The organism is Lysinibacillus parviboronicapiens (assembly GCF_003049605.2).
Classification (GTDB): domain Bacteria; phylum Bacillota; class Bacilli; order Bacillales_A; family Planococcaceae; genus Lysinibacillus; species Lysinibacillus parviboronicapiens.
The window spans coordinates 4,126,029-4,183,699 of record NZ_CP073713.1 but is presented as its reverse complement, the minus strand read 5'-3'; the positions used below and the strand labels follow the sequence as shown (position 1 = coordinate 4,183,699).

Sequence of the window (57,671 nt, the reverse complement as noted above, 5' to 3'; positions counted from 1 at the left end):
GAGATTGTACTTGATAAAAAAATTCCTGTGTTAGCGGTTGCTGGGAACCACGATAGTGCAGGTCGCTTAAATTTCGGAAGTCGTTTAATGCGTGATAGTGGGTTACACATAATGGGGCAATTTAGGAAAGATCAGGCGCCAATTGTGTTGACAGATCAATTTGGTGAGGTGCATTTTCATCTTGTACCGTTTGCAGAGCCTGCAGCTGTGCGTACCATTTTGGCAGATGATACGATCCACTCCCATCAAGATGCGATGCAAAAAATCATTGAACACATCACACCAACGATGGATACAACACAACGAAATGTTTTCATTGGACATGCTTTTGTAACCAAATATGGCCATGAGGAAGAGAACACAAGTGATTCGGAGCGTCCACTATCAATAGGTGGATCGGATTGTGTGGATGCATCACTATTTGAACAGTTTAACTATACGGCATTGGGCCATTTACATAAGGCACATTTTGTACGTAATGAAACGATTCGATATGCCGGCTCACCATTGAAGTATTCACTGTCGGAGCACTTGCATGTAAAGGGCTATTTAATTGTTGAGTTAGATGAGACAGGACTAGTAACAGTAGAAAAGCGAAAACTTATGCCAAGACGTGATTTGCGTGTGGTGGAGGGATTGATGGATGATTTATTAAAATTAACGCCTAGTGAGGATTATGTTTTTGTACGCCTAACTGATGATACGCCCGTCGCTTCACCAATGGAACGTATTCGTACTGTGTTCCCACATGCATTGCATATCGAACGCAAGGCGGTACGCCAGGAATTATCCAAAGAAATTCAAGCGATTGAAACGGAGCAAGTAGAAGACATCGACTTATTTAGAGCATTTTATGCGGATTTATATAGTGAACAACCGAATCGAGAGACCGAGCGTCTATTTACCGACATACTACAAGAAATACTTGATGAGGAACGGGAGGCAGTAAAATGAAACCTTTAAAGTTAACCATTACTGCCTTTGGCCCCTACAAAAATACAGAAATCATTGATTTTCAAGAACTTGGTGATCACCGATTATTTGCAATATCTGGGAAGACAGGTGCTGGGAAAACGACAATTTTTGATGCTATTTGTTATGCACTTTATGGTTCAGGCAGTGGCGAAGATCGTCAAGATACAGCTATGCTCAGAAGCGGCTTTGCCGAAGATGACGTGTATACAGCAGTAGAACTCATTTTTGAAATGCATGGTAAAACTTATCAAATCTCACGTCAACCCGGTCATATTAAAGCGACAAACAAAAGTGTTACTGGTAGGAAAGTAGAGTTGGCTCAATTTAAAGAGGGAAAACTTGACTTTAGTATTGTAGAGAAACAACAGACCAATGAAGTTGATAAAAAGTTACAGGAAATTGTAGGTTTGACGAAGGGTCAGTTTAGCCAAATTGTCATGCTTCCTCAGGGTGAATTTCGCAAGCTTTTAACCTCAGATTCTACGAACAAAGAGGCTATTTTACGCAAAATTTTTAAAACGGATCGCTTTGGAGACATGACAAAAAAACTGGATGCAAAACGTAAGGAAGCCGAAAAAGATTTAGAACGCGCGAAGCAATTAAAAGAGCATTTACTGGGTCAAATTGCTGGGGCACTGCCACAACGATCATCTGTATTGTTTACTTGCATTGCAAATAACACGGAAAACATGCACCAATTAATGACTGCGCTTGAGCAGGAGCAAGCTTACTATATAGAAAGTATTCAAGTTGAGCAACATCGTTATGATGAGGCCTATGGTCACCATCAAAAGGAGCAAGAGCATTATAGTATGGCCAAGGCCCTCAATGAACAATTTGAAGAGCATGCTAACCGTCAAGAACGGCTGAAAATATTAGAGCAACAGCATAATATTTATGATGCAAAGGTACAGGAAATTAAACTTGCTGAGCAAGCAGACCGCCTTGTTATGTTCGAACAACAGTGTATGGACCTTCGTGCCGAGCAAAATCGTAAAGAACAGACCTATCAGCAAGCAAAAATAACGATACAACAAAAAGAGACACAATATAAAGTTGCTCAAGCATCATTCAATGAAGTAGAAGCCAAAGAACCTGAGCGTCAGCAAGTCTTACAGCAAGAATTAACGCTACAAGCACTTCTGCCGACGTTTGAAGCGTTTGAAGGGAATCGCCAACAATTACAAATATACGAGCATGGTGTTGGAACTGCAAAGCGAGCGGTTGCGGATAATCTTGCAATTTTACATCAGGAACAAGTCCAGCTACAGTATGTGACCGAAAAAATCGAGCAATACGAAGAACAAGTGCAGCCTTTTGCAGACTACTTGGAACAGCTACCGAAACTCCGTGAACAAGTTGCATTATTAACAAAAGTTGAGAAATATGAGCGAGCGGTTGCCTCGGCAGAACAGGCTGTTAATACAACGCAGCAGCGATATCAGGAAAATAAGCAGGAATTACAACAGTTAGAACAACAATGGATTGCAAATCTGGCAAGTATTTTAGCAGCGCAACTTATTGAAGGCGATCCGTGCCCAGTATGTGGGAGTACGACACATCAAATTACACATACTGAGCAAATAGAGTCTATTAATGATGCACAATTAGAAATAATAAGAGCGAAGTCTCAGTCAGATGAACGCACTTATTTTGAAAAAGAGGCAACTTTAAAATCGGCTAAAATACTTCTTCAAGAGGCAATTGAGCAAGTGGAAGCCAATGGTATTTCACAAGCAAATCAAACACAACTAAACTCTTCACTACGATATGTTGAGGAGCAAGTGGCACTGTTAAAAGTGGTTAATGATCAATTAGCTGTCTCACGAACTCAGCAAAAGAGTCAGCGTGAAAGGACACAGCAACTACAAGAGAAACAAACACAGTTAGAGCAGTATTTTGCTGAACAGCAAAAGGTGTTAACAAAACAGCAGATAATTGTGGAAGAGCAACAAAGGCATATACCTGAAAACATTCAAACATTACAAGCTTTACAACAAAAAATTGCTGAGGTAGGTGTACAAAAAAAAGCGCTACAAACAGCTTGGCAGGCTAGTCAACAAAATTTACAATCTGCTAAAGAAGCTGTGAGCAACGCAGTAATGGCGGAGGAACTAGCTAAAAAAGCTTATGAAGAGATTCACGCTAGTCTAAACGAAAAACGTGAGCAATTTTCAGTAAGTATGAAAGAAGTGGGTTTTGAAAGCTATCAGGCGTATGAAACGGCAAAGCGTAGCATTATGCAATTGGACACTTTACGGAAAGATTGTAATGATTACACTTTGCAACTACACACATTACAAATTCAAATTGCCGAAGGAGCTAAGCAGCTTGAAGGGAAAGAGAAAAAGAATTTAGCTCTATTAGAAGAATCACTAGCACAACTACGTGAGACATACGAGGTAGCATTTAATACATTGCAACGGACAAAAGCTTTTGCTGCAGCTTGTGGAGATTTTATCGTGAAAGTAGAAGAAACGGCTAAAGAAATACAATTACTTGAAAAAGAGGCGGGGCGTGTGAAGGAGCTCCATGCTTTATTGAATGGGCAAAATGTGAAAAAGCTTTCCTTTGAGCGTTATATTCAAATAAACTACTTAGACAAAATCACAGCAGCCGCAAATATTCGTCTGTACCATTTATCTAATGGGCAGTTTGAGCTTCGACGATCAGATCGATTGGAAAAGCATGCAAAACAAAGTGGACTTGGTCTTGATGTATATGATGCCTATACTGATCAAATTCGGGATGTCAAAACATTGTCAGGTGGGGAGAAATTTAATGCCTCTTTAAGTCTGGCGCTGGGCATGGCAGATGTCATTCAAAGTTTTCAAGGGAATATTCGAATCGATACAATGTTTATTGACGAAGGTTTTGGCTCGCTTGATGAGGAGGCATTGAATAAAGCCATTGATGCACTCATTGATCTACAAGAATCGGGTCGTATGATTGGCGTTATTTCCCATGTTGCAGAACTAAAGGCCTCTATGCCCGCTGTTTTACATGTTGAAAAAACCTTAAGTGGACATAGCAGAACACGGTTTGAAGTGAAATAAAGAAAAGGCGTTCCCTTATAGGATACGCCTTTTCTTTATTTTCTTCGAGTCATTGGGTTGGGAGTTGTTCCCTTTTTTGCAGCTACCACTTTCTTGACAATTGGAATCACTATAGGCGCTAATTTGACAGCAGTTTTTACGATTTTAGATACTTTCATGAATATCAGCTCCCTTTTACTATTAGTTCTACCTGTTTAACTCGAGGATGAAACATAATTACTAACGGATAACGCGTACAGCCTGAACAATATTCCAGATGATAATGCCAAGAGATACGAGTAAGTAAATCGCAAAAGCAGCCAACCAAATGATAATGAATGTACTGCCAGTTGCATCAGGTTCAAACGTATTGAATGACATTGACGAAAACAGGAAGACGATAAAGAAAATGATGCCGAACAGAAAAGGAATTAAATGCGATATAAGCGCTCGGATTGAATGGCGCTTCACTTCACTATCCTTTGACACGAAATAAACAATTAACGGCACAATAAAAGGTGCGAAAAATATACTGAGATAACTAAAGGCAGATAATATTTTTTGATTCTCCATAGTTGTCCCTCCTTATTTAAAATTTACGCATGAAAAACTCAAAAGTTTCAAAAATTAATGAAGAAATGGTTGTAATCACAAAAGTGTTTGCGTACAATGAGGATGTTCAAGCAAAATTAAGATGTAACGACCACAAGGGGAGCTGATGATGTCAGCTGAGACTGGGCACGTAATGCCTTTACTCTTCGAACCTGTAAGTTAAAGCTTGCGTAGGGATGTGGATAGAAACCGACACTTTTACGATGTGAGGCTCTGTCCTGGCATCGTTTTTTTATCTTCAATTAGGTTAGCGAAGAAAAGAGGAGTATCCTTTTTTAGTAGGTGCTCACAGGCCAACAGAATGAAGCTAAAGTCTCTAGGGGTGTTATGGATTTTGAAAGGAATTAAAGATGGTATCTTAACGTAGGAGATGTAGCAATGTAGCTACATTGGTAAAGATGCTACAGCCTAAGGTATTGTTGTATAAGCATATTTCAAAATTTGTACACCTATTAACAGAGGCATAATAGATTGCCAGATTGAGCACATCATATTTAAATAACTGATTTCTATTCCTGCTCTTGTATCCTACATCGGAACAAAGGAGAGAATAATATTATGGACAAAAAAAGACTATTAATGCTGGTGGAGATTGCGATTTTCGCAGCAGTGGGTCTTGTACTCGATCAAGTTTCTTTTAAAGTATGGGCACAAGGCGGCTCGGTTAGTCTCGTGATGGTTCCCATTATTTTAATGGCATTTCGTTGGGGGCTTTTTGCAGGGCTGACAACAGGACTACTTATTGGCGTTATGCAAACGATGTTCGGTGCGTACATTGTACACTGGCTTCAAGGTTTATTGGATTATGGGGTTGCTTTCACAGTAGTTGGTGTAGCGGCGCTTGTGCGTAAGCCTGTACTCGAAGCTGCAGCGAACGTAAACAAAAAGAAGATGGCTATTTTTATAATCATAGGCACTGTTTTAGCTGGATTTTTACGCTACTTGTCGCATACGGTTGCAGGAGCTGTATTCTTCGCAGAGTATGCTGGCGATCAAAACGCTTGGATTTATTCCATTATTTATAATGGAACATATATGCTACCAGCAACAATCTTAACTGCTATTGCAGGTGTTCTTTTATTCACAGCAGCACCACAGTTAATGCAACGAAAATCTTAATGTGTAAGCCGTCTGTTCCTATAGGGTACAGGCGGCTTTTCTAAGCTAATTAGCGCGTATTGTTCATCATTGGTTTGTGGATGTGATATATTAGAGTGTAGATATTAGATGAAAGGGACGTTAAAAATGATTGTAAAAACGCAAGAAGAGATTGAAGCCTTTAAAAAAATCGGTCGTATTTGTGCTGAAATTCGTGAAGCAATGAAGGCTGCTACAAAACCAGGTGTGACAACACTTGAATTAGATGAAATTGCAGGCCGTATGTTTGCGGAAGCAGGAGCTATTTCTGGACCAAAAGGTGAATATGATTTCCCAGGTTACACTTGTATTAGTGTTAATGAAGAAGTAGCACATGGTATACCGGGAAGCCGTATTATTCAAGACGGGGATATTGTCAATATTGATGTGTCAGGTTCGCTAAACGGCTATTTTGCTGATACTGGTATTTCATTCGTAGTCGGAGAAGGTTATGAAGATAAAGAAAAACTTTGCCGCGTAGCGAAAAGTGCTTTTGAACGTGCGATGACGAAAGTAAAAGCTGGTTCTAAATTAAACCAAATAGGGAAAGCTGTTGAACGTGAAGCTTATGCGAACGATTTAACAGTCATCATGAATTTAACAGGTCATGGACTAGGTCGCTCTTTACATGATGAGCCAAATCACATTTTAAACTATTACGATGCGTGGGACTCAACAATTATGAAAGAGGGAATGGTGTTAGCGGTTGAGCCGTTCATCTCAGCAAAAGCAGAGCATATTGTTGAAGCTGGTGATGGCTGGACATTCATTACACCAGACAAATCATTAGTTGCTCAAATCGAGCATTCGATTATTGTTACAAAAGACAAACCAATTATTTTAACAACATTAGATGAAGCATAATCAATAGAAAAAAATCCTGCTTACCATGTTATTTTTGGTAGGCAGGATTTTTTTTAATAAATTGTATACCAACAAGGAGCACACCGCATAAAAATAAGGCGGCTGTTGTCACGAGTAATTCATCAAAGCCATTATGTAACGCAATACCTATATAGGCCCAGATAAAAACACTCGGATACACAATATCGAAGTGATGAAAGCGAATATGTAGTGCTATGGCAACTCCAATAGTCAGTAAAATAACTGCCCAAAGTGGATTGCTAAGACCGAAGCCGTTCCATTCATACGATGTTAATGTAAAACTTGCATTTGTCATTAGAGTAAAAGTCGCCCAAGCGAGATAGATAGAAAATGGCACTCGACCTGTTAGCGCATTATTGCTAAGTGAATACGTATTGTACAGTAAAAATAAATAAATTACTAATATTAACGTACTGCAAAGTGACACGATAAATAATTCGTGATGCCAAAACACAATGGCAAACGCCTGCAATATACAAATGCTACTAAAGAGAACAGTCTGTTTAATAGTTGTCTTTTTGAAATTCATAACTAACCAATAGCCGAGTAAAAAGTAAACCACAATCCAAATTACATAACTAACATTAAAAGGCGCAAACATAACGGGAAAACGATTAGAGATTTCTAACGTAGATTGACCATTTATTTTTATGAAATAGGATGAAAAGGTTAGGATGAGTGCGACAATATAAGAAATTGTCATCAAAATAAATTGAGGCATAGTTTCCTCTCCCTTCCTGTTAAATTGTATAGGGAAAAGACAAATAAGTATAGGACTGTCACAAATTTTCTATTTTCATTATAGCGGAAATTGCCAATAATGTATCGTCTTGTTTCGTCAAATTTATCTACAATTTACCATTTGGATAGGCATCCATATATTTCTTTAGTACAATATGAATAGCTAAATTAAAGGAGTGAAGTTTTAATGACTCAAAATCTAAAAAATCTTGACCTATCGATTGAACTAGATAAAAAAATGTATAAAAAGAAATTAAAAGTACTCCAATATGAAATGTTAAATGCCCAGCAGTTTTTACTAAACAATAAAATCGGGCTTATTTTAGTATTTGAAGGTATGGATGCGGCAGGGAAGGGCGGTGCTATAAAACGTCTAATCGAACGCGTAGATCCTCGTGGCTATGTCGTGCACCCTATTTCAGCACCTCAGCCACATGAACTTCGCTACAACTATTTACAACGTTTCTGGAGAAAATTACCTCAGCATGGGCAAATCGCAATTTTCGACCGTTCCTGGTATGGTCGTGTGTTAGTAGAGCGTATTGAAGGATTCGCAACAAACAACGAGTGGACTCGTGCATACGAGGAGATTAACCACTTTGAAAAGCTTCTAACAGATGGTGATTATATTATCGTGAAATTCTGGCTTCATGTGTCAGATGAAGAGCAGCTAAATCGTTTTAAAGAACGGGAACAGGATCCTTATAAAGCATGGAAATTGACAGATGAAGACTGGCGAAATCGTGAAAAAACACCACAGTATATAGATGCTGCAAATGATATGTTCGATAAAACAGATAAAAAGAACGCCCCATGGATTTTAGTGGCAGGCAATGATAAGAAACATGCGAGGGTTCAAGTTTTACAAGAAACCATTGCACATATTGAGCGTGAAGCACAAAAACGTGGTTTACATTTAACAAATGTTTTAGATAAAACCTATTTAGAAGATACTGAATCCTCTAGTATGGAAATGTTGCAAGTGCAATCGGATAAAGAGGAAAAAAATTAAATAATCGGATAGATGCTGTGATAACAAGACATGAACAATATTAGTTGTAGCAGCATCTTTTTTTACATACAATAAAGTAAAACGGGGATCTTTCATCCCCACTGATTGTAGTGGAAGCATCGGTTTTTTGTCAGTTAATCGCTCACCTAACTGACTCATATTGACCGTTGATGCGGGATGAACATATACTGACTATTATTGGAAGGCTAGTGTGGAGATATGGTGCTTAAAATTTGGAATCTATTGAGGAAAAAGGGTGGAAATGTGGTATCGATTCAAGGGGGAAAATGCTACGTTCGCACATTCCAAGAACAAGATGCACAAAATTTAACTGGTCTCGTAAGTCGCAATAAATACTTTTGGTCTACATATGAACCATTACAACGACCTGAATACTATACAGTAGATGCTCAATATAAAAAAATTCAAGAAAGTTTGTATTTAATGGATTCAAAACGAGAGTTTTCTTTCGGTATTTTTGAGCTAGGTACAAATAACCTAATAGGGCATATTGCGCTTTATGCTGTAAAACGTTTACCGTATTCAAGTGCATTTGTTGGCTATGCGATGGATGAGATTTATGTAGGGAAAGGGATCGTAACAGAAGCAGTGGAATTGGTCGTGCGCTTTGCGTTTGAACAAATAGGCTTGCACCGAGTGGAGGCGTATGTTTCGACACAAAATAATGCGTCTATCCGTGTTTTAGAAAAATCAGGATTTCAACGAGAAGGACTTTTAAGAAAGCTTCTGTATATTAATGGGGAATGGGTAGATCACTATATGTATGCCTGCTTAGATGAATCCTAACGAAAATTGAAAAAGATGTGTCTATCATTCGAGATCTCGACGGATAGACACATCTTTTAAATTTTTATCCGTGTACGACTACGCGACTGTAAATCCTAACACTATGCACATTAAATTTCTTATATGACGAAAATAGTGTCAGTCACCATGTTGCACAGACATAGAAATTTTTATTGATTCGTGCCGTCTTCTATTAAATCAAGGCGACCTGTATTTGGATCGATTACTAAGCCGTGAACAGGCACACTTTTCACCATAAGTGGATGATTACGAATTGTATCGACACTTTTCTTCACACTTGTTGCTACGTCGCCGAAACCACGTAAAAACTCTTTTAAATCTATACCGGAATATTCCATCATTTTAATTGTTTCTGTGCTAATACCGCGATTCACCATTTTGGTTAGCATTGCTTCAGGATCTACTGCACTCATACCACAGTCATAATGTCCTACAACATAGACTTCATCTGCTTGTAGTTCATAGACAGCTACAAGTAAACTACGCATAACTGCACCAAAGGGGTGACTAACTAAAGCACCAGCACTTTTAACGATCTTAACGTCACCATTGCGTAAATTCATAGCTTTAGGTAACAGTTCTACAAGTCGAGTATCCATACAAGATAAAACAACGATTCGCTTATCAGGGTACTTTGTTGTAATAAAAGGCTCATATTTTTTCTCTTGAACGAAATCTCCATTAAACTCTAGAATATCTTTTAACATTGTCATGAAAGATTGCTCCCTTCCCTACAGAAATATTTTAGAGCAAAAATATAAATATGCAAATAATAATGACAATATTCGCGTAATTTTATGATAAAAAAAAGGAGTTTAGTAATTTATTTAGCGAATCGAAATAAAGATGTTACAAAAATGTGAAAAAACAGCTACGGTAAGTAGCTGTTTTGAATAGGCTTAGAATTTTTCGCTTGGCTTTGGATCTACAGTTACTGAAGATTTAGAATCTAAACCAACTTGTAGGTAGTGGATGAAGAATGCTACAGAAATTAATAAAACGACTGAAAAGCCAAGTACAGTTGTGATGAACATTGAAAAGCTCCTCTCTACTAATTAATCTACTAAATTGTTTACTTTCATTATACAATAGGTTGCTATGAAAATCTAAGGATAATTTATGACATCCATAACATACCTTGGCTAGAATACTATAAAACGGTGTCTATTTCTCTAGAAAGCCCAATTGCCATTACGGAAAATTGGTTCAATTTGACCATCTTCCATGATACCATCAATATTCATATTAGCAGAGCCAATCATAAAGTCAACATGTGTTAAGCTTTGATTGAGGCCGTGTGCAAGTAAGTCATCTGAAGACATGTCTTTGCCACCCTCAATACAAAATGCATAAGCGCTACCAAGAGCTAGATGATTCGAGGCATTTTCATCAAATAATGTATTGTAAAATAATAAACCTGATTGAGAAATAGGTGATTGATGTGGGACAAGTGCTACTTCCCCGAGATAGTGAGCACCCTCATCTGTTGCGATAAGTGCTTCTAAGATTTCTTGTCCCTGCTTTGCCTGTACCTCAATAATTCGGCCTTCTTTAAATGTTAATGTAAATTGATCAATAATATTGCCACCATAGCTTAAAGGCTTAGTGCTAGATACATAACCATTTACTCCTGTTTTTAACGGAGCTGTAAAGACTTCTTCAGTCGGCATATTTGCCATAAATGATTGCCCTTGCGTATTGATACTACTACCACCTGTCCATATATGCTTCGCTGGTAATGTGATAGTTAAATCAGTCCCTGTTGCAGTGTAGTGAAGTGTTTTGTATTGTTTGTTATTTAAATGATCAGCTTTGTCGTGTAATAGATGGTCATGTGCTCGCCAAGCATCTACTGGATTTTCTAGATTGGTACGAGTCGCGGCAAATATTGCTTCCCATAATGCATCCATTTGTTGATCTTCAGGAAGATTAGGAAAGACCTTTGCTGCCCAATTTTTTGAAGGGGCAGCAATAACTGACCAGCTAAATTTATCTGATTGCAGTAAGCTACGGTACTTTGCAAGAGCCTGGCTAGATGTTTTTTGGAAGGTCATAATTTTCTCGCGATCAATGCCTTTTAATAGGTCGGGGTTTTGCGACACGATACTTATAAACGCAGCCCCATGCTCTGCTAACCATTCACGTTCTTGAACTTTCCAAGGTGGAAAGAAATCGAATGAGTCTTTTGGTGCTGATTCATAACGTGTACGAACAAGCTCATCATCAGATATATCGACAAAAACCTGTTTTGCACCATTTTCATAAGCGATTTTAGTAATTTTTTGTGCTAGTTTTATGTTATCCGTCGAACAACTCATATAGAGATATTGATTTTTCTGGATATTTACTCCTACTTTTACGGCTAATTCGGCATAACGTAGTAAATTTGTGTCAAATGATAATAACAAATTCTTAGCTCCTTTCGAATATGGACAATTTAGTGTACTATTCTTAATTCAATATAATCAAATATGGTCGAAATGTGAATAAAAAGCATTTATTACATCGAAAAATTAGTGAATTACATTTATACTATATTATATCTTTATTTAAAAATATGGAAAAATAGACGACAATAAGAGTGTTAGAAGATTTGGAGGTTCTGGAATGGATATATCGTCAGTAGTAGGGTTAATTATAGCGTTTATAGCGCTATTAGTAGGGATGGTCATGAAGGGTGTAAGCTTAAGTGCTTTTTATAACCCTGCGGCTATCTTAATCATCATCTTCGGTACAATCTCCGCTGTAACAATTGCCTTCCCTATGAAGGAGTTAAAGCGTGTACCTAAGCTATTTAAAATTCTTTTCAAAGAAACTAAATTAGCAGATGATATTGAGATTATTAAAATGTTCTCACAATGGGCTGACTTAGCTCGTCGTGAAGGGTTATTAGCTCTTGAAAGTAAGGCATCAGAAATTGAAGACCCGTTTCTTAAAAATGGTCTTACATTAGCTATTGACGGTCAGAATGCAGATTATATACGTGACGTATTAACTGAAGAAGTAGAAGCTATGGAAGAACGTCATGCAAGTGGTTCTGCAATTTTTACGCAAGCAGGTACATATGCCCCAACATTAGGGGTACTTGGTGCGGTTGTAGGGTTAATCGCCGCATTGGCAGATATGAATGATATAGAAAAACTAGGGCATGCGATTTCAGCTGCCTTCATGGCAACATTATTAGGTATCTTTACCGGTTACGTACTTTGGCATCCTTTTGCTAATAAGTTAAAACGTAAATCAGCCATTGAAGTGAAGCAAAAACGCATGATGATTGAAGGCATTCTTTCTGTATTAGAAGGAGAAGCGCCGCGTGTTATTGAACAAAAATTATCTTCTTATTTAACGATGGAAGAGCGTCGTCAAATTTCTGGTGAAAGCGGGGCGGGCGGCCTTGGCAAAGAAAGCTAAGAAAAAAAAGCATGATGAACATATTGATGAGTCTTGGTTAGTTCCTTACGCTGATATTTTAACGCTGTTATTAGCGGTATTCATAATATTATTTGCATCAAGTTCGGTCGATCAAGAGAAGTTAGAAAAAATGTCAGCAGTATTCAGTCAGGTATTTGATGGTGGAACGAGTTTTCTAGAACAACCTTCACCGATTCAAACGCCTGATGCCCAAAATGATGAAACACCACAGCAAACACAGCAGAACTCAGCTTATCTAAAGGATCAGCAAGAGTTAGCGGAAATCAAGGACAGTGTTGATAATTTCATCGCGGTTAACGAGATGGAAGGTCAGTTTGCTACCGAAATGACAGATGAAGGTTTGTTAGTAACAATTCGTGATAGTATACTATTCGATTCAGGGAAAGCAACGATTAAACCAGAATATAAACCGATTGCTAAAGAACTTGCAGACGTACTAGTATCAGATCCTGCGCGTAGTATTTTAATTACGGGGCATACTGATAATGTACCGCAATCAAGTTTTGAATTTGCTTCAAACTGGGAATTGTCAGTTATGCGTGCAGTGAACTTCCTGAAAATTATAGTGGGGAGTAATGCGAATTTAGACCCAAGATATTTTAGTGCAAAAGGGGAAGGCGAATACAAAGCCATTGCTCCGAATGACACTGCTGAGGGTCGTGCGAAAAACCGTCGTGTAGAAGTGTTGATTCAACCACTTGTTGCAGAAGATGGATCAGCTACGAAAAATACACAATAAGTAATAAGAAAAGCTATTAGTGAAACGCTTTGCGCTCATAACTAATAGCTTTTTTCTAAATTATTTACGTAATGAGCCTAGTTCTGCAACAATTGCTTGCATTTCACTTGGGCTAAATGTGTCACGTTTCATAACCATTTCGTAGAGATAGACTAAATCTTCATAATTTGCTTCATCGAAATTCTCTGATTTCATCGCATCGACATTTACCATGCGAAGTTTATCTTTCATTTGATCAACCATATAAATAACATTTTCTTTTGATGCTATTGATAAATCCATTCATTTAAACCTACCTTTCGTAGTCCTCGCAAATATCATTTCATTGAATAAAAAAATTGTCAATACTGTAATTTGGGCATTGCTTTAAAAATATGTTGTTGTTGGGTAGAATAAAGGTAGCAAGTTGTTTATTTGTCATTTATAAGGGAATACATGTACACAAGTAGGGGGTTATTAATATGGGACAAAGTAAATTATTAGCATCTATCGTTATCGGTGCCACAGTCGGTGCAGCACTAAGCATGTTTGATCGCGCAACACGTGAAAAAACAGTAGCTACTACAAAAAAGGTGACTGCAGCAGTATCGTATTACGCTACGAATCGTGGCGAATTACAGGATTTAATTGAGGAAAAAGTGTTAGCTGCTCAAGTGCTCTGTGAAAGTGTTACAGAAAACGTCAACATGGTAGCAGAAAAAGTTGATGAATTTAAAGAATTACCTTCCACTATTCAGGGTATGATTAGTGATACAAAATCTGCCTTCTCTTCACCAAATAAAGAATAAGTTGTAGTTAAGGAGGGATTTGCATGGAAAAGAAAAAAGTATCAGCGAATACAGCATTTGGTTTTGTGAAATCGTTTGTCTCTCCAAATGTTGATTCTGTAGATATCATGACGTCAAAGGGCTTTGTACAAGATTTACTCTTACGTATACAACGCGTGGAAATATCGGCCCTTGCCGCACAACTCGCTTATTTCTTTTTACTATCATTCTTCCCACTACTTATTTTCCTCGTTACACTGTTACCATATCTAAATTTAGAAACGACGCAAGTCTATTCTTTTTTAGTGAATATAGTGCCAGATGAAGTATACAATTTAATTGAAAGTACATTAAATGAGGTATTAACAAATCGCAATAGCAGTTTATTATCCATTGGTGTTCTTGGTACAATATGGTCTGCCTCGAAGGGAATTAATGCATTGATCAGGGCTTTAAATAAAGCCTATGATACGGAAGGTAGGGTAGGCATCTTAGAGCGAGGGTTATCGCTTGTCTTTACAATTGCCTTTGTAATCGTCATAGTTGTTGCCCTTCTATTACCGGTTTTTGGACAACAAATCGGTCATTTTCTGTTTTCGATAGTTGGAATAGAAGAAGAATTTCAATCACTTTGGCATAATATACGCTTGTTCATGCCACCATTACTCATCTTTGTGGTATTAATGGGGATTTACTGGTTTGTGCCGAATACAAGTCCGCGCTTGAAAATAATGGGCGTGTGGCCGGGGGCGTTGTTCTCTACACTTGCCTGGTTGGCATTAACATACGGTTTTTCTTTTTATATTAGTAATTTTGGAAATTATTCTGCTACATACGGTAGTATTGGCGGTGTCATTATTTTAATGCTTTGGTTGTATTTTACTGGTATGATTTTGATTTTCGGTGGCGTTTTAAATGCCTCAATGCAAAAAAGAGCATTGCAAAAACAACATGATTAGTAACGTACATGGCAAAAAAATATAAACAGCCTCACTATCACAGTTCTGTGATGTGAGGCTGTTTTTCGTAAAAGGAATACTATTACTAGAGTTCAGGGAACGCTCCGATTACACATTTTTATTGAGCATACGTAAGCCATTTAATATAACAAGAATTGTACTACCTTCATGTCCAATCACACCTAGTGGTAAATCAACAACTTGTAAAAAGTTTGAGGCTATTAACAGGATAATGATACCGATAGAGAAAATGATATTTTGTTTTACAATACGTTGCATTTTACGCGATAGGCGAACAGCGTAGGCAATTTTAGATAAGTCATTTTTCATTAAAACTACATCAGCAGTTTCTAAAGCGACATCTGTACCTTCTCCCATTGCGATGCCAGTAGTCGCAGTGGCTAATGCTGGTGCATCATTAATACCATCTCCAACCATGCCCACATATTTATGTTGACGAAGAAGATTTTTCATTTCAGTAACTTTTGTTTCAGGGAGACATTCTGCTACATAATCATTCACACCGGCTTCTTTCGCAATGACCTTCGCTGTTTTTTCATTGTCTCCTGTGAGCATCACTACATTAATGCCTAACTCTTTTAGCAATGTAACGGCTTTTTTAGCTTCATTACGAACAGTATCCTTTAAAGCTGTGAGTGCAACGATGCCTTCGCTGTCGCGGATGAAAATAACTGTTTTTCCCTCTGCGGCAAGTAACGCGGCAGCACCATTTGCAAATGCGTGGGCTTCTTCTATGCCTACAAAATCTGGTTTGCCCACTAAATATTCCGTGTCATTGACAAAGCCCTTTATTCCCCAACCAGGAATGTCTTCAATAGTGGTCTGTGCATAATGCGTAATACCTTGTGCTTTTGCATATGAAGTGATTGCTTGTGCCAATGGGTGATTCGACTGTGCTTCGATACTCGCAAGGATGCTCATTGTCGTATTTCTATCCAATCCTTTACGAACGATGAAATCTGTTACGACTGGTTTTCCTTGTGTTAAAGTACCGGTTTTATCAACTGCTAATGCACGTAAAACACTTAAATGCTCTAAATGTAAACCACCTTTAAATAGCACACCATTTTTTGCACCATTTGAAATAGTCGCTAGTGTTGCTGGCATTATTGATGCGACAAGTGCACAAGGAGAGGCCACTACTAAGAGAACCATTGCTCGGTAAAATGTTGTTGTCCAGTCCCAAGCGAGTAAAAAGTGCGGAACAAACATCATAAGTGCAACAGTCAGTAAGACGAATTTTACATAAGTACCTTCAAACTTTTCAATGAATTGCTGAGAAGGTGATTTTTCACTTTGTGCACTTTGCACAAGGCTAATAATTTTTTGGAACAATGTTTCAGAATTTGGCTTTGTCATTTCCATTGTAATGGCACCGTTTAAGTTGACTGTTCCTGCAAATACCTCATCGCCTTCACGTTTAGCAACTGGGAGAGGTTCACCGCTAATAGCAGACTCATCTATAGAAGACTGCCCTTTGAAAATCACACCATCTGCTGGTACACGTTCGCCAGGTTTAATAAGGAGATGGTCACCGATCGTTAATGTAGTTACAGCAACTTTCATTGGTTCAAAGCCACCACGTACTAGCCAAGCTTCCTCAGGTTGCAAATTCATCAGTGCAGAGATTTCACGGTGACTTTTATTCATGGCATATGTTTCTAATGCGCCACTTACAGCAAAGATAAAAATCAGTATTGCTCCTTCTGTCCAGTATCCAATTGCTGCTGAGCCGATTGCCGCTAACACCATAAGTAGTTCAACATTCAACTTTTTCTCTGCGAGCGTTTCTTCAATGCCTTCTTTTGCTTTTGCAAAACCCCCAACAGCAAATGCAATAATATATAAAAGAACAGAAGCGGTTGTTTGGTTGTTCGTATCTAAACGCCATGCAAGTAAAATGAATAATCCAGCTACGATAGCAGCAATTAGTTCAGCATGTTCTTTTGTTTTCTCAATTAGAGTAATATTTTCTCGATTAGTATATTCCATCTTTATCCCTCCTGATAATGAAAATCAATATCAAAAACCTTATTAAACAAAGATAACATGCTTGTTTATGGTCAGAATTCAATTTAACTTTCTTTTATTTAATTTAGAATTATTATAACAAAGGGAATTGGAAAAAGAAAGTAAGAAGTTCGAAAGTATTGTAAAAGCTGGTGATGAAACATTCATTTATTTAATTCATTACCACAACTATAGAGATGCTTTCTGTTCCAGCTGAGGCTTTGCGACGGTGCCATCCGGAGTCAGCCTTAAACTTAGAGGGCATTTCTCCGTCTCAATCCATACATTATCGTTAGGCAATTTACTCATTGTTTTTCTAACCAGCTTTTTCATTAAATAGAAAAGCCATCTTTGTAATTTGTCCAGCATAGAAAAAGGCACAGAGTATTCACTAGGAATATTCTGTGCCTATAAATTTTGTGTATAAATAGCAATTAGCTATTTGTGAAAAAAGGAATAAAAAAGTATCGCTTATTTAAAAGTTAGAAAATACGTTCAGCGTGAAGCGCTAGTTTTTCTAAAGAAGATTTGTCCACATCAGCATGTAAAGAGTTGCCGTGAGAATCCATTGTCACAACTGCTGTGAAGCCTTCAACATTTAAGTGCCACATAGCTTCTGGAATACCAAATTCCATTAAGTCAACGCCATCTACACCTTTAATGCAGTCTGCGTAGTACTGAGCAGCACCACCGATTGCATTTAAGTAAACGCCACCGTGTTCGCCAAGAGCTTTTAATGTTTTTGGTCCCATACCGCCTTTACCAATGACAGCACGGATACCAAATTTTTTCATGATATCTCCTTGGTATGGCTCCTCACGGATAGAAGTAGTTGGACCAGCAGCCTTAACTGTCCAGTTGCCTTCTTCGTCTTTTGCCATTACTGGGCCACAGTGATAAATAACTTGTCCGTTTAGATCAACTGGTGCATCATGACTCATTAAGTGATGGTGAATTGCATCACGGCCAGTATACATGCGACCGGTAATAGAAACAACGTCACCCACTTTTAATGCACGAATTTGTTCTTCAGTAATAGGAGCAGTTAGTTCAATTACATCTGTTGAAGTTTCTTCTGTTGTTGCAGCAACTTCATTTTCTTTAAATGTAATTTTTTCACCATCTTGGTAGTGCCAGTTAATGATTTCAGCTGTTTCAGGATTAATGTCGATTGCCATACGACGGTATGCCCAACAGTTATACGCTACTGATACGTAGAAAGAAGCAGGGATACGGTGCATAACGCCGATTTTACAGCCTAGTAATGTTGCTTCACCGCCGAAGCCCATTGTACCGATACCGAATGTATTTGCAGTTTTTACTACATACTCTTCTAGTTTTGCAAGATCTGGATTTGGGTTTGTATCTTCTACATGACGGAACAATTGTTCTTTTGCAAGATCATATCCTGAAGAACGGTCACCACCGATTCCAACACCGATGAATCCTGCTGAGCAACCTTGGCCTTGTGCTTGGTATACAGAGTGAAGGATACATTTGCGGATTCCATCTAAGTCGCGACCAGCACGGCCTAAGCCATCAATCTCACATGGTAAGCTGTACTGAATGTTTTTATTTTCACAGCCGCCACCTTTAAGAATTAATTTAATTGTAATATAGTCTTTTTCCCACTGTTCGAACTTCATAACAGGTAGACCATCACCCAGATTATTACCACTGTTTGCACCAGTTAATGAATCAACAGCATTTGGACGTAATTTAGCGTCAGCAGTTGTGTCATTAATAGCTTTTTTAATGGCTTCTTTAATTTCTAATTGGTTTACCCCAACAGGCGTGTAAATTTTGAATGTTGGTAGCCCAGTATCTTGACAGATTGGTGATACATTATCTTCTGCCATAATAATATTATTTGAAATTGTGTCTAAACTCATTGCTGCGCGTGTGCCAGCATTTTCGGCTTCTTTGGCCTTTTTAATAGCACGACGCACGTCTTTAGGTAAGTTCGTAGACGTTTCTGTAATTAAATCATAAAGACTTTTCTCCAAAGTTTGTAGATTCATTTGGTATTGCCCCCCATAGAAAAAATTGATTATTTCCACATTACATTATACTCTTTTAAACTAATGAAAAAAAGAGTACTTCTAATAGTACTAGGAAATAAGCAGGATTCATAGAAAAGATACTTGCTGAAAAAGAACGTTTGTTCTAAAATGGTATTAAATCTACTTTAGGGGGTACGTGTATGTCTGTAAAGAAACTTGAATTACCTGTAGCATTTGAAAAATTTAGAGAAGTAATCGAAGAAACGATTCAACCATTTATAAATATAGAAACGGAACAACGGAAAACATCTTTCTTTGAAAGTAAATTTGAAGGGGAGCCTTATTTCCCGCTGACAATGGCATATCCGAAAAATGCTGAAGGGCAACCGTTAAAATTGTTAGCGCAAATTAATTTCGCAGATGTACCGAAACATGTACCAAACTTTCCGACAGAGGGTATTTTACAATTTTATATCGATGCACATGATGATGTTTTAGGAATGGATTTTGATAATGGCCAAAATCAACAAGGTTTTCGTGTCATCTTCCACGAACAAATTGTGGAAGAGGAGTCACAACTTATACAAGACTTCTCATTTGTCGATTTGAACAAAGAGGACATGTATTTCCCAGTGGAAAAAGAAATGGCTTTGTCTTTTGAAACAGGCTATGAGCCATTATCTGCAAATGATTTCCGAAGCAATACGCAGTATGCAACGATAGTAAATGATATAGAAGACAATGATGATGTAGAAGACGAGTTTTATGAAACGTTGGATAGTACAGGTCATAAAATCGGAGGGTATCCATTTTTCACACAAGAAGACCCAAGAGCATATGGAGATTATACAGATTCTTTGATTTTACTATTACAGGTGGATAGTGAAGGAGATCACATTATGTGGGGAGATGTCGGCGTAGGTAACTTTTTTATTACAGAAGATGAGCTGAAACGAAAAGATTTTAGCAAGGTTCTCTACAATTGGGACTGCCATTAACAAAGCAAGCGGGCTATAACACCCGCTTGCTTTTTAGCATTATTTTTCACGAGCGTTGAATTGCTCCATTTTGTCTTCTAAATCATCCATCATTTGAATTAAACGATCAATATCCTCTAACTCAGTTGTTTCAGGATCGATGGCATCTAAAACTTCTAAGAAAATTTCAAGACGTTCTTTTAAATAGGTCACTTGTTGTTCTTTATCAGTGATTGGCTTTGACATGCATACACCTCATTTCATCCATTCCATAGTAGCCGATTTTATGCTAAATTTCAATGCTTAGGCGGGCACCTAGGACTTAGTAATTATTTTGAAAAATAATTAAACAGAATATTTACAATATTGAGATGCTGTGTTAAATTTGTATTAAGAAATAGTAAAGGGGCTGATTAAAGAAAACGGTGTACTCTAACTCGAAAAGGAGGGAGTTTAAACAAGTAATCGGTGATGTGAAAAAAACCGAAATTCGTGTTTATACAAGTTGAATGGAGATAAGTGTTAGTTAAGCCTTAGCGTAAAATCACATGTGGTGAGCGCTAAGGCTTTTTGGTATGCTGTTATGTGGAAGATGAATTGATGTTGGAGGAAAAAATGACGTACTTCTCAGATTACAGCAGAAAAAGATTTGCTATTTTAGTGTTAATTGTATCTATTTCAGGTTTTTCGCAAGGCATGCTTTTACCACTTATTTCGATTATTTTTGAGCGTGATGGTGTATCCTCCGCATTAAACGGTTTAAATGCGACAGGTCTATACATAGGAACTTTATTGATTTCACCGTTTATCGAACAACCTTTACGAAAATGGGGCTATAAGCCAATTATTTTAATTGGAGGGGCATTTGTTTTCGTCTCACTCATTGTGTTTCCTTTATGGAAAAGTGTGACTTTCTGGTTTATTCTACGTTTACTGATTGGCGTAGGGGATCATGCCTTGCACTATGCGACCCAAACGTGGATTACTAGCACTACTGATCATAAAAGCCTAGGAAAGGGTATGGCGATTTATGGTTTGTCCTTTAGTATGGGCTTTGCAGTTGGACCATTGATGGTACGTCTTATCCAAATTGCAGAAGCTACACCATTCATTGTGTCATCTATTCTGTGTTTATTGGCATGGTCATTTGTCTTCTTGTTACGCAATGAAAAACCAGAGCGTTTAACTGGTGACATGAATGCAAGGGGATGGAATCGCTATAAATCCGCAATTTTATTTGGATGGATTGCATTTTTAGGGCCATTTGTTTATGGATTTTTAGAATCTTCATTGAACGCCTTATTCCCTGTATATGCATTGCGTAAAGGTTTTGAAGTCGATATGATTCCGATAATTTTATCGGTCTTTACGTTTGGTGGTATTTTAACGCAAGTGCCACTTGGCGCACTAGGTGATAAAATCGGACGGCGCTATGTTCTGATGACAGGATCATTTGGGGGAGCCATTCTATTTGCTATTGCAAGTTTTTTAGAACATTCACAGATGGCAGTGGCTATCGCATTTTTCTGCGCGGGGACACTTGTCGGTTCGATGTTTTCACTGGGCATTACATATATGGCTGATTTAACACCGAAGGAACTGCTACCAACCGGAAACCTTCTTTGTGGAATTGCCTTAAGTATTGGTAGTTTAACAGGGCCATTTTTAGGCGGCATTTATTTGGAATTCGTAAAAGATTATAGCTTCCTTTTACTGGTGGCACTGTTATTGTTCACAGTTGCACTTGTTTTATTCGTATTCGGGAGACATAAAAATAAGCGACCTTTGACAGTTTAATGTCAGGGTCGCTTTTGTATGTAAAATAAAAAGAGCGGGGCTCATCTCCCGCTCATAAAAACAAAAAACGCCCAGCAAATCCGTGCTGTAATGGCGTTTTTCGGTGTGACACGGATGTTCCGTCCATGCCACGTAGGTTTGGCACCTAAGAAGTTATTATACAGAAAAGCTGAGCGGAAATCAAATCCCAATATTTTTTATGCAATCCGACCTATGATAGTATTGCAGATGTGCAGGAAAGTTATGCAACAGGATTTTTAGGTACAGGAGCAGGTGGGGAGAACAATGAACAGACATGGAGGTACTAACTGAAAGATAATAAAGATAATATTCAAGCTATCTATACTCAAATTTTCAACACAATTGAATCAGTTACTTATTGATTAATAATATTAAAAGGGCATCTCAAATTATCTGAGACGCCCTTTTTTATTACTTACTCTTTAACACAAGCTTTGTGACACATTCCACCTGTGCAGTCTGTGCAAACATATCAACCGGTTGAATGTATTCGACATCATACAGCTTCGATAATTCTTGTAAATCCTTTGCCAAAGTCGAAGGGTTACACGAAGTATATACAAAGCGCTGTGGTTTTAGCTTAAGAACAGTACGTATAAATTCAGGTGCAAGGCCTGTGCGTGGTGGATCAACGGTAATAACATCAGGTGTGAAGCCTTCCTTACGCCACTTTGCTAAGACGCTTTCTGCTGTACCGACTTCGTATTTTGTATGTTTAAAGCCATGATTGCGTGCATTTTTTCGTGCATCTTGAATGCTCTCCGGAATGACATCCATACCACGAACCTCTTTCGCTTTATCCGCTAGCCATAAGCCGATTGTACCAACGCCGCAGTAAGCATCTACAACAGTTTCATTGCCTGTTAATACCGCTGCTTTTTTGATTTCATCATATAAATGAACGGTTTGAGATGGGTTCAGTTGGAAGAAAGCACGAGCAGATAAATCAAATGCTAATTCGCCAAGTTCCTCATGAATGGTTTCTTTACCATTGAGGACAATTGTTTCATCGCCAAAAATCAATGATGTTTTCTCACGGTTAATATTTTGCGCAATTGACACGATGCTCGAATCAATTTTTTTAATACGTGTAATAAGCTCAGCCAAATGCGGGATATCCTTACGTGTCGTCACGAGTACGACCTGTGTTTCTCCAGTGCGGACTCCTGTACGCACAACGATTGTACGCACTAACCCATCAAGCGTTCGACCATCATAAATCGTAATATTTAGCTTCTGCAAAATTTTACGTGTTGCGACTGTAATTTTCGATGTGATGGGGTGTTGAACCAGACAATCATTAATATTGAGTAGTTTGTTGCTACCTTCTGCGAAAAGCCCTGCATACACACGTTTGCCTTCTTTTCGTACTTGGAATTGACTTTTGTTACGATAGTTCCATGGATTATCCATACCCAATGTTTTGCGGACTTCAACAGTCTCAGCTAAAGGTTTTGCGTAGCGTTCCAATGCTTGGATAACGATATCACGTTTTTCAATTAGTTGTTTTTCATAAGTCATATGTTGAAGCTGGCAGCCTCCACATTCATTATAAATAGAGCAAGGTGCTTCCTGACGATACTTTGAAGTTTTACGAATCGTAAGAATTTCTGCTTCGGCGAAATTATGTTGTGTTTTTGTGACTTGGGCAATAATTTCTTCTCCAGGAATAGCGCCCTTTACGAAAATGACATTGCGTTTGTAAAAGCCGACTCCTTCACCATTAATGCCCAGTCTTTTTATTGTTAATGGGAATTTTTGTCCCACTTCTATTGCTGTTTGTTGCGTCAAGCGTTCCACGTCCTTTTAACCTTATTCAGCAAAAATCTCTCTTATTATAGAGAGATTTTTGCACACAGTATTCAATTCACTACCGGTAAAGAGCTGCTGAATAAAGTTAAGCTTCCGGCGGATGTCACAGATTTTGAAATCGATAAATCGTCATTTCAAAGTCTGGACGTTAATACGTCAAGACGTTTGTGATTGAATGTCATCTCCCCATTATAACTAAGGAGTGGACGATTGCAAAGCGACAGGGAAATCTTCATATTCTAATACTAAATCGTCGAGCGATAAAAACGTATAACCTTGCTTCTTAGCTTCTGCAATAAACATTGGTAAAGCTTCGGCGTTATCCTGTGCCACGGTGTGCATTAAAATAACAGCACCAGGGTGAAGTTGATCCATTAGCGCATTGTACGCATAATCGGCTCCACGGCGTTCATCTTTTAACCAATCCTTAAAGGCAACCGACCAAAAAATATGACGATAGCCCTCGGCATTGCCGACCTCTAACACTTTAGCATTGAATATACCTTCAGGTGGGCGAGTATATGTTGTACGATCAATACCTGTTAATTCCCGCAGTTTTCCATCAAATTTCCGCCATTCTGCACGCATGCCATCTCGGGTTAATCTCGCCATATTCGGATGACCATAGGAATGGTTGCCGATTGTATGTCCATCTTGCACCATGCGTTTTACAAGATCGCTGGCGCTTTCTAAATAATGTCCAGTTAAAAAGAAAGTTGCAGGAACTTTTTCTTTTTCCAATGTATCCAATATACTCTCTGTAAAGCCATTCTCGTAGCCATTATCAAAGGTTAAATAGGCCACTTTTTTGTCAGCTTTTCCTTTATAGATAGCACCATACTGATTTAGTAGTTTATCTAACTGTGCTCCTGCCTCTGCTTGCTCACCATCTTTCGCTCGTTTAAAACCCCAATGATATTCATCAGAACCAGAAGCAAAAAACGGATTGAAGCTAATTGCAGCGGCAATAATAAAAGTTGCGATTACTGCACCTACTATATGTTGTCTCCACATAAAAACGCATCCTTTCTTTTTCCTTAGGATGCGTTACTTTCAAAAAATTATCCTAATCAAAGGACAACAAAACACCTTGCTTTATAGATTTTTTATAATATATCTTCAAGTGCCTCTTTCAAAAAAGGGTACTTAAAATCAAAATATTGTTTTTCCAATACAGAAGGTAGCACACGCTGACCTTCTAGGACAAGTACACTTTGCTCACCAAGAGCGAGGCGCATCACAAAGCTGGGTACAGGCAACCAATGACGTCTGCCCATGACTTCAGCAATTGTTTTGCCAAATTCCTTCATGTTTGTAGCGTTTGGTGCTGTAACATTAAAGGGTCCGTGAATGGTTTTATTTGTAATAGCAAAATAAATTGCTCGTGCAACATCCTCGACATGTATCCATGAAAGCCATTGTTCACCTGAACCAATTGTGCCTCCAACGTGCATTTTATAGGGTAGTAGCATAGATGGAAGTGCACCATTATCACGTCCTAAAATAACGCCGAAACGTGCAAGTGCCACTCGGACATTTAATTTTTCTGCCCGTTTAGCATGGCGCTCCCAATCATATACGGTCCTTCCTAAAAAATCTGTCGCGTAGTCATTAAAGTTCTCTGAATAGCATTCGCTGGTAGAAGGTGGGTATATTCCGACTGCACTGGCATTTACGAGTACAGTAGGTTTCTTCGGAAGCTCCTCCATTATACGGACAATTTCTAGCGTAGCATCCATTCGGCTCGTATATATGACTTTCTTTTGTTTTTTTGTCCAACGTCCATTATTTAAAGAAGTGCCAGCTAAATTGATAATTGCATCGATATTGTCTAGCTCTAGTTCTGGTCTAGCTCCATCTGTTAACCATTGTACATAATGAATGCCGTTTTCGTAGCTGGATTTATTACGTGTTAAAATAAATATTTGATGTCCATTATCTTGTAACAGCTTTGTAAGTGACTTCCCAACAAAGCCTGTACCACCTGAAATAGCGATATTCAAATGAATTCCTCCTATTTCCAATACTCTACCTACACTATACACAATCCTAAGTAAAAAGAAAAAGATGTTATAATGAATGACATAAAGGGGTGTTTCATTATGCGTGTTATCACAAAAATTGCGCGTCAAAAAAACAATCCAGATCGCTATAATATATACGTAAATGAAGAATATGCTTTTCCTGTAGATGAAGCGATTATTATTCAATTTGGTCTGACAAAAGGGAAGATACTTGAAGAATTCGATATTCAAGAAATAGCCTACGAAGATGAAATTCGAAAGGCTTTTAATAAGGGGCTAAATTTCCTTTCCTATCAAATGCGTAGTGAGCATGAGGTAAAGAAAAAACTCCTCTCTTTAGAGTTTGGGGAAGCAGTTATTTTAGAAGCCATCCAAAAGTTAAAATCATATGGTTTTTTAGATGATGAAACCTATTCTAAGGCATTGCTTGATACGAAAAAGGCCACGATGAAAAAAGGGCCTCGAGCAATTCGGCAAGATCTTATTAAAAAAGGAATTGATAAAAACTTACAAGATGAAGTGCTAGACACTTATAGCCGTGAGGAACAGGTGAAGCTCGCAACTCAACTGGCAGAAAAGGTTATACGCTCAGAAAACAAGAAAACGCCGACGCAAATTAAGGCTAAAATTCAAGATTTTCTTATGCGAAAAGGTTATTCATTTAATATTGTGGATGAGGTGCTTAGTCATGTGGAAATTGAACAAGCGGAAGATGAATGGCAGCAGTTACTCGATGTGCAAGGCGAAAAAGTTTGGAAAAAGTATGTATCGAAGTATACTGGTTATGAACTTAAAATGAAAACGAAGCAGGCACTCTATCAAAAGGGATTCCCTGTTGAAGTAATAGATCGTTTTATAGCAGAGAAGGAGAATGAAGAATGAACGAAAAAAACTATGCTGCAATGACAGAGCATGAGTTACGTGAAGAAGTAGCAATGTTAAAAGAAAAAGCACGTAAGGCAGAACAGTTAGGGATCATTAATGAATTTGCAGTGTACGAGCGTAAAGCATTAATGGCAGCTGCTTATTTAGTGGATTTGGCTACTATTGTACCTGGTGAGTTATACCGTGTTGATGGTTCTGATAACGATTATTTCCAAGTGGATTATTTAAAAGGACGCTTTGCTTGGGGCCATCGTTTAGGCGGAGACAAGTATCAGGAGGCTCTACCAGTTTCCATATTATCACCAGTAAAGGTGGGTAAGTAAATGCAGGAAAAAATAGAACAGCTTACAGCAGAGTTACTTACAAAAAACCCACAAATGTCAGCAGGTCGTGCGCTTGTTTGGATAGAGCTTTTATGGAGCGATTTTGAATCTACTGCTGCAAAGGCTGGCTATGACTATAGAGGTGCCGATTACACGGAAAATTTAGTGCGCCAATTAATTACTAGTTATGGTGATAAGCTACATGAATTTGCGGGCCGTAATCCCAAATATGCACATTTACTTGATGTAAGTGATGATATGATGCAATAAATAAGAGGCTGGGACAAAACTTTAAATTTTAAGAAAGAGAAGCAAAGGTATCATTAATTTTTTGCTATCTAAAATGAAGAAAAATTTAGACGTTCTTCCTTTTGGCATAAAAAAAATTAGAAGAGAGCACTAGTTGATGGTAGCGGAGGCGGCGACTCTGGGGATTAGCGTGACGCCTGATACTACAGGCTCAGGCCACGCCCCCGGAAAGCGTCCGCCGTAGTGGACATCAACGTTCACAGCAAAAAAGTGTTAGATAGACATCAGTCAATCTAACACTTTTTCTCTTTTGTCCCAGCTTCTTCCTTTTAATTACTGGCGCCGATTTGTAATTTTTTCTGCAGCTTATCCTCGGTGAAAATCCAGCCTGTATAAGAAGTAATAATTTCGTTGTCATCGTCTAAGTGAGCAACAGCAACGAAAGGATAGCGATTGTCACTACGGTATCGAAGATCAATTAATCGTACTTCTGTTAAGCCATTTTCAAGCTCGGAAATTTCCCAACGATACAATGGTGAGAACGATATAAATGCATCGAGATTAGGGTCTTTCATGGCAGCTTCAACGGTAGCTGTTTTAGGTAGCGGTTTAATCTCGAATTTATCGTAAATATTAACAGTTCGCCCATATGCACGTCCCACATAATAATGGGTTTTGGATTTAGCAGCGATACGCCAATGGAAGAAACGCATTGTAGGTGCTACAATGACATAATCTTCATCTTGGATGGTATTGTGTACGGCTTTTTTTACGGCTCTTTGTGTTGCAAAGCGTAAAATATAGTAGCCCACAATAATAAGATACATGATGCTAAATGTCCAAACAGGGTTTGCACCAAATGCCCAAAGTAATATGCCAAGACAATGTAGGGAAAAAATTATAGGATCAAATGTATTGATGACACCAAGTGCCACCCATTTTCTTGAGAATGGCCGAATAGCTTGCGTTCCATATGCATTGAAAATATCGACAAAAACATGTAGCGCTACGGCTAAAAATGTCCAAAGCCATAAATGAAACACATTTGCGTCTTGAATAATAAAAGCTAAAACCAATGTAATTAAGATTGGCCATATAGCTACAGCTGGTAATGAATGTGTGATGCCACGGTGGTGTCGAATATAAATAGCGTTATTACGCAGCTTCAACACGGTATCGACATCAGGTGCTTGAGAACCAATAATGGTGCCTGCCATAACAGCAGTAAAGGTCATTGTATGGTTGGCTACCACCGGGTCAACCAAGGCAAGGCCACCAAGGGCTATACCCATAACGAAATGTGTGCCTGAATCCAAAAATATCCACTCCTAGTATGCATTAAAAAAGAGTACAATTTGCATACATGTATATTTCAATAATGGTAATGCTTTTTACATTTTGTAATCGATGTCATGGCATTCATGCCACATGCTCGGCGGCACATAAATTGCCGTCACGCACGAATGGCTTTTCTTAATTGTATACCCTTTCTGTCATAAATTAAATCGTAAAAATACTGGAGGTCACTGTGAATTATCCATATGTAACAGAATTTCGACAATCTTTAGTCAATTGGTTTGAACAAGAGAAACGAGATTTACCCTGGCGGCATACTAAGGACCCTTATAAAATTTGGGTATCAGAAGTTATGCTTCAGCAGACACGAGTTGATACAGTTATTCCTTATTACAATCGTTTTATTGAAAGTTTTCCAACATTGCAATTATTGGCGGAAGCACCACAAGAATATTTATTGAAGCATTGGGAGGGCCTTGGCTATTATTCACGCGCGCGTAATTTACAAGCAGGTGTACGCGAAGTTTTAGAAAACTACGGTGGTATTGTCCCAGACAATCGCCATGACATATCGAAGCTTAAAGGCGTTGGTCCATATACTGCTGGTGCTATATTAAGTATTGCCTATAATAAGCCTGAACATGCAGTCGATGGCAATGTTATGCGTGTTTTAAGTCGTGTGCTTAATATTCATGATGATATTGCTGTGCCGAAAACGAAGAAAATTTTTGAAGCGGCAGTTGAGGATTTGATAGATCCTGCGCACTCATCTTCCTTCAATCAAGGCTTGATGGAGTTGGGAGCACTCATTTGTACACCAACATCTCCAAAGTGCTTATTATGCCCAGTGCGAGATTACTGTACGGCCTTTCATGAAGGATTTCCGGAAAAACTACCAGTAAAATCAAAAAAAACAAAAATGAAACATATTTATTATAATGTCTTCGTTTGTGAAGATTCCACTGGTCGATTATTAATGGAGCAACGCCCTGAGGAAGGCTTGCTTGCTAATATGTGGCAGTTTCCGATGATTGAACAAGGAGAGGATTGCATTGAAACTTTTACAAAACTCTATGGTGTGCAAGCACAAGAGCAACAAGAGATTTTAATGTTTAAGCATATATTTTCCCATCTAACATGGCACATTAATAGTTATTATATGAAGTGTACGACTACATTAAATGGTCAATGGCTGACACGCGAGCAAATTGAGTTATTACCAATGCCTGTTCCGATGCTGAAAATTTGGCAAAAAATAAAATAAAAAATTAATAAGCATAAAATTAATCACCTCGGTACACAATAATGAGCGTGGAGGTGAATCAATGATGAAGAAAAATCAAAACAACCAGAATTTCCAACCAAATAAAAACATGCAACGTCAAAGTGAAGAATTTGGTTATGAAACAGACGTAACTGAAGTGCAAAAGCAAAACGCTAAAGCTGAGCAAAAAAAATCACAAGCTTCAGGCAACTACACTAACAACAACAACCAAAATGCAAGCGAATAATCACTTTGTAACTGCATAATTGCATTTACCTTCTAAAGGAGCTGTCTTACAATCGAAAAGATGAAAAGACAGCTCCTTTAAATTAATTAAGCGGGGATACCGCTCTTAGATGCATCGCAAAGAGAAGCGCCCAGGAAGCTAAGCGACATGTCGTTTCTGGTCCTTAAGGGTCTACCAGTTATGCTTTAGTAAAAAAATTCCAATCTAGAAGTTGTTAGGATGAAATTTGCTTTTAAATTACGAAAATTTGTACATAAACAAAAGGGCACAATGAAATTTATGGTTTTCAACTACACCTTTCGCGTACAGATTGCTATAATATACTAGAGACTGCTAGATTTAGGTAGCATAGACGAAAAGGTGGGCTTCAAAAATGGCAATACCGGTAGAAGGAGAAACGATACAAATACATAGTTATAAGCACAATGGCCGCATCCACCGTGTTTGGCAAGAAACAATGGTTTTAAAGGGAACCAAAAATATCATTATCGGTGCGAATGAACGAACACTTGTGACAGAATCCGATGGTCGTACTTGGCTAACGAGAGAGCCTTCTATTTGTTATTTCCATGCGGAGCACTGGTTTAACATCATCTGCATGCTGCGTGAAGACGGTGTGTATTATTATTGTAATCTAAGCTCACCATTTGTTTTCGATAATAATGCGATTAAATACATCGACTATGATTTAGATATTAAAGTTTTTCCTGATATGTCGTATACCCTTTTAGATGAAGATGAGTATGAGCAACATCGTCAGGAAATGTCTTATCCCGATGTTATCGACAAAATTTTAAAGCGTAATGTTGATAAATTAATTAGCTGGATTCAACAAAAAAGGGGACCCTTTGCACCGGATTTCATCGATGCTTGGACGAATCGCTATAAGTTTCAGCTCGATATGCAAGCAGATGATTATTAGTAAAACCTATTAGTTTACCTAATAGGTTTTTTAATGGGCAATCCATAATTTTCGATGCAAGATGATGTCCATGGACTAACAGAAGTCAAAGTCTTTAAATAGTTCACGTAAAAGTTGTATTAACTGTACTTCATACGAAATATTGCTATAATACGTAAAGGCATTCACTGTTGAATGTCTATTTTCTTTTTTGTGCTAGACATTTCTGCTATAAATTTGAGGTTCTATTATTCAAACAACTATTTAGGTCCCCTCAACAGCATGGACTAAAACGATGCATTCATGCTGGTAATGCATCAGTTTTATCTACGAGTACGTGAACTAGCATTAATGCGCTTTTCAAATAAGGATGTGATGAACATTGGGTAGCATGAAGCGTTATATGCGTTTTGTTAAACCTTATACATGGGAAATTATTTTAACGGTATTGATAGGTATTGTGAAATTTGCCATCCCGTTATTTATTCCATTACTCATAAAAATTGTGCTAGATGATATTATCGGTGCAGAGGATCTAACGGATACAGAAAAGACGAAGGAACTGTTCTACTGGCTAGGCGGCACGATTATTGTGTTCTTTATCATTCGTCCACCAATAGAATATTATCGTCAATACTTTGCACAGCATGTAAGTAACAAAGTACTTTTTGATATTCGCAAGGAAATTTATGCACATTTACAGCGACTAAGCTTGAGATATTATGCAAACACAAGAGCTGGCGAAGTTATTTCACGTGTCATTAACGATGTGGAGCAAACTAAAACATTTGTTATGACAGGTTTGATGAATGTATGGCTAGATTTAGCGACAATTGTTATCGCGATCGCTATTATGTTTGCAATGGATATTAAACTTACACTAGTAGCACTGGTTGCCTTTCCTTTCTATGCGTTAAGTGTGAAATATTTCTTTGGTAAACTGCGTGAGTTAACGCGTAAACGTTCACAGGCTCTTGCGGGCGTACAAAGTTATTTACATGAACGTGTAGCTGGAATGAGTATCATTAAGAGTTTTACGCTTGAGAAGCATGAACAAAAATTATTTAATGAGGCAAATGGTGACTTTTTAGAAAAGGCATTAGACCATACAAAGTGGAATGCTAAATCCTTTGCAGTTGTCAATACAATAACCGACGTTGCACCACTACTTGTTATTGCCTACGCTGGCTATCAGGTCATAAATGGGGATCTTTCGGTTGGAACTATGGTAGCTTTTATTGCTTATATTGAAAGACTTTATGGACCACTTCGTCGATTGGTCAGTTCATCGACAACTTTAACGCAATCTATTGCGTCAATGGATCGAATGTTTGAGTTGATTGATGAGCCTTATGAAGTGAAAAACAAAGAAAATGCCTTGGAGTTACCGCGTGTAAGAGGTGAGGTACGCTTTAAAAATGTGTCGTTTCAATATGAAGCAGACGGTTCGCCAATTCTAAATGATATCCACTTCACCATCAATCCTGGAGAGACGGTTGCATTTGTTGGCATGAGCGGCGGAGGGAAATCGACAATTATCAGTTTAATCCCTCGTTTTTACGACACAACGGGTGGATCAGTTTATGTGGATGGCTGTAATGTACAGGATGTAACTTTACATTCACTGCGCTCTCAAATTGGAATAGTCCTTCAAGATAATATTTTATTCAGTGACTCAGTAAAAGAAAATATACTCATGGGAAAACCGGGTGCAACGGATGAGGAAGTGATGGCTGCAGCAAAAGCTGCTAATGCACATGACTTCATCATGAGTTTGCCAGATGGCTATCATACAAAAGTCGGTGAGCGTGGTGTGAAATTATCAGGTGGACAAAAACAACGTGTTGCCATTGCCCGTGTATTCTTAAAAAATCCACCAATTTTAATATTAGATGAAGCAACATCGGCACTTGATTTAGAAAGTGAAGCACTTATTCAAGAATCGCTTGATCGACTTGCTCATGATCGCACAACCATTATTATTGCTCATCGACTTTCTACGATTACCCATGCTGATAAAATTCTTGTTATTGATCATGGACAACTTATTGAAAAAGGGACACATGAGCAACTGATGAAAGAGCAAGGCACATATTATAATTTATTTCAGGTTCAACACTTAGATTAAAATGAAGAAGCGATAATAGAACTACCCCGTAAATGTTAGTCATAAACTAACATTCATGGGGTATTTTTTATGGTCAATTTAACTGCCTAAAAGAAAATATTTCTGGCGTGTCTTTATCTAGAAGAAAGTAACTAGATGAATCAACCCCAAAAAATATTTCAAATTTCTTGTCAAACGATTAAATAAATAGGTTTTATATTGGCATTTTAATCAATGTAACTTTAACAAATTGTTATTAATTTTCTAAAATACTATCGTTAAAATAAGAGAAAATTAACAGTATGCAAAAAAAGTAGAAATTTATTGATAATTGCAGAATAATAATGATTGAAAGAGAGAGAATTATTAGTTAGAATTATCTGAAAATAGGGAATTTAAAGAAAGTTAGTGTATTATATTCTATAAATTAGAATATTATTAAAATATTGGTAGGGTGGAGCGATTGAATATGCGAAAAAAGCTGTTAGAAATAAGAGGTTTAAAGACAACCTTTTTCACAGATGATGGACAGATTCCTGCCGTTGAAGATATTGATTTTTCGGTTCATGAAGGCGAAATTTTAGGGATAGTTGGGGAGTCGGGTAGTGGAAAAAGTGTGACATCCTTGTCGATTATGGGCTTAATTCCATCACCACCTGGAAAAATAACGGGTGGACAAATACTATTAGATGGCAAAAACTTAGCGGCATTTACGGATAAGCAAATGCAGAAAATTCGCGGTAAAGATGTAGCGATGATTTTCCAAGAGCCGATGACCTCTTTAAATCCTTTATTTACAATTGGTGATCAATTGAAAGAGGCAATATTAATTCATAATCCGAAATGGTCGAAAAAAGAAGCATTTGCACGAGCGATTGAAATTATGAAGCTTGTTGGATTACCACGTGCAGAGGAGTTACTAAAAGATTATCCGCATCAATTATCAGGTGGAATGCGCCAGCGAGTCATGATTGCGATGGCTCTTGTTTGTGATCCGAAGGTATTAATAGCTGATGAACCTACAACAGCACTAGATGTAACGATTCAGGCGCAAATTTTGCAACTCATGAAAGATTTGAATAAACGTTTGAATACAGCTGTCCTGTTAATAACGCATGATTTAGGTGTCGTAGCAGAAACATGCGAGCGCGTCATTGTGATGTACGCTGGGCAAATAGTAGAAGAAGCACCTATTCATGATATCTTTACGAATCCAAAGCATCCATATACACAGGGGCTCATTAAATCAGTGCCAGATATGCGCTATAAAAAGGATAATCTTTATTCTATTCCAGGCAGTGTACCGAAACCTGGCTTCATTAAGGTCGGTTGTCGTTTTGCGTCACGTTGCGAATTTGCGATGGAGCGTTGTTTACAGGAAACACCGCCATTATTCGAAATGTCAGGGCAACATAAATCGAGATGCTTTTTAGTGGATGAACAGGAGGTGGTGCACCATGACGAAAGTGTTATTGAAAGTTGATGGGTTAAAAAAGTATTTTCCTATACGGAAAGGCATTCTTAATAGCCAAGTGGGCGATGTGAAAGCTGTTGATGATGTTTCCTTTGAAGTATTTGAAGGTGAAACATTAGGTATTGTGGGTGAGTCAGGATGCGGTAAATCGACAACAGGTCGATTATTAATGCGTTTACTTGAGCCGACAGAAGGAGTCATTGAATTCGAAGGTAAAATGATTTCAGAATTATCAAATAATGAAATGCGCAAAGCACGTCGAGATATTCAAATGATTTTCCAAGATCCTTACGCGTCACTCAATCCCCGTCATAATATCGGCAAAATTTTAGAGGAGCCGCTCATTGTTCATGGGATGGGGAATTCGAAGGAAAGAAAGCAAAAAGTATTAGAGCTACTTCAAATCGTTGGATTAAATGAGTATCACATTAAACGCTATCCGCACCAGTTTAGCGGAGGGCAAAGGCAACGTATTGGAATTGCTCGCGCGCTCATGACAAATCCCCGCTTAATAATTGCGGATGAGCCTGTCTCTGCTCTGGATGTATCGATTCAAGCTCAAGTTTTAAATCTTATGCAGACATTGCAAAAGGAATTAAAACTTACTTATATTTTTATCTCACATGATTTAGGGGTAGTTCGTCATATTAGTAATCGTGTAGGGGTGATGTATCTAGGGAAGTTAGTAGAACTGACAGCTAGTGAGAATTTATATGCGGAGCCGCTTCATCCCTATACGCAAGCCTTATTATCATCTGTTCCTGTGCCAGACCCTACGTTTGAACGCGAGCAGCTTATACTTTCTGGAGATATTCCAAGCGCATCGAATCCACCAAGTGGCTGTACTTTCCATACAAGATGTCCTTTTAAAATGGAGGAGTGTTCACAGGTTGTTCCTAAAATGCAAGAAGTAAAATCGGGTCATTATGTTGCCTGTCATCTTTATGATGCGCTGCAACATTAAATGATATAAAAAACATTAGGGGGAAATTTAATGAATAAAAAGAAGCTTTGGTCATTAGGCGTAATGCTGATCCTGGTTCTCTCGACAATCTTAGCTGCATGTGGCGCAGATAACAAGGATACGGGTTCTAAAGATACGCCAGCAGGTGGAGACTCAGCCGACAGTGGCGGGGCTAAAACATTAGTATACGGACGTGGAGGTGACTCTGTCGCTCTAGATCCAGCTGTAGTAACTGATGGTGAATCATTCACAGTTACGGCCAACATATATGAAACACTTGTTAACTTTGGTGAGCAAGATGTAACGATTCATCCAGGTTTAGCAAAATCGTGGGAGCCATCAGAAGACGGTTTAACATACACATTCCAATTACAGGAAGGTGTAAAATTCCATGATGGTACGGACTTTAACGCAGAAGCAGTTGTGAAAAATGTAGAGCGTTGGAAGGCTGGCGGCGATAAGCACCCTTACTTTAGCTCTCAATTTGTGGTGGGTGACAAGCAAATAATAGACTCAGTAACTGCTGAGGGTGATTACACAGTTGTTTTCAAGTTAAGCCAACCACAGGCACCATTCCTAAAAAACTTAGCAATGTCTCCATTTGCAATTGCTTCTCCAACAGCATTTGAAGCAAATGAAGAAGGATTATCTACAGACCCTATAGGTACAGGTCCATTCAAATTTGTGGAATGGAAGCGTAATGAATCGATTACAATCGAGAAAAACCCCGATTATTATATTGCTGGTTTTCCGAAGTTAGATAAAGTGATTTACCGTTCAATTCCCGATAACTCTGCACGTTTAAATGATTTAAATACAGGGGGAATTGATGTAGCGGACGGCTTAAGCCCATCTGATAAAGCATCAATCGAAGCAAATGCAGATTTACAATTAATTGAACGCCCATCGATGAATGTTGGTTATCTTGGATTAACTGTAACTCGTGCACCATTTGATAATGTGAAAGTGCGTCAAGCAGTCAATCACGCAATTGATAAGCAAGCTTTAGTAGATGCATTCTATGAAGGATTAGCTGAGCCAGCGAAAAACCCAATGCCTCCAGTTATCTCAGGCTATAACGATGGTATTACTGGTTATGAATATGATCCAGAAAAAGCAAAAGCATTATTAGCTGAAGCTGGCTATGATGGCAAGGAAATTGAACTATGGGCTATGCCTGTACCACGTCCATACATGCCAGATGGTCAAAAAGTGGCAGAGGCAATTCAAAAGAATTTAGCAGATGTAGGCATTCCATCGAAAATCGTTACATTTGAATGGGCTACTTATTTAGAGAAAGCTCAAAACGGAGAGGCAGATGCGTTTTTACTTGGTTGGACAGGTGATAACGGAGATGCAGATAACTTCCTTTACACATTATTAGATGGGGACAATATTGGCTCTAATAACTATACATTCTACGACAATCCAAAACTTCATGAAGTGTTTGTAGCTGCTCAAACAGAGATCGATGAAGACAAGCGTAATGAGCTCTACAAGCAAGCACAAGAAATGATTTTTGCAGATGCACCTTGGGTTCCACTAGCGCACTCAACTCCTATTTTAGCTGCAAATACAAAAGTGACGAACTACATTGCACATCCAACAGGTTCTGACCGTTTAGACGCAGTAGATATAAAATAAACGTAGTAGGATTTAGGATGTCGCTTAATCATAGTGACATAACAAGCTTTTTACAGCTGTAGGCTTTGTCTATCGTTGTAGAAACGGGTTGTGACTATGTTTGTCACAACCCGTTTTTCTGTATGAAAGAACAATCATCTAAACGTCATAACCGTTTGGTGAAGGCAGGCCCTTTCTACAGTATGTGTATAGACTTCGATGCTTTTCATGGCAAAAGTATAATTAGAAAATAATAGAGAGGTGAAGAAGATGCTTCACTATATGGGGAGACGTTTATTTCAATTAATCCCAGTTTTGCTTGGAATGTCTTTTATCGTCTTCATGTTAATTCGCGCAATTCCTGGTAATCCAGCACAAGTCATATTAGGACAACAGGCGACGAAAGAGGCGGTCGAAGCATTAAACGCAAGTTTAGGATTAGATAAGCCATGGTATACGCAATATTTTAGCTATTTGGGTGGCGTTTTGCAGGGAGATTTAGGTGTCTCATTGCGTACGAAACTTCCGGTATCTGAGGAAATCTTTCCGTATTTAGCAGCAACAGCGGAGCTAGCCTTATTTGCGATAATCATTGCAGTCATTGTTGGAGTGAATGCCGGTATTATTTCTGCGTGGTTCCAAAATTCGTGGTTTGACTATCTGGCAATGGTAATCGCGTTAATCGGTGTATCTGTACCGGTGTTTTGGTTAGGCCTGATGGAACAATGGGCATTTAGCATTAAGTTAGGCTGGTTTCCGACTTCCGGGCGTGAAGATGTTCGAGATCCTATCACCGCCATCACCCATTTTTATTTACTTGATACACTCATTCAAGGACGTTTCGATCAATTTATTGAGGTATTAAAGCGATTAGTATTACCTGGGTTGGCGCTCGCAACAATACCAATGGCTATTATTGCCCGTATGACTCGTTCATCTATGCTTGAAGTCATGCGCTCTGATTATGTACGTACGGCTAGAGCAAAGGGACAAAAGATGTTTATTGTTGTCTATAAACATGCACTGAAGAATGCTATTATTCCAGTGTTAACAGTCATCGGTTTGCAAACTGGTTTACTCCTAGGAGGTGCCATTTTAACAGAAACAATTTTCAGTTGGCCAGGAATCGGACGTTATATTTATGAAGCAATTGGCTTCCGTGATTATCCTGTTATTCAATCAGGAATTTTAGTTATCGCTTTTATTTTCATCATGATTAACTTAATCGTGGATTTATTGTACACAGTAATCGATCCGCGGATTAAATATAAATAGGGAGGAGCTGCGGTTATGGCTGGAACAGCAGATATAAGAAAAGAAGCAGCACAAAATCGTGCGGTAGGTCCTTGGAAAGAAGGCTGGCGTAGCTTTAAAAAGAGTAAAATCTCCCTAGCAGGCGCGGGCATTGTCATATTTTTTATTGTGCTTGCAGTATTTGGTCCACTGATTGCTCCGCAAGGCATTAATGAGCAGGATTTAACGAAAAGATTACTAGCGCCATCAAGTGAACATTGGTTTGGGACAGATGATTTTGGACGTGATATTTTTTCTCGTATTATCCACGGTGCACGTATTTCATTGTGGGTTGGCTTTTTTTCAGTTATTCTATCAGTTGTCGTAGGGAGTTTACTTGGAATTATTGCAGGCTATTATGGGAAATGGGTTGATACTATTATTTCACGCGTTTTTGATATTATGCTAGCATTTCCTAGTATTTTACTTGCTATCGCTGTCGTAGCTGTACTTGGGCCGTCACTACAAAATGCATTGATAGCGATTGCGATTATAAACATTCCAAACTTCGGACGTTTAATCCGCTCGAAAGTACTAAGTGTAAAAGAAGAGGAGTATATTGTCGCTGCAAAAGCAATTGGCATGCGTGATATACGCATTCTATTTTCGCATATTTTACCAAACTCGATGACGCCTGTTATCGTGCAAGGTACGCTGGCCATTGCAACAGCTATTATTGAAGCAGCAGCATTAGGTTTTCTTGGGTTAGGTGCCCAAGCACCAGCACCAGAGTGGGGAAAAATGCTAGCGGATGCACGTATCTATTTATTGAATGCTCCGTGGACAATGATTTTCCCAGGTCTCGCTATTATGTTAACGGTACTAGGCTTTAACCTAATGGGCGATGGATTACGTGATGCACTCGATCCGAAGATGAAAAGCTAACAAAAGTGAAAGAAGTCTTCTTATTTTATAAAAAATAGAAGGCTTTTTTTATGTTATGAATAGAACGATTTAGTTAGTATACTGTTACTTTTTACAATAATTGTTAATAATGTTAAATGAATTAAACCTTTTTGGGGCCATTAATTGAATTTTTTGTCATGTTATTTTAGACTTGAGATAGGCTGAATTTATCTTTATAGGAGTAGTGTAAATTTGGATGGTACTTTTATAAACGTATAGGGTTTGCGTTTCATGCTAAATAAGAATTTACATACGTTTTCAGCTGGAAACGCATTCAAGGTATAGGAGGATGTTGATAGTGGGAATTAATTTACAAAAAGGACAACGTGTCGATTTAACAAAAGGTAATGCTGGTTTAAATAAAATTAAAGTTGGTTTGGGCTGGGATCCAGTAAGCCAAACAAAAAGTGGTGGATTCCTAGGGGGTTTATTTTCTAGTGGAGGCAGCGGCGGTAGCGGTAAAAATGTGGACTGTGATGCCTCTGTATTAATGCTCCAAAATGATAAATTAGTAGGAAACGATGATGTAATTTATTTTGGCAAATTATCAAGTAATTGCGGTTCTATCCGACATTCAGGTGATAATTTAACAGGTGATGGCGATGGTGATGATGAAGTTATTACAATCGAGCTAGGAGCAATACCAGCACAATACGATAAAATGGTATTTGTCGTTAATATATATGATGCAGCTGGGCGCAATCAACATTTTGGTATGATTCAAAATGCATATATTCGCGTGTATGATGACAAGACAGGAGCCGAACTAATTCGTTATAATTTAACTGATAACTATTCGAACTTAACGACGTTAGTGTGTGGTGAAATTTATCGCCATGGCAATGAGTGGAAGTTTGCGGCTGTTGGTAGTGGTACGAATGATATGAAACTTGGCGACGTAGCTCGTAGATATCAATAATTTCATCTTCATTCCGCAAGTTTTTATTGCGAAAGCGAAATGACAGATATAGTTATGCATTGAAATAGCAATGAACACTAAAAACTAGGAGGACTATAAAAATGGGTATTTCATTACAAAAAGGTCAAAAAGTTGATTTAACAAAAACTAATCCAGGGTTAACAAATGTTATTGTAGGTTTAGGTTGGGACACAAATAAATATGATGGCGGCAATGATTTTGACCTTGATTCATCTGTGTTTTTACTTGCTGATACAGGGAAAGTAGCAGACCAAAATGATTTTATCTTCTATAACAATACTATTGGGGGTAACGGCTCTGTTGAACATTCAGGAGATAATTTAACAGGCGTTGGTGACGGCGATGATGAGGTTGTAAAGGTTGCATTGACACAAATTCCTGCACATGTTCAACGACTTGCCTTTACTGTGACAATCCATGATGCAGATGCACGTAACCAAAACTTTGGTATGGTCTCTAATGCCTTTATTCGTATTGTCAATGCGGCAACAAATGAAGAAGTCATCCGCTATGATTTAGGAGAAGATTTCAGTATTGAAACAGCTGTAGTAGTAGGCGAGTTATATCGTCATAATGGAGAATGGAAATTCAACGCAGTTGGAGCAGGTTATCAAGGTGGTTTAGCTGCACTTTGCAGTGACTACGGATTAAACGTAAATTAATACAATGGAAGGGAGATTTTCTAATTGGGTATTCAGTTAAGTAAAGGGCAACGCATTGATTTAATGAAGCAAGATCCAGGCTTAAATAATGTAGGTATCGGTTTAGGTTGGGATGTGAAACAATTTGATGGTGGAAATGACTTTGACTTAGATGCCTCTGTATTTTTACTTGATGCATCTGGAAAATGTCGTAATGAGCAAGATTTTATCTTCTACAATAATTTAACAAGTTCAGACCAATCTGTCGTGCACACAGGTGATAACCGTACGGGTGTGGGTGATGGGGATGACGAAAAAATTCTTGTAAACTTAAAACAAGTATCTCCTCAAATTGATAAAATAGTAGTGACCGTGACAATTTATGATGCGGAAGGGCGCCATCAAAACTTCGGACAAGTATTAAATGCTTATGTGCGTTTAACGAATGAAGAATCAGGTTCAGAAGTCCTGCGCTATGATTTAGGGGAAGATTTCAGTATTGAAACAGCGGTCGTATTCTGTGAATTATACCGTCACAACGGCGAGTGGAAATTTGCAGCAGTTGGCTCAGGTTATCAAGGTGGGCTTGGTGCGTTAGTGAGTGCATACGGCTTACAATAAAATATAGTAAAGAATTTTGGCAAATGTATAGATTTTGAATGGGGCATGAATCATTCAAAATCTATACTGTCCTTAACCTGTTAAAAGGCGTAGCGAGATACCTAGAAATATTTGATGCCGCTTTGGGTTTCTGCTTACTACACGAAGTTTTCTTCGTTATTTTAATCGTAGCATTTTTACTAACTTTTGTTCTACATAAGTTGAATAAGAAAGCAACGTAACTAAAGGCACTGTATTGGTCTGTAAAAAGCAGGCTAATCCAGTGCCTTTTTCCGCAATGATAATTCTTTTGATGAAGGAGAGAAGTAGATGCAACATTTTGCAACGGAGACGGAGACTATTTTTTATAAAAAGCCACAACCTTTTACAAAATTGGATAACCCAAATATTTTATCCTACACATTAGGTGCTACTTTATATATGCCGGCATCGATGCCTAATATTTCAGATATGGTGCAATCTCAGAAATATAAAGATTTGACTTCGTTTGTCATCGATTTAGAAGATGCTGTTGGAGATGCGGAGTTAGTGCAATGTGAAGAAAAATTAATAGCGGATATTCGCACGCTCTATACACTTTATGAAAATAATGAAATCCAACTTCAACAATTACCGCTTATATTTATTCGTGTACGCAGTGTCGAGCAATTTTCATTTTTAACATCTGTCTTAGGAAAATATCAAGAAGTACTAACAGGCTATGTATTTCCTAAATTTTCTGCTGTGCAAGGAGCTGCTTATTTTAATTTGCTTGAACAAACAATTCAACAGCATCAACTTAAGCTATTTGGCATGCCGATTTTGGAAAGTCGTGATATTTTGCATAAGGAATCCCGTATGGAAACATTGTTTGCAATTAAGGAAGTGCTTCATCAATACAGAGAACGCGTATTAAATGTTCGCATTGGTGCGACTGATTTTTGTGGGATTTACGGTATACGTCGGCGTGTAGACTCGACGATTTACGATATAGCGGTTATTCGAGATTGCATTGCAGACATTGTCAATGTGTTAGGTCGCGAGGAAGACGGTTTTGTTATTTCTGGGCCTGTATGGGAATATTTCAGTAATCAGCGTGTGTTGAAGCCAGCTTTGAGAGTGACACCGTTTAGTGAAAAAGGAGCACTACACGCACGACAGGCATTACTCGATGATTATTTAGATGGTTTGATTAAGGAAGTCTTAATGGACAGACAAAATGGAATTTTAGGTAAAACGATTATTCATCCTAGTCATATACGTGTTGTCCATGCGCTTTATGTAGTTTCGTACGAAGAATATTTAGATGCACTGAGCATTGTAGAGCAAAATGATGGTCAAAAAGGTGTGATAAAAAGTCATTATGCTAATAAAATGAATGAAATGAAGCCTCATACGAGGTGGGCGCAACAAATTTTACGCCAAGCACATGTATATGGTGTATACAACGAATCTGTAGATTTCGCGTCCCTTTTATTGAATACTGAAGCAGGGGGAAGTATGGATGCCACAACTGAAGAGCAAGTTGAATATTTTTCAGGACTATGAAATTGAAATTTCGATTACGAATAATCCGTATGATTTTGCCATAACAGATTTGTTTAAAATGGCAACGCGTATTAATAAAAAAAGACAATTTTTATTTGTCAGTACCGTTCTTGGCAAACATTTAGCAGTGCGACCGCAAGTACCAATTCTTACTGGAACATTGCTGGCAATGATGTATCATGAGAAGCTTGTTGGTGAGGAAGCATTATTACTGCCAACTATTGTACAGGCACTTAAGGAACAGCAACATGTGCAAGAAATATTACAACAAGTAGAAGCAAAACCCCTTGAGCTCTTAGAGGAAACATTGTTTATAGGTTTCGCAGAAACAGCTACAGCGCTTGGTCATGCCGTATTTAATGCTTTTGGGTCAAGGGCGATGTATATTCATACTACACGTGAATTTTTACCTGAACTTGAACCATTTGTAACTTTTGAAGAAGAGCATTCACATGCAACGAGTCATCGCGTTTATTGTGAGCAACCAGATAAGTTACTTCAAGCCAAACGTATCGTGTTAATAGATGATGAGATTACAACTGGAAATACAGTGGTGAATATAATTGAAACACTGCGACAAAAATTTCCGGATGTTAAGCATTATTCAGTGTTATCTATTTTAGATTGGCGTTCAGCCCAGCAGCATGAAGTCTTTCAACAAATGGAAAAGAAGTGGGATGTAACGATTGATTTTGTAGCAATGATGGGCGGACAATTTAGTTGTAGTGGAGAACCGTATTTATCTAGCAAACAAGTTGGGATCACTACACAAGAGGTTCAAGATCTGACTATCCTATCACCAAAGGATTGTATTGAACAAAAATATTATCGTTCAATTGCGGAAAACGGAATTGATAATAAAGCGCCCTATATGCTAGCAACAGGAAGATTTATGTTAACAACTGAACAGCAGGCAGTACAAAAGAATACAATAAAGAGGATTGCCCAGCAGTTAAAAAAGCTTAGATCAGGTGGTCCAGCACTTGTTATTGGTACAGGTGAATTTATGTATGTTCCGATGCAAATAGCTAGTTACTTAGGCGAGGACGTCTATATTCAATCGACAACTCGTAGCCCGATTTATTGTGCACATGATACAGGCTATACAATTACTGAGAAAATAGCATTTGAATGTCCTGAAAATAATGGAGTTGAAAACTATTTATACAATGTACAAAGTCATCCTTATTCGGAACTTTTTCTTGTCGTAGAACGTATAGCAAATAAAGAAGTAATTGCACGAGTTGTACATGCACTGCAATCTGTAAGTGACGCAAACATTTATGTGATCTGTATGCATGAATTGGAGGGGGAATAATGCGATTAGTCATGCAACCCGATAAAATGGGGAGTTATTCATCTGAGGATGTTGTTTTTTTACTACGAGATATTAGTAATATAAAACTCGAGTTAACCAATGAAAAACGTGAGCGTCTGATTCAATCGGGCACACATTATTCTGAAATGCTGCCAGTTGAATATCACCCATCAGATGCTTATATGGCACTTTTTTATAAAACGTTAGATGATTATGCACAACGCATTGCAATAGCTGTTGGGATTGTGGCGGAACAAATTGTAGCGCGCCAAGGATTAAAGCATTTAGTGCTCGTTAGTTTAGCAAGAGCAGGCACACCAATCGGTATTTTGATTAAGCGGTATATTAAAATGCGTTATAACGTCGGAGTGCCCCATTACACGATTTCAATACTGCGTGGCCGTGGAATTGATGAGACAGCCATTCGTTATATCTTTTCAGAGCATCCTTTGGCAGCCATTCAATTTATTGATGGCTGGACTGGAAAAGGAGCTATCACAAAGGAATTGCAACAATCCTGTGAGCTTTTCAATGCAAACAATGTACAACAATTGGATTCTACATTAGCTGTTTTAGCTGATCCTGGGCACTGTACGTCAATTTATGGAACACGCGAAGACTTTTTGATTCCCTCCGCTTGTTTAAATTCCACAGTGTCTGGGTTAGTGAGTCGCACCGTATTGAATTTGCAGTTTATGCAGGAACATGACTTTCATGGCGCTAAATATTATAAAGAGCTAGAGGATGTTGATGTATCAAACGTGTATATCGACCGTGTAAGTGCTTGTTTCAAACAAGTTCAACATGATGTCACGCAGCAAATTAGTGAGCAATCACAGTCTCCTGTTACATGGCAAGGCTTGAAATCCGTGCAGGCCATTCAACAGGATTTAGGGATTACCAATATTCATTTCGTAAAGCCTGGCGTTGGTGAAACGACGCGTGTGCTACTTCGCCGAATACCTTGGAAAATTTTAATTAATCCTAAATACATGAACGAACTTGAACACATCCTGTTATTAGCTAAGGAAAAGAATGTACCTATTGAAGAATATCCGAATATGTCGTATGCATGCTGCGGCTTAATAAAAGAAGTATAGAGGAGAGAATACATGCTACTATTTACATCGGATTTAGACCGTACCCTTATTTATTCAAAGCGGATGATGGCAAATTTCCCACCAATAACACCAACTGTCGGAGCAGAACGAAAAGACGGTGAAGTGATGAGCATGATGACGGAAGCGACAACGAAATTATTGCATCAGGTACATGATCAAACGTTATTCGTGCCGGTAACTACTCGTGCTTTGCATCAATATGAACGCATTCATGTAATAAATGAGTTATGTCCAACTTTTGCAATTACGAGTAATGGGGGTACAATACTAGAAAAGGGTCGTCCAAATGAAGCATGGGCAAAAACTTTACGTAAGCGTATTGAAGATTCCTCGATTCCAGATGCTGATATGTTGCGACGTTTTGATGGGATAAGATCCGACACTTGGCTTCAACAATCATTTTATGTTGATGAACTCTTTTATGTTTATTATGTAGACCTATCAATTTTAAGACAAGATGTTGTACAGGCAATCATTCAGGAGTTTGATGTGCTGGGTTGGTATGTACTTTTACAAGGAAGAAAATTATATTTTTTGCCGAAAGTGTTAACGAAGGAAGCGGCGATTGCCTATTTAAAAGAACATTGTACATATGATGTGCATGTAGCAGCGGGCGATTCCATTATGGACTACGGTATGCTCGCTATGGCAGATATTGGATTTACACCAGCACACGGTGATTTAAAAGATAAACAACCTCAAGTGCTCAAGAATACAATATATTCAGCTAATAGTGGTGAAGCGTTTACGCAAAGTTTACTGGAGGATGTTTTACGACTTGCAGCAAAACAACCAACTGTCTAAGACCATGTAAGGAGGTGACGTATTGTATGCAATCAATCACAATAGAATCAGTGTTGGAACGGGATCCTTATGATTGGCTACAAGCGTTTCAAGATTCACCGAAATTGCGTGCACTTTATGAGGTGACAGAGCAACAAATTCGTTTTAGTCGCATTGCCGTTCGAGTATTAGGTGTACCAATAGAAGAAGATGATTATTTTAACTCATTATATACATTGTCTCAAAATCCAAACGTGCATATTTTAAGTGAGGAATTAAATAAACATATTGAACAAAAGGATTTTCAGGCATTACAAAGTATTTTAGAGCAACACCAACAAACACCCAAAGGCTTGTCAATTAATCGACTAATTGCAATGATGTATGGCCATCAGCTTATTCCAAAGCATGATGACGTTACAATGAACCGTCATTTACAGTTGGCAACCATTCGCTTAGTGGAGCGTTTTCGTGACCAGCAATCACTTGGTTTACTAGCAAATGATTTTCGTCGCTTTTTAATTGATATGGTGAAGTGGCTAAAAAACCATTGGATACAATGGACGCAGACAATGAAGCCGACGGATGACTTTCCAAAGGTTGTTTGGTATGGCGAAACGACGATTAGTCAGCGATATTTCTTGTTATTGTTAATGGAACTAGGATGTGATGTGTTAATCTTCCACCCCGCTGCTATCGATGAATTTGCAGAAGTGGATATCACGAATATGTTTTCTATTACACACGTCTATGGCAGCCAAACAACATTACAGCCATTCCCCGATAAGCTTCGTGACCGTCAAGCAACTGTCGGCTATCGCTCCAGTCAACATTTTGAGCAGTTAATGCACGATCAACAATCCGGTGTATATCGACCATGGCAATTTAAAGATTTTATGCCCCGTTCTTTAACATTACGAATGACATATGACGATATTTTTATTTATGCAAATGAAAAGGCGATGGTACGTCCGAAATTTGAAGTCATAGGGAACGAAGTGGTGATTCCTGTTATTTTTGCAAAAATTAGCGGTGTAGCGAGTAGACGTGAAGAGTATTGGCATTATATGCATAAGCTACTTGCCAGTCCGCAAACCGTATTTGTGCAGGAGTTTCCATATGTGAAAGCGAGTAGAGCCAATTTCCATTTCCATTATAAGCACTGTCTAGTGAATGGAGAATTATCCACAGAGCGTATTTTGCAAAGTGACTGGTGGCAGTATGATGAATTGTCATTAGAACTTCAACAAGCAATTGCACATACCATCAAAACATCTTGTGAACAGCCACTCCTGAAACAACTACCAAACGAATCAAAGTATGATTTACAGTTATTTTTATTTAAACAGATGGCCATGATTCCAAAAGAAATCCTACGTCTATTGCAAAGCTTTGATTATGCACAGGAAGTACCTAAACTTGTGCTCTATCAAGCGCCTCAACAGCCTGCATTAGCCCGTGAAGACGTTGCTTTACTAGCGTTTTTAAATCGATTTGGTATTGATATTGTGTTTTATAACCCTACAGGCAAGTTAGATATGGAAAAGCATTTGCTAGAAGATACTTTTGATGGGCATCGTTTAGAACATATGGTATTTGATTTACAATACGAAGAACCAAAGCAGCAAAAGCCTGCGCCAGATAAGATGATTAAAAAATTGTTTAATCGCTTTTTTTGATGATTAGGAAAGGAGGCGCACCATGTCAAATGTACCCATTGCGCTTGATCAACTGACACCAGAAACAGCGGAAGTGACAAAGCTACAATTACGTCAACATGCCGAAGTACAGCAAATAGCAAATCGTATTAATATCAAGAATCAACTAGATTTAATGGCACTTGGTAAGGAACCTTCAACGAAGCTATCACGTTTTTCAGACCAAATTTTAAATATGATGGCGAAATCAAAAGTAAATGAATCAGGTGATTTGCTGAAGCAACTGGAAGCATTAATGATCAAATTTGATAAAAAGGAAGTTATCGAGCAGCAAAGTTTTTTTAGTAAGTTGTTTAAGCGTGCGCCCAAGAAAGATGAGGACTTGTTTGAGAAGTATAATTTGCTTGGTAGAGATATTGAGAAAATCCATTATCAATTTGTGCTAATGGAGGAAGCGTTAGCAAATGATAATCGTATGCTTGCGCGCCTATATCGTGAAGATTTGACTTATTATCTAGAAATTGAAAAATATATTGTAGCAGCAGAAATGAAATTAAACGAAGTGACAACAACGTTAATGCCGATGTATAAAAAGCAGAGTGAGGCAGGCAATCAAATTGCAAAAATGGAGTTAAATACATTGCAAACGATTACCGATATGCTGACACAAAAAATAGATGAACTAGAGAAATCCCGTATGGTTGCAATTTTAGCGGCTCCTCAAATAGAGATGATTCGGAATGGTAATAGTGCGTTAATAGAACAAATTAATAGTGCATTTATAACAACAATACCTGTCTTTAAAATGAGTATTATGAATGCAGTCAATGAGAAACGTCAAAAACTACAGAATGATTCCGCAGCGGCTTTTGAAAATCGCATGAAACAATTTGGGGGAGCCCATAACGATGTAGTGCAATTAAGCACGATGATGGCAAAACAACCTGAAAAGCCACAGACACTTGAAGAAATGTGGGATACAATTGTTTCTGGAATTTCTAATTATCGTAAGCTACGTGAAGAACATACGGAGCAGCGCATGAAAGCAGAGCAACAACTCATGGCATTGCGCAATGAAACCTAAAGAAAGCTGACACCTTTTAGAAAGTAAAATGGTGTCAGCTTTTATATGAGATACTTATTGAACTTACTACAAAGGGCAGTTGGATGACTACGCTAGCAAATATTTTGTTGGAAGTAAACGCATTTTAGTAATTAATCTATTTTCTTCCTGTACGCCAAGAGAGACCCCAATGATAGGCGTCATCCATATCTTTATGGCCGTTAAAATATTCAACAAGGCGCTCAACTTTAAATGTTTCGTTATTTACATTTTCTATCATGGCAATTGCACACATGTTTTTCCCATTACGATGTTCATTTAAACGAACTTCTACACTTGGTCCTGTTTCGTAATTAATCGTCAAATTCCATCTGCTTCAGACCAATTAGCTACGCCTTCATAAATAAAGGCATATACTAGCACCCGTTTAATATCCTTTACCTTATCTCCATTAATACGTAAGTTTTCGCCCCCGCTTACCATACCCGTGCGATCATCACCATCTAGTTCTACAAAGGGTGGAGAGTGCAACTTACCAAATGCATTTCCAAGAGCTTGGACGCAACTTTTTGAACCATCTGTTAATTCATATAAACAACCTAAGTCTAAGTCAATTCCGCTGCGTGCTTTAGTACCAAACAAAGATGATAAAAAACCGCCCGAAGGTTTAACAGATTGTTGATTCCAGTTTAAGTTGACTAGAATCTCTCCAATTCCTTGATGTTGAGATTTCGTTAAGTTGATGGATTGGCCTTTTTTTGTTAATTCAATTTTGCTTAAATTTACCATTTATTAACCCCCCTCAAACATAAAATTTATGATAATTATACTTTATTATCAAAATATTTACAAATTAATGGAAGAAGAACGAAAGAACGACAAACAGAATTACCTTCGTTTGTCGTTCTAAACATTAAATAAACTCTTCTTCTATTTCTAGATTAATTTCCTGACCGTGGTAGTTTTGATACGACACAATCAATGTATCTAAGTGCTCTAAGTTTTCCTCGTAATCTAAAATGCGTGATAAAATGTACAGGAGGTGATAGCTTGAAAATTCAGTATCTCCTTCTTCATGAGCGTATGAGACTTGTTTAATGAAAATCTCCATCAATTCATTGCGTTGGACATAATCAATATGCTTGCTCCATTCAGAATGCTCGGGTTTTAATTTGCCAGTGTACTTTAATAATAGCTGTTCATGATAGGTGAGGAGAAAATCTAATCGCTCCTGAATCATTAAATGGAACTGTGTTGGTAGATGGGCCAATTCATTTTCATGTTTATGCAAACGATGTAAGAGCTCCAAACTTTTCTTCGACGTTGTAATCATTTGGCGATACACAACAAGTTTTCTCACCTTGACGAACTTTTTATTTTTAATGTAATTGCGCTCTTCTTTATAAAAATCATACAATGTATCGACACGTAACATACGGTCTCTGAATTTATTTATGGCTGTTTTAGTAGATGTATGTTCGGAAGCCTGACGAACAGCGAGTCGTGTCCATCGTATAATATCATCTTGTAAAAAATAAATTTTTCGGAACAACTTCACTTCATATTTAGGTGGTAAGAAAAATAAATTGACGACAAAAGCTGCCAACACTCCGACTAAAATAGTTGAAAAGCGAATGATACCAAAAGTAATGAAATCATCGCCTTGTATCTCCATAATCGCTACTACTGTCACCAGAGCTAAAGACAATGATTTTTCAAGTTTAAATTTCAACATTAAACCAATTGTAATGACGACGGCAATTCCGATAGCTACAATATGGTGGCCAAATAGTAAACCAAAAATAACAGCAATCGTTGCACCAATTATATTTGCCTGTACTTGCTCGACAATGGTTTGATAGGAACGATAAATGGAAGGCTGAATCGCAAAAATTGCAGCAATTCCAGCAAATACTGGTGAAGGTAAATGTAACAATTCTGCAATAAACAATGCAAAGACAATTGCAACACCTGTTTTAAATACACGGGCACCTAATTTCATAGAAAATGGATGTCCTTTCTGTCTAAAATTTTTAAGCTTCTTTACATTATAGAAGGAAGTGCTTATAAAATACATAGATTTGTGTTTTGCTGAACGAAAAAGGCGACTCTCTATAGAAAGTCGCCTCCGTATTGTCATTTAATTATAATTTTGAAAATGCATAGTCTACAGCTTTTACTGTTTCACGAATATCTGCCTCTGTATGCTCTGTTGTTAAGAACCATGCTTCATATTTAGACGGTGCTAAGTTAATGCCCTGTTCTAACATTAATTTAAAGAAACGTCCGAAAATTTCCCCATCAGAGTTTTCAGCCTGGTCATAGTTTTCTACTTTGACATCTGTGAAGTAAATCGTAAGCGCACCTTTTAAACGATTTAACGTAATTGTTACATCATGCTTTTTAGCAGCAGCTAAAATACCTTCTTCTAAAATTGCACCTAGGCGGTCCATTTCATCATAAATTCCTGGTGTAGCCAATACTTCTAAACAAGCAATTCCTGCTTGCATTGATGCGGGATTACCCGCCATTGTACCCGCTTGATAGGCCGGACCGAGTGGAGCGACTGTATCCATAATTTCTTTGCGGCCACCGTAAGCGCCGATAGGTAAACCGCCACCTATTACTTTTCCTAATGCAGTAAGGTCAGGCGTTAAGCCAAGAAGATTTTGTGCGCCGCCGTAATGGAAGCGGAAGGCAGTAATAACTTCATCGTAAATTGTTAAAGCACCTTTTGCTGTTGCCGTTGCATGTACTAATTCTAAGAAGCCTGGATTTGGCTCTACAATTCCGAAATTCCCCACGATTGGTTCGATTAATATACCAGCAACCTGGTCGCCCCATTTGTCCATAGCATCTGTAAATGCTTGCGGATTATTAAATGGCACAGTAATCACTTCTTCAGCCGTTGCAGTAGTAACACCTGCTGAATCAGGTGTACCAAGTGTAGCAGGTCCAGAGCCGGCAGCCACTAATACTAAATCAAAGTGACCGTGATAGCAGCCAGCGAATTTCATAATTTTTGTACGACCTGTGTAAGCGCGCGCAACACGAATTGTTGTCATCACAGCTTCTGTTCCAGAGTTGTTAAAGCGTACTTTATCCATTGAAGGAATTGCTTCTTTTAGCATTTTAGCAAATGTTACTTCATATTCAGTAGGGGTACCGAATAATGTGCCGTTTTCAGCTGCATGTGTAATGGCTTTAGCGATATGTGGGTGACCATGACCTGTCACGAGTGGTCCGTATGCTGCTAGATAGTCGATATATCGGTTACCATCCACGTCCCAAAAATAAGCGCCTTTTCCACGAGCCATAGAGACAGGGGAACCCCCACCAACTGCTTTATAAGAACGTGAAGGGCTATTTACACCACCAACTATGTGCTGGAGCGCTTCTGCGTGTACTGTTTCAGATTTTGAGTGATTCATCATATTGCCTCCTAAGTAATTATACTTAATCTATTGTAGACCTATCAGTGTAAGAAATCCAAAGAAAATCAGGAATATGACTTGATTTGTTAGTTAGAGTAAAATAAGAAGTACTGAGGAGGAGATTGTATGACATTAATAGAAGGAAAAAAAGCACCTGATTTTTCACTCATAAATGAGAAAGGACAAAAGGTGCATTTAACAGATTTTAAAGGGCACAATGTTATCTTGTATTTTTATCCAAAAGATATGACGCCAGGTTGTACGACACAAGCTTGTGACTTCCGCGATAAGCATGAAGATTTTAGTCAGTTAAATGCAATTGTGTTGGGCGTTAGTCCAGATGATGTAAAGAAGCATACAAAGTTTATCGACAAGCATGGGTTGCCTTTCTCCCTCCTAGTGGACGAAGATCATGCAGTAGCAGAGGCTTATGGTGTATGGGTACTAAAGAAAATGTATGGACGAGAATATATGGGTATTGAGCGTTCAACATTTTTAATCGATATGGAAGGCAATCTTGTGAAGGCATGGCGTAAAGTACGCGTGAAAAACCATATTGAAGAAGTGTATGCATTTTTAGCAGAGCAGGAGGCAACGAAATGAGAATTTATTTTACGTTTGAGCCACGACAAGATTTACGTGAACCATTAGTAGAGGAGTTTCCGCAAGTTGATTTTGTTTTTCAAAGTGGTCTAACAACAGAAGAACTTCAAAAGGCAGATGTGGTGGTTACATATGGTGAAGATTTAAATGAAGAAAATTTACAATATGCAACTAAACTCAAATGGATTTTTGTTGCTTCAGCAGGTGTGGAAAAAATGCCTGCTCAAGCAATCATTGAGCGAGGGATTTTAGTATCAAATGTTCGAGGAATTCATAAAACACCTATGGCAGAGTCGATGCTTGCTCATATTTTAGCCATCAAGCGTGCATTGCCGTGGATGTATGAGCAACAAAAGAAATGTGAATGGTCAAAAAAAGGGAAACAAACCGAATTATGTGATAGCACGGCCTTAATTTTAGGACCAGGTGCAATTGGATCGGAAGTAGGTCGTTTACTTCACGCTTTTGGCGTGCAAACAATTGGCTGCAACCGTTCTGGCAAAATAGCTCCGCATATGGATGTTATGGTGAGCTTCGATAAACTTTTAGAAGCTTTACCTAAAGCGGATATTGTACTTTCTGTGTTACCTAAAACAAGGGAGACTACGCATTTATTGAAAGAAGAACATTTTAAAGTGATGAAAAAAAATGCTATTTTCATGAATTTTGGACGTGGCAACTTGGTGGATGAACAGGTGCTAATCCGAGCAATTAAAGCCGACGAGATTGGCTATGCAGTACTTGATGTATTTGAACAAGAACCACTTGCTGAGAATAGTCCGTTATGGACATTGCCGAATGTTATCGTATCACCACATGTATCAAGTCATTCATCTCGTTATGTAGAACGTAGCTTAAATATATTTAAGCCAAGCTTGGTAAAATGGCTTGACGGGGAAACGGATTTAGAAAATGTGATGGATCTGTCAAGAGGGTATTGAGTTGTAATTTTTCATAAGTAGAATGGGCAATTGTTGACAGATGTTAGCTTTATTCGATACACTATTTATAACAATTATAAATTAATAATACTTATGAGAAGAGGTGCATGACGATGTCTACAACGCATTTACAAGATGCACTTGACACGTTAAAAACAACTGGTGTACGTATTACTCCTCAGCGTCATGCTATTTTGGAATATTTAATACAATCGATGGCACATCCAACGGCCGATGAAATTTATAAAGCACTTGAAGGGAGATTCCCAAATATGAGTGTAGCTACTGTTTATAATAACTTACGAGTATTCCGTGAAGTTGGCTTAGTAAAGGAACTGACTTATGGAGATGCTTCAAGTCGTTTTGATTTCGTAACGAACGATCATTATCATATGATTTGTGAATGTTGTGGTAAAATTGTGGATTTCCATTATCCTGGTCTTGATGAAATTGAGCATTTTGCTTCACAAGTAACTGGCTTTGATGTGCACTCACACCGTCTAGAAATATACGGTACATGTCCATCATGTAAAGTTGTTTCTGCAAAAGTACAATAAAAAATCCTAGCTCTAATTAAGGGCTAGGATTTTTTTGTCTTATTATAAGATTGATCGAATTCTTTTCCTTCAAGTGTTGGATCCAATGTTAACGGTTCATTGCAATACATACACATATCCACACGACCTAATACTTTTGTATATTTGTGACAATTTGGGCACTGTACTTGGACTGCACGTGTTGAGAGAAGACCGATCCAAGCGTAAACGACTGTACTACCGATTATACAAAGTAAGCCAAGTGTCATGAAGATTAGTACAAGCACGGGATTATTTTTAAAGAAGATGGCCCCATACATGACTACAAAGCCGATAAAAATAAGTGCTAATGCGAATGAACGAATTTTATTAATTTTACTTTTATAAGGTTTCATATAACATCTTGCCTCCCAATCTAAAATCTACTATAACATATAAGGACAAAGTATTTTAGCTTTGAGTATAAGGAAAGAAGGAATACTTCTAGAGTATGTCGAATTTTTAACGAAATAAGAGGTCACAAAACGAACAGAGGAGGACTGAACATGGAGCAAGTTTTGCGTCCAATATACCAAGAACGTGCGAGTCAGTCGAATACATTAGGCGTTATTTTAGTGGAAAAGCGCGAGGAGCAAAGTAATGTTACCGATACATTTGATACGGTCTTACTAATAATCGTGAAGGAAGCAGCGAAGCCTGTTTATACAAAACACTACTTATATGAAGGAAATAAGGTAGCCCTACATACTGTTACAGAGCAATTATTACGCAAATGGTTGTTAATCGGCTCTAACAAAAAGGTGGTCGATTGGATTTTCTTTGGCAAAGTGTTATTTGATCGCAATGAATTTCTTCATAAATTAAAAATTGAGTTACAGGAGTTTCCGTTCAATGGTCGTAAAATTAAAACCGGCATTCAATTTTCCAAACTAATTCGACGTTACTTAGAAGGAAAAGAATATTTTGATAAGGGAAGCTATCTGGATGCTTATAATCATGTAGTAGACTCATTACATCATTTAGGGCGCCTATCAATTATCGATAGTGGGCTCTATCCAGAAGTAACGGTTTGGGCGCAAGTAAAAAAAATTGAACCAGCAATTTATAAGTTATATGAAGAACTTGTCATGAGTAATGAACCAATTGAAAAGCGATTAGAGCTTTTATTTTTAGCGAGCGAATTCCTAATTCACTCTCGCACACAGGACGGTGCGCAACATATATTAGAAGTAATGCAAGCGAAAGAGTCATGGACAATTCAAGAATTGCACGATCATAAAGAACTGGTTAACTACTCTGTTGATCTAGAAGTATTCGTTGAGTATTTAGTAGACAAAGGTTATGTTCTTATAGATCCTGTAGTTGCTAAGAGTGAAATGATATTCCACCGACATTATAAGGTAAATAAAGAATCTCTAGAATTGGAATCAAGTCTGTAGTATGCTAGTAATCGAGGTATAGAAAATACCTCGATATTTTTTTATAAAAAAGTATTGACGCCAAGTACATTGCTATTGTATTATATTAATTGTCGCTAAGACATAAAGTAATCCACTTAGAGAAACAGAAAAAACTTTTTATAAAAGTAGTTGACACAAACCGAGTGAAATGTTAATATAAAGAAGTCGCTGTAAAACGACTTTATATGAACCTTGAAAACTGAACAAGCAAAACGTAATCAATAACGTTTTTAGTAACGAACTTCGGTTAGTGAACGAAACAAAATTTTGGACATCAAAATTGATGCCAGCAAAACAATTTGAGCTAATCAAATTTCTTTTATGGAGAGTTTGATCCTGGCTCAGGACGAACGCTGGCGGCGTGCCTAATACATGCAAGTCGAGCGAATGATGAGGAAGCTTGCTTCCTCTGATTTAGCGGCGGACGGGTGAGTAACACGTGGGCAACCTACCTTATAGTTTGGGATAACTCCGGGAAACCGGGGCTAATACCAAATAATCTCTTTTACTTCATGGTGAAAGACTAAAAGACGGTTTCGGCTGTCGCTATAGGATGGGCCCGCGGCGCATTAGCTAGTTGGTGAGGTAACGGCTCACCAAGGCAACGATGCGTAGCCGACCTGAGAGGGTGATCGGCCACACTGGGACTGAGACACGGCCCAGACTCCTACGGGAGGCAGCAGTAGGGAATCTTCCACAATGGGCGAAAGCCTGATGGAGCAACGCCGCGTGAGTGAAGAAGGATTTCGGTTCGTAAAACTCTGTTGTAAGGGAAGAACAAGTACAGTAGTAACTGGCTGTACCTTGACGGTACCTTATTAGAAAGCCACGGCTAACTACGTGCCAGCAGCCGCGGTAATACGTAGGTGGCAAGCGTTGTCCGGAATTATTGGGCGTAAAGCGCGCGCAGGTGGTTTCTTAAGTCTGATGTGAAAGCCCACGGCTCAACCGTGGAGGGTCATTGGAAACTGGGAGACTTGAGTGCAGAAGAGGATAGTGGAATTCCAAGTGTAGCGGTGAAATGCGTAGAGATTTGGAGGAACACCAGTGGCGAAGGCGACTATCTGGTCTGTAACTGACACTGAGGCGCGAAAGCGTGGGGAGCAAACAGGATTAGATACCCTGGTAGTCCACGCCGTAAACGATGAGTGCTAAGTGTTAGGGGGTTTCCGCCCCTTAGTGCTGCAGCTAACGCATTAAGCACTCCGCCTGGGGAGTACGGTCGCAAGACTGAAACTCAAAGGAATTGACGGGGGCCCGCACAAGCGGTGGAGCATGTGGTTTAATTCGAAGCAACGCGAAGAACCTTACCAGGTCTTGACATCCCATTGACCACTGTAGAGATACAGTTTTCCCTTCGGGGACAACGGTGACAGGTGGTGCATGGTTGTCGTCAGCTCGTGTCGTGAGATGTTGGGTTAAGTCCCGCAACGAGCGCAACCCTTGATCTTAGTTGCCATCATTTAGTTGGGCACTCTAAGGTGACTGCCGGTGACAAACCGGAGGAAGGTGGGGATGACGTCAAATCATCATGCCCCTTATGACCTGGGCTACACACGTGCTACAATGGACGATACAAACGGTTGCCAACTCGCGAGAGGGAGCTAATCCGATAAAGTCGTTCTCAGTTCGGATTGTAGGCTGCAACTCGCCTACATGAAGCCGGAATCGCTAGTAATCGCGGATCAGCATGCCGCGGTGAATAC

The 57,671-nt window shown here is 38.4% G+C and carries 56 protein-coding genes, 1 rRNA gene and 1 riboswitch (2 of these 58 cut by a window edge); of the genes, 38 read left to right on the top strand and 19 right to left on the bottom strand.

The genetic code is table 11. The features are described 5' to 3' along the window. Together C9J31_RS20285 and C9J31_RS20280 are read left to right on the top strand one after the other, a co-directional pair. Positions 1-954, top strand: the 3' portion of a protein-coding gene (locus tag C9J31_RS20285) for an exonuclease SbcCD subunit D (RefSeq protein WP_107950074.1). 204 nt of this gene lie to the left of the window's left edge; only the last 954 of its 1,158 coding nucleotides appear in the window; the start codon falls outside the window, past its left edge; its stop codon occupies positions 952-954. Further along, positions 951-4,031: an AAA family ATPase gene (locus tag C9J31_RS20280; RefSeq protein WP_107950076.1), complete on the top strand. Its 3,081-nt coding sequence runs from the start codon at positions 951-953 to the stop codon at positions 4,029-4,031. The genes C9J31_RS20285 and C9J31_RS20280 overlap by 4 nt, the downstream gene beginning before the upstream one ends. A 35-nt stretch (positions 4,032-4,066) precedes the next feature. Here C9J31_RS20280 and C9J31_RS24080 read toward each other — a convergent pair whose 3' ends face one another. After that, on the bottom strand, positions 4,067-4,189 hold the full coding sequence (locus C9J31_RS24080) for a hypothetical protein (RefSeq protein ID WP_268807924.1): 123 nt from the start codon (positions 4,187-4,189) through the stop codon (positions 4,067-4,069). Positions 4,190-4,250: 61 nt separating this feature from the next. Further along, positions 4,251-4,583: a magnetosome magnetite crystal formation protein family gene (locus C9J31_RS20275; RefSeq protein ID WP_107950078.1), complete on the bottom strand. Its 333-nt coding sequence runs from the start codon at positions 4,581-4,583 to the stop codon at positions 4,251-4,253. A 125-nt stretch (positions 4,584-4,708) separates the two neighbouring features. After that, a riboswitch (TPP riboswitch) is annotated at positions 4,709-4,816 on the top strand. 364 nt (positions 4,817-5,180) lie between these two features. Here C9J31_RS20275 and thiT point away from each other — a divergent pair. Both thiT and map read left to right on the top strand, forming a co-directional pair. Next, positions 5,181-5,741, top strand: coding sequence for an energy-coupled thiamine transporter ThiT (gene thiT, locus C9J31_RS20270; protein WP_054767671.1), 561 nt, complete (start codon positions 5,181-5,183; stop codon positions 5,739-5,741). 126 nt (positions 5,742-5,867) lie between these two features. Beyond that, entirely contained in the window at positions 5,868-6,623 is a 756-nt protein-coding gene (gene map / locus C9J31_RS20265) for a type I methionyl aminopeptidase (RefSeq protein WP_107950080.1), read from the top strand. 28 nt (positions 6,624-6,651) lie between these two features. On the opposite strand, the gene C9J31_RS20260 is transcribed toward map, so the two are convergent. After that, positions 6,652-7,365: a hypothetical protein gene (locus C9J31_RS20260; RefSeq protein WP_107924683.1), complete on the bottom strand. Its 714-nt coding sequence runs from the start codon at positions 7,363-7,365 to the stop codon at positions 6,652-6,654. Between the two features lie 207 nt (positions 7,366-7,572). Here C9J31_RS20260 and C9J31_RS20255 point away from each other — a divergent pair, with 207 nt between their 5' ends. Then, positions 7,573-8,397: a polyphosphate kinase 2 family protein gene (locus C9J31_RS20255; RefSeq protein ID WP_107924682.1), complete on the top strand. Its 825-nt coding sequence runs from the start codon at positions 7,573-7,575 to the stop codon at positions 8,395-8,397. A 219-nt stretch (positions 8,398-8,616) separates the two neighbouring features. Then, positions 8,617-9,204 (top strand): GNAT family N-acetyltransferase, encoded by a 588-nt coding sequence (locus C9J31_RS20250; protein ID WP_054767673.1) that lies wholly within the window; start codon positions 8,617-8,619, stop codon positions 9,202-9,204. 170 nt (positions 9,205-9,374) lie between these two features. On the opposite strand, the gene C9J31_RS20245 is transcribed toward C9J31_RS20250, so the two are convergent. The 3 genes from C9J31_RS20245 to C9J31_RS20240 all read right to left on the bottom strand — a co-directional run bounded on the left by C9J31_RS20245 (position 9,375) and on the right by C9J31_RS20240 (position 11,633). Next, positions 9,375-9,938 (bottom strand): beta-class carbonic anhydrase, encoded by a 564-nt coding sequence (locus C9J31_RS20245; protein WP_107950081.1) that lies wholly within the window; start codon positions 9,936-9,938, stop codon positions 9,375-9,377. Between the two features lie 186 nt (positions 9,939-10,124). Then, positions 10,125-10,259, bottom strand: a complete 135-nt coding sequence (locus C9J31_RS24075; protein ID WP_268807923.1) for a hypothetical protein — start codon at positions 10,257-10,259, stop codon at positions 10,125-10,127. Positions 10,260-10,397: 138 nt separating this feature from the next. Further along, positions 10,398-11,633, bottom strand: coding sequence for an aminopeptidase (locus C9J31_RS20240; RefSeq protein ID WP_107950084.1), 1,236 nt, complete (start codon positions 11,631-11,633; stop codon positions 10,398-10,400). Between the two features lie 199 nt (positions 11,634-11,832). On the opposite strand from C9J31_RS20240, the gene motA reads away from it, so the two are divergent. Continuing rightward, a complete protein-coding gene (gene motA / locus C9J31_RS20235) occupies positions 11,833-12,636 on the top strand; it encodes a flagellar motor stator protein MotA (protein ID WP_054767674.1) in 804 nt (267 codons plus the stop codon). Further along, the gene (gene motB / locus C9J31_RS20230; protein ID WP_107924679.1) at positions 12,620-13,396 is read left to right on the top strand and encodes a flagellar motor protein MotB; all 777 of its coding nucleotides are present in this window, start codon (positions 12,620-12,622) and stop codon (positions 13,394-13,396) included. Before motA ends, motB begins: the two co-directional genes overlap by 17 nt. Before the next feature lie 60 nt (positions 13,397-13,456). Here motB and C9J31_RS20225 read toward each other — a convergent pair whose 3' ends face one another. Further along, positions 13,457-13,678 (bottom strand): DUF1128 domain-containing protein, encoded by a 222-nt coding sequence (locus tag C9J31_RS20225; RefSeq protein WP_054767675.1) that lies wholly within the window; start codon positions 13,676-13,678, stop codon positions 13,457-13,459. Between the two features lie 179 nt (positions 13,679-13,857). On the opposite strand from C9J31_RS20225, the gene C9J31_RS20220 reads away from it, so the two are divergent. Both C9J31_RS20220 and C9J31_RS20215 read left to right on the top strand, forming a co-directional pair. After that, positions 13,858-14,184: a hypothetical protein gene (locus C9J31_RS20220; RefSeq protein ID WP_054767676.1), complete on the top strand. Its 327-nt coding sequence runs from the start codon at positions 13,858-13,860 to the stop codon at positions 14,182-14,184. Between the two features lie 23 nt (positions 14,185-14,207). Next, positions 14,208-15,122: a YihY/virulence factor BrkB family protein gene (locus tag C9J31_RS20215; protein ID WP_107924678.1), complete on the top strand. Its 915-nt coding sequence runs from the start codon at positions 14,208-14,210 to the stop codon at positions 15,120-15,122. Positions 15,123-15,230: 108 nt separating this feature from the next. Here C9J31_RS20215 and C9J31_RS20210 read toward each other — a convergent pair whose 3' ends face one another. Together C9J31_RS20210 and C9J31_RS20205 are read right to left on the bottom strand one after the other, a co-directional pair. Continuing rightward, positions 15,231-17,135, bottom strand: coding sequence for a heavy metal translocating P-type ATPase (locus C9J31_RS20210; protein ID WP_107950086.1), 1,905 nt, complete (start codon positions 17,133-17,135; stop codon positions 15,231-15,233). Positions 17,136-17,635: 500 nt separating this feature from the next. After that, positions 17,636-19,174, bottom strand: coding sequence for a fumarate hydratase (locus tag C9J31_RS20205; RefSeq protein WP_107950089.1), 1,539 nt, complete (start codon positions 19,172-19,174; stop codon positions 17,636-17,638). Positions 19,175-19,356: 182 nt separating this feature from the next. Here C9J31_RS20205 and C9J31_RS20200 point away from each other — a divergent pair, with 182 nt between their 5' ends. Then, positions 19,357-20,154, top strand: a complete 798-nt coding sequence (locus tag C9J31_RS20200; RefSeq protein WP_107950091.1) for a YwqG family protein — start codon at positions 19,357-19,359, stop codon at positions 20,152-20,154. Between the two features lie 39 nt (positions 20,155-20,193). Here the strand turns inward: C9J31_RS20200 and C9J31_RS20195 are convergent, their stop codons facing one another. Continuing rightward, complete coding sequence (locus tag C9J31_RS20195; protein ID WP_010857232.1) at positions 20,194-20,379, bottom strand: SE1561 family protein; 186 nt, start codon at positions 20,377-20,379, stop codon at positions 20,194-20,196. Between the two features lie 369 nt (positions 20,380-20,748). On the opposite strand from C9J31_RS20195, the gene C9J31_RS20190 reads away from it, so the two are divergent. Continuing rightward, the gene (locus tag C9J31_RS20190) at positions 20,749-21,930 is read left to right on the top strand and encodes an MFS transporter (RefSeq protein WP_107950125.1); all 1,182 of its coding nucleotides are present in this window, start codon (positions 20,749-20,751) and stop codon (positions 21,928-21,930) included. Between the two features lie 432 nt (positions 21,931-22,362). Here the strand turns inward: C9J31_RS20190 and rlmD are convergent, their stop codons facing one another. From rlmD to C9J31_RS20175, 3 genes are all read right to left on the bottom strand, one after another. Beyond that, the gene (gene rlmD / locus C9J31_RS20185) at positions 22,363-23,742 is read right to left on the bottom strand and encodes a 23S rRNA (uracil(1939)-C(5))-methyltransferase RlmD (protein WP_107950093.1); all 1,380 of its coding nucleotides are present in this window, start codon (positions 23,740-23,742) and stop codon (positions 22,363-22,365) included. 216 nt (positions 23,743-23,958) lie between these two features. After that, positions 23,959-24,777, bottom strand: a complete 819-nt coding sequence (locus C9J31_RS20180) for a polysaccharide deacetylase family protein (RefSeq protein ID WP_107924673.1) — start codon at positions 24,775-24,777, stop codon at positions 23,959-23,961. A 92-nt stretch (positions 24,778-24,869) separates the two neighbouring features. Beyond that, the gene (locus C9J31_RS20175; protein WP_107950095.1) at positions 24,870-25,766 is read right to left on the bottom strand and encodes a TIGR01777 family oxidoreductase; all 897 of its coding nucleotides are present in this window, start codon (positions 25,764-25,766) and stop codon (positions 24,870-24,872) included. 99 nt (positions 25,767-25,865) lie between these two features. Between C9J31_RS20175 and recX the strand changes: the two genes are divergently transcribed. Genes recX through C9J31_RS20160 form a run of 3 tightly spaced genes read left to right on the top strand, consistent with a single transcriptional unit; the run spans position 25,866 to position 27,265 of the window. Then, positions 25,866-26,669 (top strand): recombination regulator RecX, encoded by an 804-nt coding sequence (gene recX / locus C9J31_RS20170; RefSeq protein ID WP_107950097.1) that lies wholly within the window; start codon positions 25,866-25,868, stop codon positions 26,667-26,669. Continuing rightward, positions 26,666-26,995, top strand: coding sequence for a YfhH family protein (locus tag C9J31_RS20165; protein ID WP_107924670.1), 330 nt, complete (start codon positions 26,666-26,668; stop codon positions 26,993-26,995). Before recX ends, C9J31_RS20165 begins: the two co-directional genes overlap by 4 nt. Further along, a complete protein-coding gene (locus C9J31_RS20160; protein ID WP_107924669.1) occupies positions 26,996-27,265 on the top strand; it encodes a YfhJ family protein in 270 nt (89 codons plus the stop codon). 308 nt (positions 27,266-27,573) lie between these two features. On the opposite strand, the gene C9J31_RS20155 is transcribed toward C9J31_RS20160, so the two are convergent. Next, a complete protein-coding gene (locus tag C9J31_RS20155; protein ID WP_107924668.1) occupies positions 27,574-28,560 on the bottom strand; it encodes a metal-dependent hydrolase in 987 nt (328 codons plus the stop codon). Between the two features lie 212 nt (positions 28,561-28,772). On the opposite strand from C9J31_RS20155, the gene mutY reads away from it, so the two are divergent. The 18 genes from mutY to C9J31_RS20065 all read left to right on the top strand — a co-directional run bounded on the left by mutY (position 28,773) and on the right by C9J31_RS20065 (position 49,012). Then, positions 28,773-29,804 carry an A/G-specific adenine glycosylase gene (mutY, locus tag C9J31_RS20150; protein WP_107950099.1) on the top strand — a complete coding sequence of 344 codons (1,032 nt, stop codon included), beginning with the start codon at positions 28,773-28,775 and terminating at the stop codon, positions 29,802-29,804. Between the two features lie 61 nt (positions 29,805-29,865). Beyond that, positions 29,866-30,051 (top strand): gamma-type small acid-soluble spore protein, encoded by a 186-nt coding sequence (locus C9J31_RS20145; RefSeq protein ID WP_238602123.1) that lies wholly within the window; start codon positions 29,866-29,868, stop codon positions 30,049-30,051. A gap of 373 nt (positions 30,052-30,424) precedes the next feature. Next, positions 30,425-30,973 (top strand): nucleoside tri-diphosphate phosphatase, encoded by a 549-nt coding sequence (gene ntdP, locus C9J31_RS20140; protein ID WP_054767679.1) that lies wholly within the window; start codon positions 30,425-30,427, stop codon positions 30,971-30,973. Positions 30,974-31,334: 361 nt separating this feature from the next. Then, positions 31,335-33,080, top strand: coding sequence for an ABC transporter ATP-binding protein (locus tag C9J31_RS20135; protein ID WP_107950101.1), 1,746 nt, complete (start codon positions 31,335-31,337; stop codon positions 33,078-33,080). Between the two features lie 448 nt (positions 33,081-33,528). Next, on the top strand, positions 33,529-34,542 hold the full coding sequence (locus C9J31_RS20130) for an ABC transporter ATP-binding protein (RefSeq protein ID WP_107924665.1): 1,014 nt from the start codon (positions 33,529-33,531) through the stop codon (positions 34,540-34,542). Beyond that, entirely contained in the window at positions 34,517-35,497 is a 981-nt protein-coding gene (locus tag C9J31_RS20125) for an ABC transporter ATP-binding protein (protein WP_107924664.1), read from the top strand. Before C9J31_RS20130 ends, C9J31_RS20125 begins: the two co-directional genes overlap by 26 nt. Before the next feature lie 30 nt (positions 35,498-35,527). Then, complete coding sequence (locus C9J31_RS20120; protein ID WP_107924663.1) at positions 35,528-37,141, top strand: ABC transporter substrate-binding protein; 1,614 nt, start codon at positions 35,528-35,530, stop codon at positions 37,139-37,141. 249 nt (positions 37,142-37,390) lie between these two features. After that, positions 37,391-38,395: an ABC transporter permease gene (locus C9J31_RS20115; protein ID WP_054767680.1), complete on the top strand. Its 1,005-nt coding sequence runs from the start codon at positions 37,391-37,393 to the stop codon at positions 38,393-38,395. Positions 38,396-38,410: 15 nt separating this feature from the next. After that, positions 38,411-39,298: a nickel transporter permease gene (nikC, locus tag C9J31_RS20110; protein WP_107950103.1), complete on the top strand. Its 888-nt coding sequence runs from the start codon at positions 38,411-38,413 to the stop codon at positions 39,296-39,298. Positions 39,299-39,617: 319 nt separating this feature from the next. Next, complete coding sequence (locus C9J31_RS20105) at positions 39,618-40,238, top strand: TerD family protein (RefSeq protein WP_054767681.1); 621 nt, start codon at positions 39,618-39,620, stop codon at positions 40,236-40,238. 101 nt (positions 40,239-40,339) lie between these two features. After that, entirely contained in the window at positions 40,340-40,921 is a 582-nt protein-coding gene (locus tag C9J31_RS20100; RefSeq protein ID WP_054767682.1) for a TerD family protein, read from the top strand. 24 nt (positions 40,922-40,945) lie between these two features. After that, positions 40,946-41,521 carry a TerD family protein gene (locus tag C9J31_RS20095; protein WP_107924661.1) on the top strand — a complete coding sequence of 192 codons (576 nt, stop codon included), beginning with the start codon at positions 40,946-40,948 and terminating at the stop codon, positions 41,519-41,521. Positions 41,522-41,830: 309 nt separating this feature from the next. Next, positions 41,831-43,048 (top strand): HpcH/HpaI aldolase/citrate lyase family protein, encoded by a 1,218-nt coding sequence (locus tag C9J31_RS20090; RefSeq protein WP_107950105.1) that lies wholly within the window; start codon positions 41,831-41,833, stop codon positions 43,046-43,048. After that, positions 43,005-44,366: a phosphoribosyltransferase family protein gene (locus C9J31_RS20085; protein ID WP_107950107.1), complete on the top strand. Its 1,362-nt coding sequence runs from the start codon at positions 43,005-43,007 to the stop codon at positions 44,364-44,366. The genes C9J31_RS20090 and C9J31_RS20085 overlap by 44 nt, the downstream gene beginning before the upstream one ends. After that, positions 44,366-45,466, top strand: a complete 1,101-nt coding sequence (locus C9J31_RS20080; RefSeq protein ID WP_107950108.1) for a cysteine protease StiP family protein — start codon at positions 44,366-44,368, stop codon at positions 45,464-45,466. Before C9J31_RS20085 ends, C9J31_RS20080 begins: the two co-directional genes overlap by 1 nt. Positions 45,467-45,478: 12 nt before the next feature. After that, positions 45,479-46,291, top strand: coding sequence for an HAD family hydrolase (locus tag C9J31_RS20075; RefSeq protein WP_107950110.1), 813 nt, complete (start codon positions 45,479-45,481; stop codon positions 46,289-46,291). A 26-nt stretch (positions 46,292-46,317) separates the two neighbouring features. After that, positions 46,318-47,949 (top strand): YceG family protein, encoded by a 1,632-nt coding sequence (locus C9J31_RS20070; protein ID WP_107950112.1) that lies wholly within the window; start codon positions 46,318-46,320, stop codon positions 47,947-47,949. A gap of 22 nt (positions 47,950-47,971) precedes the next feature. Beyond that, complete coding sequence (locus C9J31_RS20065) at positions 47,972-49,012, top strand: toxic anion resistance protein (protein ID WP_107950114.1); 1,041 nt, start codon at positions 47,972-47,974, stop codon at positions 49,010-49,012. Between the two features lie 136 nt (positions 49,013-49,148). Here the strand turns inward: C9J31_RS20065 and C9J31_RS24175 are convergent, their stop codons facing one another. From C9J31_RS24175 to C9J31_RS20050, 4 genes are all read right to left on the bottom strand, one after another. Further along, positions 49,149-49,355, bottom strand: a complete 207-nt coding sequence (locus tag C9J31_RS24175) for a hypothetical protein (protein WP_338016363.1) — start codon at positions 49,353-49,355, stop codon at positions 49,149-49,151. Further along, entirely contained in the window at positions 49,352-49,780 is a 429-nt protein-coding gene (locus C9J31_RS20060) for a TerD family protein (RefSeq protein WP_338016364.1), read from the bottom strand. The genes C9J31_RS24175 and C9J31_RS20060 overlap by 4 nt, the downstream gene beginning before the upstream one ends. A 124-nt stretch (positions 49,781-49,904) precedes the next feature. Continuing rightward, complete coding sequence (locus C9J31_RS20055) at positions 49,905-50,993, bottom strand: FUSC family protein (protein ID WP_107924653.1); 1,089 nt, start codon at positions 50,991-50,993, stop codon at positions 49,905-49,907. 142 nt (positions 50,994-51,135) lie between these two features. Further along, the gene (locus C9J31_RS20050; RefSeq protein WP_107950116.1) at positions 51,136-52,422 is read right to left on the bottom strand and encodes a glutamate-1-semialdehyde 2,1-aminomutase; all 1,287 of its coding nucleotides are present in this window, start codon (positions 52,420-52,422) and stop codon (positions 51,136-51,138) included. Between the two features lie 129 nt (positions 52,423-52,551). Here C9J31_RS20050 and bcp point away from each other — a divergent pair, with 129 nt between their 5' ends. The 3 genes from bcp (at position 52,552) to perR (ending at position 54,526) form a co-directional block, all read left to right on the top strand. Further along, positions 52,552-53,028 carry a thioredoxin-dependent thiol peroxidase gene (gene bcp / locus C9J31_RS20045; protein WP_107950118.1) on the top strand — a complete coding sequence of 159 codons (477 nt, stop codon included), beginning with the start codon at positions 52,552-52,554 and terminating at the stop codon, positions 53,026-53,028. Continuing rightward, positions 53,025-53,969 (top strand): D-2-hydroxyacid dehydrogenase, encoded by a 945-nt coding sequence (locus C9J31_RS20040; RefSeq protein ID WP_107950120.1) that lies wholly within the window; start codon positions 53,025-53,027, stop codon positions 53,967-53,969. The genes bcp and C9J31_RS20040 overlap by 4 nt, the downstream gene beginning before the upstream one ends. A gap of 113 nt (positions 53,970-54,082) precedes the next feature. Continuing rightward, positions 54,083-54,526 (top strand): peroxide-responsive transcriptional repressor PerR, encoded by a 444-nt coding sequence (gene perR / locus C9J31_RS20035; RefSeq protein WP_107924650.1) that lies wholly within the window; start codon positions 54,083-54,085, stop codon positions 54,524-54,526. A 23-nt stretch (positions 54,527-54,549) separates the two neighbouring features. On the opposite strand, the gene C9J31_RS20030 is transcribed toward perR, so the two are convergent. Further along, on the bottom strand, positions 54,550-54,900 hold the full coding sequence (locus C9J31_RS20030) for a YgzB family protein (RefSeq protein ID WP_107950122.1): 351 nt from the start codon (positions 54,898-54,900) through the stop codon (positions 54,550-54,552). A gap of 150 nt (positions 54,901-55,050) precedes the next feature. Here C9J31_RS20030 and C9J31_RS20025 point away from each other — a divergent pair, with 150 nt between their 5' ends. Both C9J31_RS20025 and C9J31_RS20020 read left to right on the top strand, forming a co-directional pair. Further along, on the top strand, positions 55,051-55,944 hold the full coding sequence (locus C9J31_RS20025) for a nucleotidyltransferase-like protein (RefSeq protein ID WP_054767687.1): 894 nt from the start codon (positions 55,051-55,053) through the stop codon (positions 55,942-55,944). A gap of 339 nt (positions 55,945-56,283) precedes the next feature. Then, positions 56,284-57,671 (top strand): 16S ribosomal RNA (locus tag C9J31_RS20020); it runs 164 nt beyond the window's last position.

What these genes read in the sequence shown, in the direction of transcription:
- C9J31_RS20065 (WP_107950114.1), top strand. Translation starts at nt 47,972, where the DNA reads ATGTCAAATGTACCCATTGCGCTTGATCAACTGACACCAGAAACAGCG.
- C9J31_RS20090 (WP_107950105.1), top strand. Translation starts at nt 41,831, where the DNA reads ATGCAACATTTTGCAACGGAGACGGAGACTATTTTTTATAAAAAGCCA.
- C9J31_RS20200 (WP_107950091.1), top strand. Translation starts at nt 19,357, where the DNA reads ATGTCTGTAAAGAAACTTGAATTACCTGTAGCATTTGAAAAATTTAGA.
- C9J31_RS20160 (WP_107924669.1), top strand. Translation starts at nt 26,996, where the DNA reads ATGCAGGAAAAAATAGAACAGCTTACAGCAGAGTTACTTACAAAAAAC.
- C9J31_RS20205 (WP_107950089.1), bottom strand. Translation starts at nt 19,174, where the DNA reads ATGAATCTACAAACTTTGGAGAAAAGTCTTTATGATTTAATTACAGAA.
- C9J31_RS20225 (WP_054767675.1), bottom strand. Translation starts at nt 13,678, where the DNA reads ATGGATTTATCAATAGCATCAAAAGAAAATGTTATTTATATGGTTGAT.
- C9J31_RS20260 (WP_107924683.1), bottom strand. Translation starts at nt 7,365, where the DNA reads ATGCCTCAATTTATTTTGATGACAATTTCTTATATTGTCGCACTCATC.
- C9J31_RS20190 (WP_107950125.1), top strand. Translation starts at nt 20,749, where the DNA reads ATGACGTACTTCTCAGATTACAGCAGAAAAAGATTTGCTATTTTAGTG.
- C9J31_RS20275 (WP_107950078.1), bottom strand. Translation starts at nt 4,583, where the DNA reads ATGGAGAATCAAAAAATATTATCTGCCTTTAGTTATCTCAGTATATTT.
- C9J31_RS20030 (WP_107950122.1), bottom strand. Translation starts at nt 54,900, where the DNA reads ATGAAACCTTATAAAAGTAAAATTAATAAAATTCGTTCATTCGCATTA.
- C9J31_RS24080 (WP_268807924.1), bottom strand. Translation starts at nt 4,189, where the DNA reads ATGAAAGTATCTAAAATCGTAAAAACTGCTGTCAAATTAGCGCCTATA.
- C9J31_RS20060 (WP_338016364.1), bottom strand. Translation starts at nt 49,780, where the DNA reads ATGGTAAATTTAAGCAAAATTGAATTAACAAAAAAAGGCCAATCCATC.
- C9J31_RS20115 (WP_054767680.1), top strand. Translation starts at nt 37,391, where the DNA reads ATGCTTCACTATATGGGGAGACGTTTATTTCAATTAATCCCAGTTTTG.
- recX (WP_107950097.1), top strand. Translation starts at nt 25,866, where the DNA reads ATGCGTGTTATCACAAAAATTGCGCGTCAAAAAAACAATCCAGATCGC.
- C9J31_RS20055 (WP_107924653.1), bottom strand. Translation starts at nt 50,993, where the DNA reads ATGAAATTAGGTGCCCGTGTATTTAAAACAGGTGTTGCAATTGTCTTT.
- bcp (WP_107950118.1), top strand. Translation starts at nt 52,552, where the DNA reads ATGACATTAATAGAAGGAAAAAAAGCACCTGATTTTTCACTCATAAAT.
- C9J31_RS20245 (WP_107950081.1), bottom strand. Translation starts at nt 9,938, where the DNA reads ATGACAATGTTAAAAGATATTCTAGAGTTTAATGGAGATTTCGTTCAA.
- C9J31_RS20145 (WP_238602123.1), top strand. Translation starts at nt 29,866, where the DNA reads ATGATGAAGAAAAATCAAAACAACCAGAATTTCCAACCAAATAAAAAC.
- C9J31_RS20125 (WP_107924664.1), top strand. Translation starts at nt 34,517, where the DNA reads ATGACGAAAGTGTTATTGAAAGTTGATGGGTTAAAAAAGTATTTTCCT.
- C9J31_RS20050 (WP_107950116.1), bottom strand. Translation starts at nt 52,422, where the DNA reads ATGAATCACTCAAAATCTGAAACAGTACACGCAGAAGCGCTCCAGCAC.
- C9J31_RS20165 (WP_107924670.1), top strand. Translation starts at nt 26,666, where the DNA reads ATGAACGAAAAAAACTATGCTGCAATGACAGAGCATGAGTTACGTGAA.
- C9J31_RS24075 (WP_268807923.1), bottom strand. Translation starts at nt 10,259, where the DNA reads ATGTTCATCACAACTGTACTTGGCTTTTCAGTCGTTTTATTAATTTCT.
- C9J31_RS20080 (WP_107950108.1), top strand. Translation starts at nt 44,366, where the DNA reads ATGCGATTAGTCATGCAACCCGATAAAATGGGGAGTTATTCATCTGAG.
- C9J31_RS20220 (WP_054767676.1), top strand. Translation starts at nt 13,858, where the DNA reads ATGGGACAAAGTAAATTATTAGCATCTATCGTTATCGGTGCCACAGTC.
- thiT (WP_054767671.1), top strand. Translation starts at nt 5,181, where the DNA reads ATGGACAAAAAAAGACTATTAATGCTGGTGGAGATTGCGATTTTCGCA.
- C9J31_RS20100 (WP_054767682.1), top strand. Translation starts at nt 40,340, where the DNA reads ATGGGTATTTCATTACAAAAAGGTCAAAAAGTTGATTTAACAAAAACT.
- C9J31_RS20255 (WP_107924682.1), top strand. Translation starts at nt 7,573, where the DNA reads ATGACTCAAAATCTAAAAAATCTTGACCTATCGATTGAACTAGATAAA.
- C9J31_RS20195 (WP_010857232.1), bottom strand. Translation starts at nt 20,379, where the DNA reads ATGTCAAAGCCAATCACTGATAAAGAACAACAAGTGACCTATTTAAAA.
- nikC (WP_107950103.1), top strand. Translation starts at nt 38,411, where the DNA reads ATGGCTGGAACAGCAGATATAAGAAAAGAAGCAGCACAAAATCGTGCG.
- C9J31_RS20130 (WP_107924665.1), top strand. Translation starts at nt 33,529, where the DNA reads ATGCGAAAAAAGCTGTTAGAAATAAGAGGTTTAAAGACAACCTTTTTC.
- motA (WP_054767674.1), top strand. Translation starts at nt 11,833, where the DNA reads ATGGATATATCGTCAGTAGTAGGGTTAATTATAGCGTTTATAGCGCTA.
- C9J31_RS20025 (WP_054767687.1), top strand. Translation starts at nt 55,051, where the DNA reads ATGGAGCAAGTTTTGCGTCCAATATACCAAGAACGTGCGAGTCAGTCG.
- ntdP (WP_054767679.1), top strand. Translation starts at nt 30,425, where the DNA reads ATGGCAATACCGGTAGAAGGAGAAACGATACAAATACATAGTTATAAG.
- C9J31_RS20210 (WP_107950086.1), bottom strand. Translation starts at nt 17,135, where the DNA reads ATGGAATATACTAATCGAGAAAATATTACTCTAATTGAGAAAACAAAA.
- C9J31_RS20215 (WP_107924678.1), top strand. Translation starts at nt 14,208, where the DNA reads ATGGAAAAGAAAAAAGTATCAGCGAATACAGCATTTGGTTTTGTGAAA.
- C9J31_RS20120 (WP_107924663.1), top strand. Translation starts at nt 35,528, where the DNA reads ATGAATAAAAAGAAGCTTTGGTCATTAGGCGTAATGCTGATCCTGGTT.
- C9J31_RS20180 (WP_107924673.1), bottom strand. Translation starts at nt 24,777, where the DNA reads ATGTGGAGACAACATATAGTAGGTGCAGTAATCGCAACTTTTATTATT.
- C9J31_RS20075 (WP_107950110.1), top strand. Translation starts at nt 45,479, where the DNA reads ATGCTACTATTTACATCGGATTTAGACCGTACCCTTATTTATTCAAAG.
- C9J31_RS20040 (WP_107950120.1), top strand. Translation starts at nt 53,025, where the DNA reads ATGAGAATTTATTTTACGTTTGAGCCACGACAAGATTTACGTGAACCA.
- C9J31_RS20085 (WP_107950107.1), top strand. Translation starts at nt 43,005, where the DNA reads ATGCCACAACTGAAGAGCAAGTTGAATATTTTTCAGGACTATGAAATT.
- C9J31_RS20280 (WP_107950076.1), top strand. Translation starts at nt 951, where the DNA reads ATGAAACCTTTAAAGTTAACCATTACTGCCTTTGGCCCCTACAAAAAT.
- perR (WP_107924650.1), top strand. Translation starts at nt 54,083, where the DNA reads ATGTCTACAACGCATTTACAAGATGCACTTGACACGTTAAAAACAACT.
- map (WP_107950080.1), top strand. Translation starts at nt 5,868, where the DNA reads ATGATTGTAAAAACGCAAGAAGAGATTGAAGCCTTTAAAAAAATCGGT.
- C9J31_RS20070 (WP_107950112.1), top strand. Translation starts at nt 46,318, where the DNA reads ATGCAATCAATCACAATAGAATCAGTGTTGGAACGGGATCCTTATGAT.
- C9J31_RS20250 (WP_054767673.1), top strand. Translation starts at nt 8,617, where the DNA reads ATGGTGCTTAAAATTTGGAATCTATTGAGGAAAAAGGGTGGAAATGTG.